Consider the following 44,365-nt stretch of genomic DNA (forward strand, 5'->3'; position numbering starts at 1 on the left):
ATAGAATTTTTGAGAGAAGGATATGAAGTAGAATTAGCTTTTGAAGGTGAAAGTGCTTTTAAAAAGATCAAGAATGAATTTTTTAATATAATAATTTTAGATCTTATGATTCCAAATATATCGGGAGAGGATTTATGTAAAGAAATAAGAAAAACCTCTGATATTCCGATAATTGTACTAACAGCAAAAATAAGTTTGATTTCTAAAAGTAAATTATTAAATATAGGAGCAGATGACTATATTACAAAACCGTTTGAAATTGAAGAACTATTTTCTAGAATAAAGATTGTTTTAAAAAACAAAAAAATAAGAAGGTGAGGTCTATGAGTAAGGAAAAATTTATGGGAATTATAGTTTTTTTTATAGGAATAAAAATTTTGGGTGAAGGGTATTTAAAAGGATATCTAAAGGGGCTTGTAGAAGAATTTATAGATATGCTCTTTAAATTTGTAACAAAATATAAAACCCGGAATAAATATTATTAAATATATAAGAAATACAGGGGAAAAGATATGAGTGAAACAATAAATTATTTAGTTAAAACAATAGAAAATCTAGGATATATTGGGATAGTATTATTAATGATTTTAGAAAGCTCCTTTTTTCCATTTCCAAGTGAAATAATTATGATACCAGCAGGATATCTAGCATCTATTGGTGAAATGAACTTTATTTTAATAATAATATTTGGAATACTGGGAAGTTTAATAGGTTCTTGGTTTAATTATTTTTTAGCTTGTAGATATGGAAGGGTATTATTATTAAAAATAATAAAAGAAGAAAAAATAAAAAAATTAGAAATTTTTTTTGAAAACCATGGACACATTTCAACATTTACAGGGAGATTAATTCCGGGGGTTAGACAATACATTTCTTTCCCAGCAGGATTAGCTAGGATGAATCCTCTAAAATTTTCTATCTATACAGGATTAGGAGCTGGGATATGGTGTACAGTCTTAACTTTACTGGGATATGTCTTAGGGAAAAATCAAGAGATGCTTCATAAGTATTTGAGAGAAATAACAATAATAACTCTTATTTTAGTTACTATCTTGATCATTGGGTATGTTTATAATAAGAGGAGGAAAAAAACATGAAAAAAGCAATAATATTAATTTTTATACTAGTAGCAGTAACAACATTTTCAATGAAAAAACCTGATAGTGTGGAATTGGATGTTTCGGGATCTTACGGATCATTAAATGGATTTATTCAAATTCCTAAAGGAGGAATGAATGGAACTTCAGACTATCATAAGCCAACTTTTAATCAATTAGGAATGAATACAAATACCTTATTTAATACAGAATTAGATGTAACTTATGGAGATTGGACATACTACGGAAGATTTAGTGGAACTAATTTGACAGGAAGTAAAACTCTCAATAGTGATATGACTACTCATGGAATAAAATTAGGGAGAGGGACTAATTATGGGTTGGATACTCCACTAAGCTTTTTTAGTTTTGGTGCAAAGAAAAAATATATTATTAATGATAAGTTTTCAATTTCGCCAATATTTGGAGTTGAAATGGAAACACTTAGTTACACGTGGTCTGCGAAAGGGAATATAACTATGCCAGATGGATCGACGACTAATAGTATAGGAGACACTAGAGGGAAATTTCACTTTTTGGCACCAGCAGTTGGACTACAATTAGATTATAAAATCACTGAGAATACATCTTTTGTAGCTTTAGGAAAAGGAATAATTCCAATTAGTGGAGCTTGGAAACATTATTTTTATGGTTCTGCTAAAATAACACATACTTTTTTTGAAAAAGAAAGTGGATGGTTTAATAAAACAAAAGGTTATATAGGGATAGAAGGTTATACAACTAAAACAAAAGATAGCCAAGATGAGATGCAAAATTGGTCTGAAATTAAACAAGGACCTATGGTAACAGCAGGATTTATTTTAAAAATATTATAAAAAATATTTGAAATATAAATGAAATTATATAAACACATCGTATAGCCTATAATAAAAGAAAAAAGAAATACCAACGGAGGGGATACAAATGAAAGAAATATCAGTTATTGCACCAATTTTTAATGAAGAGGAAAATATAGTTCGTTTTATAGAAAAAACCGAATTAGCTTTAAAAAAACAATTTAAAAATTATGAAATTATCTTAGTAAATGATGGGAGTACCGACAAAAGTAAAGAAATATTAAATGAACAAGCTTTAAAAAATATAAACGTAAAAGTGTATCATTTTACTAAAAATAATGGGCAAACAGCGGCTCTTGCAGCAGGGTTTGAAATATGTGTAGGAGAATTAGTAGTAACTATGGATTCAGATCTACAAACAGATCCTGAAGATATTTATGTATTACTACCACATCTAAAAGACTATGATATGGTAAATGGTAGGAGAGCTACTAGAGAAGATGGCATGGCAAAAAAAATACAATCGAAAATAGGAAATAAAATTAGAAATCTTATTACTTCAGATAATATTCAAGATACTGGGTGTCCATTAAAATTAATGAAAAAAGAAGTAGCAAAAAGTTATAAACTTTTTGAAGGAATGCACAGGTTTTTACCAACTTTAGCAAGATTAAATGGATTTAAAGTCACAGAAATTCCAGTAAGACATTATGACAGAGAGTTTGGTGTATCTAAATATAATGCTCTTAATAGAATGTTTAAGGGGTTAAAAGATGCTTTTGCTGTTAGATGGATGAAAAGTAGGATATTAAATTACAAATTTGAAGAGACTAATTAAAAGGAGCGTTAAAAATGAATTTATTTTTAGTTATAGGATTTGTAGGACAAACTTTTTTTTCTCTGAGATTTTTAGTCCAATGGATAGCAAGTGAGAAACAAGGTAAAAGTGTTATCCCTTTATCATTTTGGATATTTAGTATTTTAGGTAGTTCTTTGTTATTGATATATGCAATCTATAGAAAAGATCCAGTATTTATTTTAGGGCAAGCTCCTAATATCTTTATTTATTCAAGGAATTTATATTTAATAAAAAAAGAGCGGAATCAAAAAAAGGAGAATGATAATGGATAGAAATATACTAAAAAAACAAAAACAAAGAGACTTATTAATACTTTTTATAGTGAGTATCTTTTCCTTTTTTTCTAGCCTTTGGGTAAGCTCTCCAGGAATAATGGAAGTAAGAAACTTTGTTACAGCGAGAGAGATGGTTATATATAATAACTGGGTTATGCCTACAATGAATGGGAATTTTAGATTTGAAAAGCCACCGTTACCTACTTGGATAACTGCACTATTTATGAAGGCTTTTGGGACAACTAGTAGTGAGATTATTTTAAGACTTCCAATAGCACTTTTGACTATTGGGTTAATTTTTTTAATATATTATCTTGTAAATATTGCAACAAATAATCATAAATTGGCATTTACAACAGGACTGATGTGTTCAACTACTTTTATGATAATAAAATTAGGAACTGAAAATACATGGGATATGTTTGGATATATATTTATATTTGGATTTGTAACCTTTATTTTTAAAGGATTAAGAGAAAGTAAGATACTTAACTTTATTATTGCTGGATTTTTTCTAGGAGGAGCTCTCTTAGGAAAGGGACCTGTTCCCTTTTACGGGATGGCTATTCCTTTTTTCTTTGCATATTTTTTTACGTATGGATTTAAATCGTTAAAAAACAATTGGGGGAAACTTTTATTTTCATTAATCATAGGAGTATCTATAGCTGGAATCTGGCCATTATTAGCTATCCTAAAACATAAAGATTTATTTTTAAGTATCATGGATAAAGAAGCAACTACCTGGACTACCAAGCATACTAAATGGATTTTTTATTATTTAGATTACTATGTTTACACTGGAGTATGGATGCTTTTTGTTTTAGCTTCTTTTTATAAAAAGTGGGCTGGGACTAAAACAACAGATAATAAGTTTTTTTCTTTTTTGTTTTTCTGGAATTTTTCAGCATTAATATTACTCTCTTTAGTGAAGATGAAAAAGGATAGATATGCACTTCCTCTCTATATATTGTCACCAATGATAGCAGCCCATATAGTGAATTATTACTTGAAAAAAGACTGGTTGGAAGTTATAAAAAAAGAAAAGATTTTTTTGAAGTTTCATTTTATTATAATGACAATATTATCATTGGCAACCCCTATATTATTTTATATAAAAGGATATAAGGATGGATATATAAATTTATTATATTTGATTTTTATAGTTTTTACCTTTTCTTATTTAGGGTATGTTTTTATAGGTGTCGTAAGAGAAAAAAATACATTAAAAAAAGGATTATATTTTACAGGAATTCTGATGCTCACTATAAACCTCACTACTACATGGTTTGTAGAAAGAGTATTAAGAGAAGGGATTAGAACTAAATATCCATATCTAAGCTCTGTTAAAGATAATAAGTTAATTTCTGAACCTATATTTACTATAAATGGTGATGAGATAACAAATGTGTGGAATATAGGGAAAAGAATTACAAAGATAAAAAATACTTCTAATCTACCTAAGGAATTTATTTTATTAGATCAAGGGAACAAAGATGAAGTTTTAAATTTTTTAGATAACGATTATTTAATAGAAAATACTAAAATTTATTATAAATACAGCGATGAAGATAAAATAATATACTTATATAATATCAATAAAAAATGAGGAGAAATTCTATGAAGACTTATATAGTTACAGGAGGAGCCGGATTCATTGGATCAACTTTAGTAGAAAAATTATTAGAAAAAGGAAATAAAGTTATCAATATAGATGATTTTAATGATTACTATGATTTATCAATAAAAATAGAAAATGTCTTAGAATCAACTAGTCATAAATTGGAACTAAAAATTAAGAAAGAAGAATTGTCAAAAGAAAATAGTTTAAAAGCTTTAAAAGAAATAGTTAATTCAAAAAATTATACCCTCGAGATAGTTGATATTAGAAATTTGGATAGGCTAGAAAAGATATTTTCTGAAAATAAGATAGATACCGTCATTCACCTTGCTGCGAGAGCGGGAGTAAGACCCTCTATAGAAGATCCAATCCTTTATCAAGAAGTAAATGGGAGGGGGACTCATAATATATTGGAGTGCTGCCGAAAATATGGAGTAAAGAATATCGTAGCGGCGTCTAGCTCTTCTGTATACGGAAACAATAAAGTAGTTCCATTTAAAGAAAGCGATGTTGTAGATTTTGCTATCTCTCCATATGCTGCAACTAAGAAAGCTAACGAAGTCATGGGACACGTATATCATCATCTATATGATATTAATATGGCGTTTTTAAGATTTTTTACTGTCTATGGTCCTCGGCAAAGACCTGATCTAGCTATAAATAAGTTTACTCGATTAATTATGAGTAATGAATCTATTCCAGTCTATGGTGACGGGAGTACTTCTCGTGATTATACATATATAGGCGACATTGTAGATGGAATATGCAAATCTATAGATTATATAGAAAATAATGAAAAAACTTATGAGATATTTAATATAGGAAGTAGTAGCCCTGTGTCTTTAAAAGAAATGATTGAAACCATTGAAAAAGTATTAAAAAAAGAAGCTATTATTGAAAGATTTCCTATGCAGTCGGGAGATGTAGATAGGACTTATGCAGATGTAAGTAAATTAAAAAAGATGACAGGATATAATCCAAGCATTAGCTTTGAAGAAGGAATTAAAAAGTTTATAGAGTGGTGCAAAATTAAAGGTGAAGTTAATGGATAAAATAAACTTTAAACTAAGAAGAAATTTATTTTTATTAGGAATAGTTATTGTAATGGTTTCTATATATTGTCAAAGAGATGTGACACCAGGAAATGAGTTAAAATATATGAGCATTGTAGATGATGCTATAAGTAAAAATAACTATTTTGTGTTTTACAATCAAGGTGTAGCTTATGCAGATAAACCCCCACTTTATTTTTGGATAATAATGTTAATAAAAAAAATATTTGGTTATTATTCAGCAGTAGGAATTGGTTTATTTAGTATTATTCCAACTATCATTACAAGCTTTTCAATGAAAAATTTAACAAAGGACCACCTAAATGAAGAAGAAAGTTTCTTAGCTATGGGAATGCTTTTGACCACGATATTATTTTTAGGAATGGCGTTAACTCTTAGAATGGATATATTAATGACTATGTTTATCATATTAGCTCTAGAGTCATTCTATAAAATATATCATGGGGAAAATAAAAGTTATCACATCTACTTGATGTACTTCTATATATTTTTAGGAGTATTTACTAAAGGTCCAGTAGGAATGATATTTCCTATAATTACTATAGGATTATTTTTATTTAGAGAAAAAAAATTAAAGTTATTGAAAGAGTTAAAACTTTTAAAAGGTTTAATACTCTTATTAATATTGTTTTTAGGGTGGTTTATAGCTATATATTTAGAAGGTGGGAAATCTTATCTTTATGATTTGACTATAAATCAAACAATTGGAAGGACCCATAATTCTTTTAGTCATGCAGAACCTTTTTATTATTATTTTAAAGTGATTTGGGTAGATTTTTTACCATGGTCTCTACTTTTTATTGGAACTTTCATCATATCTTTTAAAAAAAAATTAGAAAAAATTTCTATTGAAAGATTTTTGAGTAGTGCTATTATTGGGCACATAGTAATAATGTCCCTTATAAGTGGAAAATTAGAACTATATTTAATACCAATTTATCCTTTTATAACTTTTTATACTATACTTATTATTAAAAAAATAAACCAAGAAAAAGTGTGGCAAGGTTCAATACTTCCATTTTCAATAATAATGACTTTTATACTTCCGATATATTTAATAGTTTCTAAATTTATTAAATTACCAATTGGAAGTTCTATAAGTTTATATATAGGACTTTTATTAGCCTCAATGTTTGGAGTAATATCATTAATTGGAATAAAAAAAATAAAGTTTTATCAAGGATGTTGGGGGATAATATTAGGCATGTTGATCTTATTGTTTACCTTATCATTTAAGATACCAGAGATCAATAAAGACTTGGGTTTAAAAGTTTTAGCAACAAATGGTAAAGAAGTTTTTAAAGGTGGAAACCTTAAAAACTATTATTCATTTAACTTTAGATCTGCGAGTGGTATGGATGTATATCTAGGAGAAAAGGTTATCGATTTAAAAGATATTAAAGATTTAAAAAAAATTATTACAAATAAACAAATAGTTCTTTTTGTTAGATCAAAAGATGTAAAAAGAAATAAAGATTTAGTTAGAATTCTAGACAATATGCATTTTATTTGGCGTTCAAATAAGTATGTTTTGTATACAAATAAAAAATAAAAAGGAGAATTATGATATTATGAAAATATGTGTAGTAGGAACAGGATATGTAGGATTATCTAATGCTATACTTTTAGCACAAAATAATGAAGTAATAGCACTAGATATAATAGAAGAAAAAATCAAAATGATAAATAATAAAATAAGTCCTATTGTAGATAAAGAAATCAGTGAGTATTTTAAAAATAAAAAATTAAATTTAAATGCTACTTTAGATAAAGAAGAAGCATATAAAAATGCAGAGTATATAATTATCTCAACTCCTACAAACTATGATGAAGTTACAAATTTTTTTGATACAAGTTTAGTGGAAGTAGTAATTAAAGATATATTAAAAATAAATCCAAATTCTACAATAATAATTAAATCTACAGTTCCAGTAGGGTATACTCAAAATATCAAGAAAAAATATGGTGTAGATAATATTATCTTTTCTCCAGAATTTCTAAGAGAAGGAAAAGCTCTTTACGATAATTTGCACCCTTCTAGAATAGTAGTTGGAGATAAAAGTAAAAAATCAAAAATATTTGCAAATCTATTACTAGAAGGGGCAATAAAAAAAGATACTTCTATCTTATTTACAGATTCTACAGAAGCAGAGGCAATAAAGTTATTTTCTAATACATATTTAGCAATGAGAATTGCATATTTTAATGAATTAGATTCTTATGCAGAATCACTAGGATTAAATACAAGAGATATAATAGAGGGAGTGGGATTAGATCCAAGGATTGGAAGTCATTATAATAACCCTTCGTTTGGTTATGGTGGGTATTGTTTACCTAAAGATACTAAACAGCTCAGAGCAAACTATTCTGAAGTACCGAACAACCTAATCCAGGCAATCGTAGATGCGAATACAACAAGAAAAGATTTTATAGCTAACCAAATACTGAAGAAAAAGCCTAAAATTGTTGGAATCTATAGATTAACTATGAAAACAAATTCAGATAACTTTCGTTCATCATCTATTCAAGGAGTAATGAAAAGAATAAAAGCTAAAGGAATAGAAGTAGTGGTTTATGAACCAGAATTAAAAGAAAAAAAATTCTTTAATTCTAGAGTAATTAAGGATTTAGAAGAGTTCAAGAAAATATCTAGTGTAATAGTGGCTAACAGAATGTGTAACGAATTGGAAAGTGTAGAAGATAAAATATACACAAGGGATTTGTTTGCCCGTGATTAATTCTAAATAAAAACGTCTTCTTTTCTTAGTAAAAAAACCTCCAAATTAATATAATTGTAGTTTATACTAATTTAGAGGTTTATATAAATATGAAACCGAGTCTACTAAATTTTATCCAATACAAAACTCAGGCTTTTTATTTTATCTTTTTTTCATTAGAGTTATTTCATCAGCTAATATCTTAACAGTTTCTATGATTTCACCGTCTTTTTTTAATAGATCAAGTTCATCTTTTTTAGCACGATTTTTATTATATTCTTCCAAAGCCTTATAATCTTTAAGTTGTGGCTTATTTTTAGCTGCCATCTTTTCATTGGTTATCGCTAACCACTTATCTTCTAATTCCTTTGTTTCCATTTTTCTAACTGTTCTATTTAGAGATACTTCTTTATCCTTTGTTATCTCCTCAATAATACTATACCTTTTGATATTATAGTTAAAGTCAGGATTATTAACTATTCTTTCATCATATTTTTTAGATAGATATTCTTTTAGTTTAACATTATTTTTACTATTTTCTTTATTTATCAAAGAATCTACTTCATCCCAAGGAAGTGGGTTATCTAATGAACTCTCTCCTATTTCTGCACTATCATATGTAGGAGGAAATAAAATATCTGGTATTACCCCTTTATGCTGTGTACTTCCACCATCTATACGGTAAAATTTACCATTGGTATACTTTAGTTCCCCAAGATCTAATTGTTTTATAGTTTGTACTGTTCCTTTCCCAAAAGTAGGAGTCCCTACAATGATTCCTCGTCCATAATCTTGCATTGCTGCTGCAAAAATTTCAGATGCAGACGCACTGAGTCTATTAACCATTACTATCACGGGTTTATCAAAATAAGTTGTCATGTCGCTATCCCCTAAATAACTTACACGTCCACCTTCTTTCACTTGAACTACAGGACCAGAAGGTATGAATAATCCCATGAGATTATTCACTTCACTAAGAGAGCCACCACCATTATTTCTAAGGTCTATTATTAATCCATCTATATTTTCTTTATTTAATTTTTCTATTATTTTTTTTACATCTCTAGTGGTACTCTTATAGTCTTTATCTCCCTTACCATAGGCATCAAAATCCATATAGAAAGAAGGTAGATTAATTACTCCTATCTTATAATTAGAGTTTTTAGATTTAGCTTCCTTTATAAAGTATCTAGCACCTCTGTCTTCTAACTTTATATTTTCTCTTACAAAACTATATATCTTAGCTGTTTTACTTCCACTTGGAATTACCTTTAATTTTACAGTTGTTCCCTCTTTTCCCCTAATAAGGTTTATAGAATCTCCCATAGGCCAATCCATTATATCTTCAAAATCTTTGCCATCTGTAGCTATTGCTATTATTTTATCTTCGGGTTGTAATTCTTTCCCCTTTGCAGCTGGTCCATCTGGTATAACTTTTACCACTTTAATAAATCCTTTTTCCCCAGTAAGCACAGCTCCTATTCCCGAAAGTTGAAGCTTCATACTCATATTAAAATCTACTATTTCCTTAGCGGAAAGATAGCTAGTATGAGGGTCATACTCCTTTAAAAAAGCATTTACAAAATATGAATATATATCATCTGTTGTTTTTTTCTCCAATAATTTTTTTCTTGTTTCCACCCTACTCTTCATCCTATCAATACTCTCTTCATATGTTAATTCTTCATAATCTTCTAAAGATAAAATAGATGATTTCAACATCTTTTTCCAATGACTTTCATATTCTTTTGTCGTAGAAAAATATGGTTCATCTTCCCTATCATAAACCAACTTTTCATCCAAAGTAAAGTCTAAATCCTTAGGATTTTTCAATAATTTAGTCTGATATTTATTAACCCTCTCTACAGCTTCTTTATAGATATCATAGATATCAAAAGCTACTTTGGAATTTCCTTTTAAAAAATCATCATCTAATTGCTTCCCCCATTTTTTATAAATTTTATCTACTTCAGATTGAGTGAAATATTGATGATTATAATCCAATGTATCCAAATAATTTTTTAATACATTTTTAGAAAATTCATCATTTATATCTAAATTTTTATAATGAGTTGTTTCTAGTGAAAAAGATATATCTGACAAGACTTTATTCATTTGTTCTTTTTTTTCTGTATCTACCTTAGCAATTGAAACAACCGCTATCAATAGTAATCCCATTAATATCATTATTTTTTTATGTATTTTCATTTTATGCCTCCTAGTATTCTATTTATTTTAAGTACTTTCTGTCTTTAATCTACTTTCTCTTAAAAAATTAATTTTTTCTAAGTTCCTCTGCCAACAGGTCTGTTATATTATATTTTTTTAAATCATAAATTGTATGATCTATCTTTGATACTGGCATAATACCTATTATAGAGTTAGTCAAAAATACTTCATCTGCTTCTAATAGTTTTTTTAATGAAAAAAATCCTTGTTTTAACTCCAAATGTTTATTTCTATCTATAATCTCTATAATTTTTTCTCTGATTATTCCTTTTAACAAACCACATTCCTTTGTAGGTGTATGAATCACTCCATCTTTAATAAAAAATATATTGGATGTTGCTCCTTCAGATATATAATTTTTACAATCTAAAAATAATACTTCGTCACTGCCTATAGCTTTTGCCTCTCTGAGAGCGTATATATTTTCTAAATAATTTACAGATTTAATCCCAGATATAATGGAATTTGGGTTTCTTTTAAATTCAGATATTTCCATCTTAAATCCCTCTCTATATTTTAAACTCTTATATTTATTTTCTCTATGAGTAACTAATATATCAAAAGTTTCGGAATTTTTAAGTACAGTCACCCTTAAAATAGAGTTTTCTAAGGAGTTTTTCTGAATATAAAGGTTTAAATACAGACTTAATTTTTCAAAACTAATATCCATATTTATCTTAAGCCTATTAACCGCTTTTATCAATCGGTTATAATGTTCTTCTAAATAAATCAATTTTTTCTCTTTTAATAAAATTGTCTCAAAAACTCCATATCCATATAGTAAACCATCTTCTATATCTAGCTTAAATTCATCTGATGATATAAATTTATTATTTGAAATTATATAATTCATCATGCTCAACTCCTAAGTTATATTTAATGCCTTCATCAATGCTCTGCCCTTTACCAAACTTTCTTCATATTCCTCATAAGGATCTGAATCCCAAACGATTCCACCACCTACTTGAAAATATGCCTTTTTATCCTTTAAAACTATTGTTCTAATGGCAATATTAAGATCCATATCTCCATCAAAACTAATATATCCTATACTACCAGTATATATATTTCTAGTTGTTACTTCTAGTTCATCAATTATCTCCATGGCTCTTATTTTAGGTGCTCCAGTAATAGATCCTCCTGGAAATGTGGCCTTGATTATATCTACTGCCGATAATTCTTCCTTTAATTTACCCTGTATTGTAGCTACCATCTGTAATACGGTAGCATATTCTTCTAGGTGAAACAACTCTGTTACATTTACACTTCCTGTTTTTGATACCCTACTGATATCATTTCTCATAAGATCCACTATCATTAAGAGTTCCGCTCTGTCTTTCTCACTATTTACTAGTTCTTCCTTTAGTTTTTCATCCTCTACCTTTGTTTTTCCACGGGGTCTTGTCCCCTTCATAGGTCTAGTTTCAATAGTCCCATCAGTTAATTTTATATATCTTTCTGGAGAACTTGATACTATAGTCCCTTCTCCAAAATCTAAATATGTAGCAAATGGAGCCGGATTTATTGATTTTAAATTTTTGTATAACTCCCAGGGGTCACCTTCAAAATTACACTCAAACCTTTGGGTAAAATTAACTTGATAGATATCTCCATAATAGATATAATCCTTTAATTTTTTTATAGACGAGAGATAATAATCCTTTGACATATTAGAATTTATATTTCTACTCTTTGAAACTAATTTTTTAATTTCTTCTTCTTTTGATTTATTTTGATATTCATTTATACTATTTTCTATTTTTTTCCTTATTTCCTCTATATTTTCTTTAAATCCTGCTATTCCTATATATTTTTTATTATCTCTATGATCTATTATTACTACTCCATCATAAAAGCCCATTACCATTTCAGGAATATCTATATCTTTTTTTACTGTATTTGGTAACTTTTCCATCAAGTGAGCCAGTTCATAAGAAAAGTATCCCACTCCTCCACTTACAAATGGAATCTCCTCTCTTTGAATTCTATATAAATCTAATTTCCCCTGTAAAATATCTAAAGGATTTCCAGCTATTGTTTTTATATTCCCATCTTCCTCTAAAATCACTTTTTCTCCTTCTGATTTTATCATCAAAAATGGATCTACACCTATAAATGAATATCTCCCTAATTTTTTGTTATCCATTCCACTATCTAAAAAAAATGGATATTTCCCATTTTTTGTTATAGCTTCGAATAATTCTAAACTAGTCAAATCACTTTTAAATTCTATTATTTTCGCTTTTTTCATATTAATTTTATAACTCCTTTTTTAGATTTATTCCTTTTTTAGTTAAATTTTTTCTTCTTTTTTGCTTCTTTTAAAAAGTTAGCTAGCATCTCATGTCCACACTCTGTTAAAAGAGCTTCTGGATGAAATTGAACTCCTTCTAAAAGATACTTTTTATGTCTTACTCCCATTATTTCCTTATCAATAGTCTCAGCCGTAATTATTAACTCTTCTGGCAATTTATCTCTATCCGCTATAAGGGAATGATACCTTGTGACCTTTATTGGATTTTTAAGATCTTTAAAAACTCCTACTCCTATATGAGAGATTTTTTCTACCTTTCCATGAACTGGTTTTTCAGCTTTTATTATCTCTCCACCTAATATCTGAATCAAAGATTGATGTCCTAAACAAATCCCCAATATAGGTATAGTTTTATAGAATTTTTTTATTATTTCTATGCTTATTCCTGCCTCGTCTGGTGTTTTAGGCCCGGGAGATATAACTATCATTTCTGGATTTAATTCTTTAATTTCATCCAAGCTTATCTTATCATTTCGATACACCCTTACCTCTTCACCTAATTCATTTAAATACTGAACTAGATTATAAGTAAAGGAGTCATAGTTATCTATCATTAATATCATAAATCTTCTCCTAAGGTGCTTATATTTTGTTACTAAAATTATATGTTAATTTCTTAATATTATCAAGGAATTAAATAATATAAAAAGACCAAGTAAAATTAATTGCTTAGTCTTCTAAGATACTCCTCTCTATTTCTACTTCGATTTCTTTTACGAAGTCAATATTTGTAAATTAAGATTTGATAAGCTTAATTTTAATAATTATTGAAAAAACCATAAGAAGGAAGAGCCTCTACTTCATCATCTTCTTTATAGTTACCAATAGTTCATCTATAACTTCTGTTTTCCCATCAGATAGCTGTTCAATTATACATGATTTCATATGGGCTTCTAGTAACAGGTTAGCTGTTCCACTAAGAGCACTCCTTATAGAGGAAATCTGAGTTAATATATCATCGCAATATATATCCTCTTCTACCATCTTATTTATTCCTCTTACCTGACCTTCTATTCTATTTAATCTATTCTTTAGTTTTTTCTTTAACTTCTCATTGTGATGTGTCTTTTTATCTATACAGCATGTTGACATTTTATGACCTCCTTTTATGGTTCTTTTACATTTCTAATCTATTCTAATATATAATTAACTTTAATCTTCGTGACATCCAAAAATTAAAATTAATAGTAAAATCTATTCTGTATTCTTTTTTAAAGATTTTTATTAAACCCAAATCTAAACTATATATATAGCTCCTATTTTGACATTCTATTGTTAAAGTAATATAATACACTTAAAACATTTTAAGGAGGTTTTTATGTTATCAGTTATAATTCCAATTTTAATTATTTCCATTATAGGTTATGCATTTGGTCGTTTCTTAAGAAGCAGTTTCTTAAAAAATAAAATTGAAAGTTTCATTAACAAATCAAAAAAATAATCTTTTTGATTTCCACAAATCTTTGAAGATTATATAAAGAGAAGAGCTTAGCTCTTCTCTTTTGAGTCTAATTAAATTTAATATCTACTTTTAAATAATTTTAAACGGAGTGCATTGCTCACTACAGAAACTGAACTCATGGCCATGGCTGCTCCAGCTATCATTGGATTTAAAAGTGGTCCACCAAATATATATAGCAACCCTGCTGCTACTGGTATCCCTAAAGTATTATATCCAAATGCCCAAAATAAATTTTGCTTAATATTTTTAATGGTAGCACGACTAAGTTCTATAGCCACAGCCACATCCTTTAAATCACTTTTCATAAGTACTATATCAGCTGACTCCATCGCTACATCTGTTCCGGATGCTATTCCAATTCCTATATCTGCCTGAGCCAGTGCAGGAGCGTCATTTATCCCATCTCCTACCATTCCTACTTTATATCCCTGCTCTTGTAATTTTTTTACTTCTTTTATTTTATCTTCTGGCATGACTTCAGATAACACCATATCTATCCCTACTTGTTCACCTATGGCATCTGCTGTTTTTTTATTATCGCCAGTTATCATAGCTACCTGTATTCCCATGTCTTTCAAATTTTGAATAGCCTTTCTACTACTTTCTTTAATTGGATCAGCTACTGCTATTATCCCACTAAACTTATCGTCTATAGCAATCATCATAGGTGTTTTACCTTGTTTAGCCAATTGATCTATCTTTTTTTTATTTTTAGACAAGACTTCTATTTTATTTTTTATCATTAATTTTTCATTTCCAACCAAGATAGTTTTTTCCTCTACGACTCCTACTATCCCCATTCCTGTTATTGAATTAAATCCACTTACTTCTAAGAGTTTCAACTCTTTATTTTTTACTTCTTCTACTATGGCATCTCCTAGGGGATGTTCAGAATGAGTCTCAAGAGATCCAGCCAGCTGTAACAATTTTTCTCTATCTATTCCTTCATTTTCCTTAGTCTTTACTATGTCTGTCACTACAGGTTTTCCAAGGGTGATAGTTCCTGTTTTATCAAAAATTATATAATCTAATTTGTGGGTAGTTTCTAATGCCTCTCCACCCTTTATAAGGATCCCATTTTTAGCTCCCATACCAGTTCCTACCATGATAGCTGTAGGAGTAGCTAATCCTAAAGAACATGGACAAGCTATAACCAGTACCGCTATAAATATAGTTAGAGCAAATATACTAGGATCATTATTTAACTCTATCCATCCTAATTTTCCTGCTAAATACCATAGAGTAGATGAAAGTATTGCAATTACTATGACTACAGGTACAAAATATCCCGATATTACATCTGCCATCCTAGCAATAGGAGCTTTTGACCCTTGAGCATCTTCTACTAATTTTATTATATGAGATAGGGTAGTATCCTCACCTGTAGCTTTTGTTTCTATCTGAATACTTCCGTTTTTATTTATACTAGCTCCTACCACTCTATCACCTATCTTTTTCTTCACAGGTAAACTTTCTCCAGTCAACATAGATTCATCTATACTAGTCTGACCACTTATAACTATCCCATCTACAGGTATTTTTTCTCCAGGTTTGACTAGTACAATATCTCCTACTTCTACTTCTTCTACTCCCACCTCTATAATCTCACCATTTTTCATGATAGCTGCCATTTTAGGTCTCAAACTTCCTAATTTTTTAATAGCTTCTGAGGTTTTCCCCTTACTTACATCCTCTAAATATTTTCCCAAATAAATAAGGGCTAAGATTACCACTGCCGATTCATAATACAGATGGTGTGCCATCATGATATTTCCCATATATATTTCAAAAGTCCCATATAAACTGTATAATATAGCGGCTCCTGTACCAATGGCTATCAAACTATCCATATTAGGATTTCTAAATAAAACTTTAAATCCAATCAAATAAAATCTTCTTCCTAAATATATCACTGGTATTGTAAATAATAGCTGTATTATTGCAAAATTTAATGGGTTTTCATCTAGATCAATAATATTAGGTAGTGAGGCTCCCAACATAGATCCCATTGCTATATATAGTATTACTCCTCCAAAAAATAGCATTCCTATCAATTCATACCACTTTTTCTTGAGTTCTAACTTTTTCTTATCAAAATCTATATCTATTTCATCCTTTATAGCTTTAAAGCCCAAAGTCTCTACTTTTTTTATAATTTGAGATAATTTTATCTCTTTTTTATTAAATTTTATTCTCATTTTTTCTGTGGTTAGATTTACTACAACATCATTTACTCCCTGTTCTTTACCTAGGTTTACTTCTATACTCCTAACACATGATTGACACGTCATCCCCTCGATCTTTAGTGTTATATCTTCTATCAATTTTCCTTCTATAACCTCATATCCTGCATATTCAATGGTTTTCTTTATAATATCTAGAGTTACCTTCTTAGGATCAAAAGTTATCTCTAATTTACTGGTTAAAAAATTTATATTGGCCTTCTCTATTCCATCTAATTTCCCTGTCTTAGTCTCAATGGTTCTCACACATGCCTGACAAGTGATCCCCCCTATCTCAATAGTTTCAGTCACTAAATTTTCATTTTCTATTACAGATTGATATTTTTTAACCTCTATGCTCTCAGTAACATCTATAATGTGTGACGGCTCCACTTCTTTGTTGTTATTTTTATCTCCTTCTAAAATCCCATAACCTGCTTTTATTATCTCTTTTTTTAGATGATCAAAATCAACTAAAATCTCACTCTCATAGTTAATAATCAGATTAGACTCTTCTAGATCTACTACCCCTTTACTGATACCATCTATATTATTTGCTATTTCTTCTACTTTTTTTTTACACTTTCCACATCCTAAACCTGTTAACTTTATAGTTGTAGTCTTCATTTTCCCCACCCCTTGAGAGCTTTTTAGCCCAATATATTATCCATAATTATTAATTGCTATCACATACTTACAAATTCTATAATAATAATATTTAGATATATTTCTTATTTCCTTTAAAGTTTAATTCTAAATATACCCCCATACCCTATATCAAAAGTTTACCATCTAACTTTTAAATTGTCAAAAGTATTATTTTTGGTATTTTTTAAAAATCATAGTATATTTATAGTGTAAGATATTTTAATATATGTACATAATTAAATTAGGAGACAGAAGAAAACATGAAAATATCGAATTCAAAGAACAAAATTACTATAAAATAATTGTTGACATTATTTAGTAAACGAGTTATTATATTTTTGTAATCAATACAAATTTAAAAATTAAAATAAATTAGGGAGTGATTAAAATGGCAAAAGTAAGATGTACAGTATGTGGAGAGATTTTAGATTCAAACGTTGAAGTATGTCCAGTATGTAAAGCTGGTAAAGATAAATTCGTAGCTTATGATGAGAGTGCTACTGAAGAGTGGGCAACTGAGCATAAATTAGGAGAAGGATTAGCTTGTGGAGATGCAGAGATCATTGAAGGATTAAAAGCTAACTTTGCAGGAGAATGTACAGAAGTTGGAATGTACTTAGCAATGTCAAGAGTTGCAGATAGAGAAGGATACCCTGAAGTTGCTGAAGCATATAAAAGAATTGCATTTGAAGAAGCAGAACATGCAGCTAAATTTGCTGAATTATTAGGAGAAGTTGTTTGTGATTCATCTGAAGAAAACTTAAGATTAAGAGTAGCAGCAGAATACGGAGCTACATCTGGTAAATTTGAATTAGCTAAGAGAGCTAAAAAATTAGGATTTGATGCTATTCACGATACAGTACATGAAATGGCTAAAGATGAAGCTAGACATGGAAAAGCATTCAAAGGTTTATTAGAAAGACATTTTGAAGGAAAATAAATAATCCTATATTAAAAAGGAGAAAATTCAATTGAATTTTCTCCTTTTTTTAATTTAAACTATTATTCAAATCTATATCCTAAAGATATATATACTAATTTTTCTTGAGTAGTTCCCTTTTTAAACCCTGGATTAGTTGATTCCTTAAATTCTGTTATCTGATATCCTAATTCAAAGTTAACATTTTTATATTCCATCCCTGCTGCCACACCTATTGCCCATTGACCTTCAACTTTTGAAACTTCATTACTTGTTGAAACTACTTTGGCATCTCCAAATATCCATCCACCTTTGGTACTGATATAGGGAGTAAGTAAATCCAGTTGATTAAAACTATATCTCATTACACCCATCAACCCAAAGGTATCTAAAGTATCGTCATAGCTTTTTACCCCTGTAGTATTTTTCATATCCAAACCATAAGGAACCCAAGATATATTTGCACCTACCTCCAAGTTTTTTGTCGCGCCATATAATATATCAGCATTTATACCTTTGAAAGTATCATCTGTAAACCCACTTTCAATATCTTTTCCCATAGAGATCTTAGGAATAAAACTAAGTTGTCCTTCATGGCCTCCCTCTACATCTGCCATAGCTATAGTAGACATTGTCCCAAATATCATAGTTAAAATCATTAACTTCTTCATCTCTCCCCTCCTAATTTCTAATCTTAGTTCAAGTATAACTCAAGAAAAGACTTAAATCAATCTTATCATTCTATAATATAAAAAATTTATTTTTAAACTCTTTAAACTCTTACTTCACAAAATACATAACAATAACAATAAATACTCTAAAATCCATATCTGTTTTTTATCAAACGAGATTAAAAAAGAAAAGTTGTTATATTACATTATAAAATAATTCTTTATCTTTTTTATATAGATCTAACTCATATATGTCTTCTATCTTTTCCCCTAAAAATTTCTCAGCAAAGCAAAGAAACTTTTTACTGTCTCCACTCACTATAAATTCAACCTTTCTATCAGTATTATTCATGTTTTTTGGCTTGACCATAGAAAGTTTTTTAAGCAATTCATTTACAGTTTCATTGGCAGGATTCACTATATTTTTTTTAAAATATTTTGCTATATTCTTTTCTACAATAGGATAGTGGGTACAGCCTAAGATAAGAGTATCTATTTCCTCAGGGATTTGTTCTATATATAGTTTGATTATTTCATCGGTTAAATAATTACCATAATGGTCCTCCCACCCATTTTCTATCATTGGGCAAATAAGTTTACATCCCATTTCAGTTAGAGAGTGAGTTTTTGGAGCTATTACATCAAATACATTTTTATATGCTCCCATTTTTGCACTTGCAGGAGTTAATATCACTCCGATATTTTTATTTTGTGTAACCTCTAATGCTGCTCTTATCCCAGGTTCTATTACACCTATGATAGGAATAGGAAATTTTTTTTTCATTTCTTTTATTGATGCTGCGGTAGCTGTATTACAAGCAATCACTATGATATCTACTTCGTTTTCATAGAGGAAATCTCCTATCATTAAACAAAGTTCTTTTATCTCTATTTCTGTTTTATCTCCGTAGGGAGCATTTCCATTATCCCCATAATATATTATATGATTTGAAGGAATTACATTTTGAATTTCTTTAAGAACTGTCAATCCTCCTACACCTGAGTCAAAGATTCCGATTTTATACATTACTCCTACCTCCTCTGTAATTATATCTCAATAAAAATTATCATTTTATATTTTATAATTAAAACCCCTTTAAATATTATATTTAATTTTTTCCTTATATCTTCTCAACGCATCTTTATATGCCACAATAAATGCTTTTTTTGAGGCTCCAAAATACAAATCATTAATCTTTTCAATTATTTTTTTTTCATCTGTGATCTTCTCTCCTACAAACAGACACTTTAGAAAATTTTTAGTTATCTCCAAAACTAAAGATCCTTCCACCTCTAAAATTTCATCTGTATTTGGATCGACTATCATCCCTAAAGCAAAGATTCCATATATTTTTGTTATAGCTGATTTTTCATGTGCTTTCCCGTACCCAGACACGTATATATTTTTCTTCTTCAATTTATCCCCCTTATTTTTCAAAAAAAAATCAGACTACTCCCATGAGGAAGTAAATCTGACTCGAATAACTTAATATCGTATATTCTAAGATATCTTACTTTTTTATAATAGATATAATTTTTTTAATAATTTTTTTCATTTTGGTTCACTTACGATTAATAATAGTTTAAATCTATGATTTTGTCAACTTTTTTATCTCAATTTTTAAATTAAACAATATATTCTTGTAAATTATTTCTAGCTTTCACAAAGTTATATGACTCTAGAATAAAAGTATCATAACCTCCTAAAATATTCAGGTATATAATTTTTATCTTCTATGGCTGTGTCTATCTCTTCTAAAATACGTTCTCTGTCTTTATTTAATATCCCCTCTAAACTAAGATAGTTGGAAGCATGATTTACTCGAAATATTGTTTTTTTCACGTCCAGATTTCCTATCAAAAGTTTTGTTTCTAATAAGATCTCTTCAGGATTTAGTAACTGAATTTTATTATCCTTTACATCGTTATAAAACGGTGTGCCTTCTTCTAACATCAAAGTAAGTAAAGATAGAAATTTTGGTTTTACTTTACTTAGTAGTTTTGCTGACTCTATAGCGTGTTCATAAGTCAATTCTTTCCCCCCTAATCCTGAGATAATCATTATAGAAAGTTTTATTCCACTCTCTGAAACTTTCATCAGTTGCTTTTCCATCTCACTAGTGGTTATTCCCTTGTTTATTTTTTTCAATATTTTATCACTGCCACTCTCTATTCCTACATAGATTATATTTAATCCTTCAGAATGAAGTGACTTTAGTTCCTCCACAGATTTAGTCTTCAAATTATTAGAATGAGCATAGATCCCTATTCTTTTAATATTTGGCATTTTACTTCTAGTCCTTCTGATTATCTCAATAAGTAGTTCGGTTGGAAGTAACATTGCATCTCCATCAGCTAAAAAAGCTTTGGTATAAAAATCATTGGTATAAGCATCTATATCAGCAAATATTTCTTCTTTTGACTTCATCCTAAATGATTTGTCCTTATACATAGAACAAAAAGTACATTTATTATGAGAACACCCTACGGTAACTTGTAAAATTAGACTATTAGCCTCACTTGGTGGTCTAAATATTGCTCCTTCATATGGCATAATTGCCCTCCTATATCATTCATTTTCTCTTAGTATACCATAAAGAAATATATTTATTATTACTAAAAAGGGGATTAAACCCATTACTTGGTTTAATCCTCTTTTTAGTAATAAATCACTCTTTAACTTTCATTTAATATTCTTTCTAAATCATATTTAGAATGTCTAAGATCTATTAATTCTCCAGTAATGTTATGCTCTCCATTATTTAAATTATCATTTATTTCTGAATAATAATTTATTTTTATCTCTAGTATCTTTTTAGATACCTCAGATAACTTTTCTTTTTCTCCATACTTTTTAACATCTCTAAAAGCCTCAACTTTTACATTCGTTAAAAACTTAAATAATTCACTTGAATCATTCATAATATTCCTCCTTATATTTTTAATTTTCTTACTACTTCTCTAACCTCGTCTGTTATTACAAATAAACATTTAATAATCAGTATTTCCTCTTCATAATATCTATAGTAAAAATTATAACCACCACCTATTTGTACTTTATCTCCTGTTACTTTTTCTATTCTTTTTTGCATTTCATCCGATACACGAAGTCTCTTCTTTAACTTTCCATTCTTTATTATATCTTTTTTTATTTCTTCAAATTTTATTGATTGCGACATTTTTTTATCAAGATCATCACTATCTTCTTTTATAGACAATCTCTCACCTTCTTTTTTTATTTCTTCAATTTTATTTTTTTTATTCCTAAGATATTTATAATTATCTTGAATTTGTATCCACATCAGAGATTCAACATAAGAAGTTTCAAACCAATCATATTTATAAGTTATTTTTATGATTTTTTCTAAATAATCAAAAATCTCTAAATAATAACCCCATTTTATTTCATAATGTCTTTTATTGTAATAAACCTCTTCTAGCATCTTGTCTATTTTTTTTAATTCTTCCAATATTTTTTCTTTATTTTTTTCAATAATCACATACTTTCTTTTATATTCAATCCAATAATAAAATAATGCACTCATTGATGATCCTAATAAAACATTATAAAACATATCTAATGTTTCATTTGAGTAGTTTAAAGATATATTTAAAATTAATTTTATTATAAACATAAATACAAATATAAAAACAAACCCACCAAATAATTTATATTTTTTCCGATATCTATTAAATATATCCACTTCTTTTTTTAAATCATTTATTAACTCCAAAATTCTACCCCCTTCTATATTATTCAACACAATTATTTCTACCCCGCAAATACTTAAAATCCTTTTAATACTGTAACTAAAAAAGCAGTAAATCCAATTAGATTTACTGCTTTTTTTATATTTTAACTCTCATATCCTACCTCAGTTTCTATAAAAGTCCGCCTCTCCTCGTTGAAGAGAGGAGTTAGAGGTGAGGTCTAGAGTGTCTTAACTGTCACTCTTGTCATACGGCTTCCCAGAACTAGCTGGTGCCACTGCCTTCCCTACTACCCCTGCTAAGGCTAATAGTGTAAGGATATATGGTAACATTTGAATAAATTGAGGTGGTACCCCAGTTACATATTGCTGAATTAAAGTTTGTCCTGCATCTGCGAAACCAAACAGTAAACTTGCTCCTAATACTCCACCTGGTGTCCACTTACCAAATACTAAGGCTGCTAAGGCTATAAATCCTCTACCTGCTGACATCTCTTTAGTAAATTGTGATAATGCACCAATAGATAAGTAAGCTCCTCCAAGACCAGCTAACAGCCCTGACATGATCACTCCAAAATATCTTACATTTAATACATTGATACCTACTGTATCTGCTGCTAATGGATGTTCTCCAACAGCTCTCATTCTAAGACCCCATACTGTTTTATAAATAAACCAGTGCGAAGCAAAAGCAATTGCATAGATAATAAATACTATTATAGACATCCCAAAGAATGTCGCTGTTTTAGGTACTGTAGGAGTATTTCCAGATTGATTAAATAATACTCTTAACATAAACACTGTAAATCCAGATGCGAACAAGTTAATTGCTACACCTGATACTACTTGGTTTCCCTTGTATTTAATACTAAGGATTGCATGAAGTAATGCCATGATTCCACCGGCCAACATTCCACCAAGAATTCCAACATATGGATTTCCTGTATAATATGAAGTTACTGCTGCTGAAAAAGCACCCATCAACATCATTCCCTCTAATCCTATATTTACAACACCTGTAAGTTCAGAGAACATTCCCCCAATTGCTGTAATTAATATAGGAGCTGCTTGTCTAATTGTAGCTAAGATTAAACTTATAAAGATAGACATTAGTTACTCACCTTCTTTTTTTTATCTAGTATTGTATGAAACATATTCTCTGCTGCAATTAGTAATATTATGATAGCTTGAATAATTATTATAATTTGACTTGGGATAGATGTATTAAATTGCATAGACCTACCTCCAGTTCTAAGTGCTGCAAATAATATAGCTGCAAATAGTGCTCCTATTGGTGAGTTCTTACCAAGTAATGCTACTGCGATACCATCAAAACCATAACTTCCCATGATTCCTTGTCTATATGTATATTGTCCTACTCCACCAAGGATTCTTTCAGCACCTGCTAATCCAGATAATGACCCTGCTATTCCCATGGCAAGTAATATTCTCCATTTTACATTTATTCCTGCATTTTCAGAAGCTAAAGGATTGAGTCCCACAGCTTTGATCTCATATCCAGTGATAGTCTTTTCAAACATAAACCAAATAAGTATAACAGCTATTACTGCTATAATAAATCCTACGTTAAGTGCTACTTTCGTATCTGGCATTAACATAGCTAATCTACTACTTTCAAATACTGGAGGAGTTTGTGGACTTGGTCCCATAGGTCCACCAGCTTTCAATGGATAATTTAATCCATATTGTTCAAAATTTAAAGCTATATAATTTAACATGATAGTAGATATTACTTCATGTACTCCTAACTTTGCCTTTAACCACCCTGCAATTCCTGCCCAAGCAAAACCTGCTGCTGCTGCTATGATGAGTACTACGAATACATTATTTATTCCACTATTATGTACAAAAGCTCCTACTGCTGCTGCTGCTAATCCACCCATTACAACTTGACCTTGAGCACCGATATTAAATAACCCTGTTTTAAAAGCTACCAAAACAGATAACCCTGTAAATATCATAGGTGTTGCTTCTAAGAGTGTTCTCGCAATGGCTCTACGACCATCAAAAGCTCCTGTAAACAGATAGTAATATGCTGTTAACGGATTTTCTCCTAAATAAGCGATTATTCCTGCTCCTAAAAGTAGCGCTAAGAACACTGCTAAGATAGGAACTAATAACCCTTGTAATTTTCTATTCATTATAACTTCCCTCCAGCCATTAAGATTCCGATCTTTTCTTCAGTAGCGTCTTCTCTGTCTAAAATTCCTGTAACCTCTCCACCACACATAACTGCTATTCTGTCACTTAAGTTTAAGATTTCAGACAATTCTGCTGATACCACCATTACTGCTTTCCCAGTTTTCTTTTCTTCCAAGATCAACTTATGGATTGCTTCAATAGCACCAATATCTACTCCCCTTGTAGGCTGAGAAGCTATAATGAAATCATGTTTTTTCTCCAATTCTCTAGCTACAATTATCTTTTGTTGGTTACCACCTGATAATTTTCCAAAGGCTGTTTTTGTTCCTCTAGGTCTTATATCATGAGCTTCCATAAAAAATTCTGCTTCTTTTTCTAATTTTTCTACATCTAATAATATCTTATTTTTTGTAAATTTTTCTCTATGTACTCCAAAAGCAAATGTATCCCTAACTGAAAATTCTGATACTGCCGCTCTTGTATGTCTATCTTCTGGTACATGAGCTAATCCAGCTAATGTAATATGTCTAGGAGTTTTTCCTGCCAAATCCTCACCATTTAGAGTAAATATTCCAGATTCGACCTTTCTTAATCCTGTCATAGCTTCTACAAGTTCAGATTGCCCTGATCCTTCTACGCCTGCGATCCCAAATACCTCTCCTGCTTTTATATCAAAAGATACCTTTTTTACTGCCAGTAATCCTTTGTTATTTTTTACATTTAAATCTTTGACCTCAACTATTTTTTCACCAATAGTAACTTCTGGTTTTTCAGTAGTAAATAAAACTGGTCTACCTACCATGGCATTTGCAATTTTTTGCTTTGTAGCATCTTTAGTTTCGAAATTAGCTACATCTTTTCCCCTTCTGATTACTGTTATATTATCTGAAATATCTAATACTTCTTGGAGTTTATGAGAAATAAATATAATAGTCTTACCCTCTTCAATAAGGTTATCCATTATCTTATATAATTCTTTTACCTCTTGAGGAATTAATACCGCTGTTGGTTCATCAAATATAAGTAAGTTAGCTCCCTTAAATAATATCTTTAAGATCTCTACTCTTTGCTGGATACCAACTGAAAGATCTGATATTATAGCATCTGGATCTATTGCTAAACCATATTTTTTAGATACTCTCTTTACATCTTCACGAGCCTTATTTATGTCGAGGTTCATCCCCTTAGTAGGCTCTACACCTAATATCATATTTTCTGCAACTGTTAAGGTAGGCACTAACATGAAATGTTGGTACACCATCCCTATTCCTAATTTAGCTGCTTCTCCAGGACCTTTTATATCTGTCACTTTTCCATTTAAAGATATTGTTCCTGATGTAGGAGTATATAGTCCATTTAGTATTTTCATTAATGTAGATTTTCCAGCACCATTTTCTCCTACAATAGCATGTTTTTCTCCCTCAACTATGTTTAAAGTGATATCATCATTTGCTACGACTTTTCCGCCTAAAAAAGTTTTTCTCATATTTTTCATTTCTAAAATATAGTTTGTCACTCTGATCCTCCTAGACCCCGTTATATTTTACCCTCTCTCACCTATTAGTACTCTCTCCCTAGCTAGGAAAAAAAGGATTTTACTTTATCCTATTTTTTTTACTATATTTACTATCCAGTTACAAAAATTTTCCCCAGCTTTTTTTGCTACATTCACTACGTCTTCATGAGAATGTGCTTTTTTTGCTATTCCTGTAGCCATATTTGTGATACAAGATATTCCTAATACATCTATCCCTAAGTAATTTGCTACAGTTACTTCTGGTACTGTAGACATTCCTACTGCATCTGCTCCCATAGCAGAAAACGCTCTTATTTCTGCTCCAGTTTCATATGTAGGCCCTGTATTTCCTAAATATATTCCTTCTTTATAAGCTATACCTAAATTATCTGCAACTTCCTTAGCCAAATCTCTAAGGTATATCTTATAAGCTTCTGTCATATCTGGAAATCTTGGTCCAAATCTATTATCATTTTTACCAATAAGCGGATTAGTTCCGAATGCATTAATATGATCAGTTATCAACATCAATGTTCCTGGCTTATAGCTTTTATTGCTCCCACCTGCAGCATTACTAACTATTAATTTTTCAATTCCGAACTGTTTCATTACATACATGGGATAAGTTACTTCTTTCATATCGTATCCCTCATAAAAATGAAATCTTCCCTTCATTGCTACTACTTCTACTTCACCAATTTTACCAAATACTAATTTACCATCATGACCTGCCACCGTTGATACAGGGAAATTTGGAATATCGCTATAATCTATCTCCATTTTTTCATCTATAAAATCTACTAAGTTTCCTAACCCCGAACCTAATACTATAGCTACTTTTGGTCTATATTTCGTTGTTTCTTTTAAAAAAATTGTTGTTTCAAGTACTTTACTATACATGAATTTACCTCCATTTAAATTTTTAATATATATCCTTTAGTTATTTCTTTTAAAGCCCATTTTTTAAGATCCAAAATTACCAGCGAGACTAAAACCCCAAACCAATCAACCTAGTTAATTTTCAGCTAATGACTTTCTATAAACAGTTTTTATATTATACTAAAATTTAAAGAGCAAGTCAAAGCTATTCCGCTTCATTAACTGACAACAAATCTTATTAATAATAATTCGATAGGAAACAGCACTTTTTCTAAACAAATGATACTGTTTAAAAACAAAAATAAAAAGGACACAAGTCCTTTTTATAATTCGATTTTTAAAATAACAAACGTCATGTCATCTATCTGTTCTTTCTCTTTCACAAATTCATTTAAAGAAGCTAGAATCTCTATTTTTATTCCTTCAGCAGTCATATCATAATTTTTACCTATAACTTCCTTTAATCGTTCAATTCCATAGAGTTCTTTACTTGGGTTTTCAGCTTCTGTCAATCCATCAGTGTAATATAAAAGGACATCTCCTTTTTCTAACTTTACTTTCCCCATCTTGTAATCATAAAACTCTAAAAACCCTATTGCAACGCCTTTAACATTTTCCTCTATAACTTCTCCTGTCTTAGCTTTATACAAAATAAGAGGATTATGCCCCGCATTGGAGTAATAAAGTGTTTTAGTTAAAAAATCATACTGACTATGAAAGATCGTAACGAACATATCTTCACTTATATCTGGATAAATAATATCATTTAGATCTGTTAAAACTTCTAATGGATAAGAATCCTTATATTCTAACGTTTTTAATACTGATCTTATTAAAGCCATCAAAAATGCTGCTGGAACTCCTTTCCCACTTACATCTCCTATAGTTATCCATAGTTTATTATCTCCTGAAAGAGAATAGTCATAATAATCTCCTCCTACTTCCTTAGCAGGATTAAAGTACTGGGCTATCTCAACACCATTTATGTCTCCTAGTGACTGAGGTAGTAATTTTTTCTGAATATTTGAAGCAACTTCTAGTTCATTATCTAGACGTTCCTTTATTATCAACTCTGAATATATCAATGCATTGTTTATTGCAATAGCTACCTGAATAGCTAAAGCTGAAATTGTTGCTTCATCACTATAACTAAGTTTTTCTCTATCTTCTACAATATATATTACTCCTAATTCCTTTCCTTTTACTACTAAATTAGAAATCACTATGCTCTCATCTTCTGTAGCTTCTATAGATTTAGATATCTGAGTATATATATTTTTATAATCGCTTCTATTATATTTAGCTAATTCTTCCAAAGGAAAACTTATATTTCCTTTGTTTATAAATTTACCCTTAGTTTGCTTTAATTCCAATTCTCCATTCTTCCATAAGTATATTGCTATTTTTTTTACCCCTGTCAAAACAAAGTAAGCATCTAGGATAACCCCTATAATCTTATTTAATTCCAAAGTTGATAGAACAGTCCTAGCGACTGCATTTATATTAGATAAATTTGCTACTTTTTTTTCTAATTCTTCATTAGAATATTCCAACTGAGCTGATTTTTTTAAAAGAGAATCATATGTAACGTTGAGTTCTTCTTTAAATTCTTTTAATTCTTTTACTGAATTATTCAGTTGTGCTTCTTGAAATCTTATGGTTTTCACCGTTTCTTCATAGGACTCTTTAAGTTCGTCCATTATCTCTATATAATCTTCCCTTTTCCCTATTTTTTCTATAAGTGTATGCATCTCATCTATATTTTTTCTTTCATTTTTTTTCAGTAAAATGATAGACAATACTCCGACTATAAAAACAATTAAAACATATTCCATTATTTTTCCTGCCTCTCTTTATAAGATTTGGGTTTTAAAAAATCATCTATTAAAAACTCTTCGTCTATATTCAATAGATCTTTCAAAAACACTTCTTTTACTTTTATCTCTAGATTATAACCATCATAATAATTAACACCGTATTTTCCACCATAAAAAAAGATATACTTTCCATCTGAAACAGTATAACCATTGTATAATTTGTTTTCTACCACTACTATTTTTGAATCAAATTTTAGTTGATTCCCCATTATTTTTTTTACGTCTCTTTCTTTTATAGAGTTTAAGTATAGATATCCTTGTTTTCTAAATATTTTAGGAGTTAAATCTGTAGCTCGGTCTATATAAATATCTTTCTCCTGCCAATATTCATTTTTATTATCAGTATAAGGTTCCTCTATTTTTAAAATCAAATTTAATTCTACTTGTTCTACTATTTTAAATAAGTTTTTCCTTTTATCTTCCATCTGCAAAACAAGTTTTTCCTTATCTAATTCTGTATAATTCATCCCGCTATTAAATTTCTTATCACTTTTCATTATTTTTTTCCAAAAATAAACCTGTTTATTTAAATAATATTGAGTTCTCCCGATTTTTTCATCTAATTTTATTATTACTTTTTTATCTATATTATCTCTATCCACTTGAGACAATTCCGATGCAGATTTTAAAAAAGCCACCTCTTCTGGAAGAATATAGCTATTTTTCAGATGAATAATATCATCTTTAAATTCTTGAGAGTACATAATATTTATAGTTGAATCATAAACCAATAATTTCCTCATAAGTATGTCAAAGTCATTATAAAATTTAATTTTTTCTTCATATTTTTCAGGATAATTAATACTATAAAGAGTCAGTTCATAATCTCCTTTTTTTATCTCCTTTACAAATGGCGCACTATGGGATCTTTCCTTTATCTTAGATATCCCTGTACAGCCAGTAGTGCTCAGTGCCAATACTAAAAGTAATATATATTTATACACGTCTTTTTTCTCCTTTCTTTTCCTAATTTTTTTTATTTTTTTTCTAAGTAGTTCTAATAACCATCGTAACATGCTGGAGTCCATTAAGACCAATTTATTCTACTTGTTTTTTTATCTTTTGAGCCAATTCATCTATATCAAATGGCTTTTCTACAAAACCTTGAATTTCCACTCCTAAGTTTTCTACGACTTCCTCTAAATGACTAAATGCCGTCAAAATAAATACTGGAGCATCTGTTAGCTCTCTTAATTTTCTCATGGCATCTAATCCATTCATTTGAGGCATCTGAATATCCATAATGATAAGATCAAAATTTTGCTTTTCTATCATCTGCAAACCAACTATAGCAGTCTCTGCTTCAGAAACTTCAATATATAGATCTTCAATTATCTCTCGAAGTAACAATCTAATGCTCAATTCATCATCTATAACTAACACTTTTTTCATTTTTACCTCCCCCCCATTGCATTTAACGAAACTTATAACAAATAAAATTAATCTAAAACTTTCTTTATTTGTCTTGCTATTTTATCTGGTACGATTTCTAATAATTCTTCTAAAGTTGCTTCTTTTATCCTTTTTACTGATTTAAATCTATTAAGGAGCTCCATTTTTCTTTTTGGACCAATTCCTTGAATTCCATCAAGCTCACTAGATATTACCCTTTTTTTACGTAAACTCCTATGGTAAGTTATTCCAAATCTATGAGCCTCGTCCCTTAATCTTTGTAATATCTTTAGAGACTCTGAATTCTTAGGGAAAATATAAGAACTAGTCTTTCCTGTTTTAAAAACTTCCTCTTCCCTTTTAGCTATACTAATTATATCTACCAAATGATCCTTTCCTAACTTAAGTAAAACTCCTTCAACAGCATTTAATTGCCCCAGCCCACCATCTATCAAAATTAGATCTGGAAAATCTATTTGAGCTAATTTAGAATATCTTCTTTGTATAACTTCCTTCATCATATGATAATCATCAGGAGTATCTTTAGTTTTTATCTTAAATTTTCTATAATTTTTTTTTGATATTCTTCCTTCTACAGCTACACTCATAGCTCCTACAGCATCTTTTCCTGAGATATTTGATATATCAAAACATTCTATTTTCCGAGGAAATTTATTCAATTTTAAAGTTTCATAAAGAACTTTCATTCCCTCTTCCAATATACTTTTTTGATTATGATATTTTTTAATCTCTTCCTCTAGATTGAGATACGCCATCTCTAAGAGTTTTTTTCTTCTGCTCTTTACCATAGGAAAATATAGTTTTAAATTTATATTAAGAAAACTTTTCCCCCAGCCCTCTAATATTTCTTTTTTTTCTACAAACAAACTATCTAGAATTATATTTTTAGGCATCTTTTCACTAGAATAATACCTTAAAAAACTTTCAACCAAAATGTCATCATCTATAAATATATCTATTTTCAAATTATTTATTCCTATAATCTTCCCATCTCTAATTTTTAATATAGTCAAAAATAATATATTTCCATCCTTTCTGCAAACAAATACATCCTCATCTATATTTTTTAAAACTTCTGTAACTTGTGTTTTCATTGAATTTTCAATTGCTTTAATCTGTTCCCTATACTGAATAGCTCTTTCAAATTCCATAGACCTACTAAATCTATCCATATCCTCTTTTAATTGTTTTAATAACTTATCTCCCCTACCCTTTAAAAAGTATTTGGCATTTTCACTACTTTCTTTATAACTTCTTTCTATTTCCTTATAAACACAGGGACCCATACATCGATTCATATAATATTTCAAACACGGTTTAGGATATGTTTTTTTCATATCTCTATTACAGTCCCTTATTTTAAATATCTTTACAAGGGTTTTTAATAAAAAACCACTCCCATTGGGATATGGACCAAAATAATCTCCATTTTTAATATCTAAATCTTTAGTCCTCCTAATAATAGATATCTTAGGAAACTTCTCTATAGACATCTTAATATAGGGATAAGTTTTTTGATCCTTGAGGAGGATATTATATTTTGGCATATATTTTTTTATTAAATTATTTTCTAAAATCAGTGCATCTAGTTCACTCTTACACACTATAAATTCTAGATTTTCTATATGGTCCACTAATTCCATTGTTTTTTTATCTGTATGGATCTTTTTAAAATATGAGGAGACTCTTTTTTTTAAATTTTTAGCCTTCCCTACATATATTACCCCTTTTTTCCCTTTCATCAAATAAACTCCAGGAAGATCTGGAATTTCATATTTGTCTATTAAAGACTCCATTTCTCCTTCTCCCTATGATTTAATAATACTTTAATTTTTTCATTTTTATTAAAATATTCATAAAGCTTACTAGCTATAGTCACCGATCTATGTTTCCCCCCACTACAACCTATCCCTACAGTCAGATGTGTTTTCCCTTCTTTTATGAAATGAGGTAATAAAAATTCTAACATTCCCTCTATTTTTTCTAGGTATTCTTTACTGCCACTTCCATTCATTACATATTCTTGAACAGCCTTATCACTTCCATTTTTAGGCCTTAGTTCTTCTATATAATATGGATTTAACAATGATCTTGTATCAAACATCATATCTAGGTCTATAGGGGCTCCATATTTGAATCCAAATGTAGTTATAGTTAACACTAAATCTCTTATTTTTTTATATTCTAACCTATTTTTTAAATTTTCAATCATTTCTTTAGGGGTAAAATCACTGGTATCTATTATTATGTCTGCCAATTCTCTTATTTCAGATAACATCTTCCTCTCTAAATAAATATTTTCCACAATAGAATTGGATCTTTTTAGGGGATGAGATCTTCTAGTTAAATTATATCTATTTAAGATTATTTCATCCTTAGCATCTAAATAAAGTATCTTATAAGAAACTCCTTCTCCCTTTAAATTTTCCAATAATTCTAAAAATTCATCTGTCCTTTCAAAGGACCTTATATCCATGCCTATTGCTATTTTTTTTATTCTTTCTCTATATACAGATAACTTAGATCCATCTATAAAAAAACAAGGCATATTATCTATGGTCATATATCCTCGATCTTCAAAATAATTAAGTGCTGTTGATTTTCCTGCGCCACTCATTCCTGTTATAATAAATATTTCCATCTTCTCACCTCAAACAATTTTATACTTATATATTATCAAAATAAAGCTCAATTTAATAGATAATAAAAAAAAGACCTCATAGAAGTCTTTAAACAAGCCCTGACCTACAGCCCTCTGTATAGTTTTGGTCGCCTGGTTCAAAAAAGTGGTAGTCAGATATATATAACATACAGTATCCGTAGGGGCTCGTTATACCCTCGTGATTTTTCTGATGTATTATACACAGCGCCGACTCCGGCGACGACATTAGGCCCAAAACATCAAGATAGTCGCTAATAGGTAAGGTCTCTTGTTAATTTAATAATACTACAAGATATTGGTCGTGTCAATATTTTTTTCTTAGAAATTTATTAGAAATTAAGTTTTATTTATGCTCACAATACTATTTAAAAGAAACTCTCAACGCTACCAGTTAATTATATTATAAATTTAACCTTTATCCAAAAATCCATAATCATTATATTATATGTCTAGGAGATATCTCATAAAATTAATATATACTAGAAATAATATACTTAGAGGGATACTCATTTATTCTGTTCTTGAATTTTTTAACACTTTTGTATTTTAATTTTTCTCTGCATAAAAATAAACTAACATATCACTATATTAAGAAAAACCATAAATATTTAGCAGAATAATTTTATGAACTTTATAAAGGCCCCTTGTCCTTTTTCATCTCTTTTATACACTCCTGCATGTTCTAATACTTTGGAAAATACCAAGCCTACTTCTTCATGTAAAATTTTCTCTATGTTGTCTACTGTAAGATCACTATATTTTCCTTTAATTTCTTTTGCCCAGCTCAGGTGTTTTTCTATTATTTTATTATTTTCTATCTTTTCTATATAATTATCTTCCAAAATAACTTCCTCTAATATAACTAATTCCTCCTTGAGCCTCCCTGGGAGCACTGCTAACCCCATGACCTCAATAAGACCTATATTTTCTCTCTTTATATTATGAACCTCCTTATGGGGATGAAATACCCCTAATGGATGCCTCTCTGAAGTTCTGTTGTTTCTCAAGACTATATCTAACTCAAATAGTCCATTTTTCCTCCTAGCAATTGGAGTTATTGTATTATGGGATTCACCTTTGGTCTCAGCAAATATACCGACCTCTTCATCTGAATAATTTCTCCAAGTGTGAAGTATATCATCCGCTAATTTTGTTAAATCTTGAGTATTTTCAGAAGATAATCTTATTACCGACATAGGCCACTTTACTATTCCACCCTCTATATTTGGATATTTTTTAAATTTAACTTTTTTTTCTATAGGAGCCTTGGCCATGGCAAATTCATGATTTCCACCTTGAAAATGATCATGAGATAAGATAGATCCTCCTACGATAGGTAGATCGGCATTGGATCCTATAAAATAATGTGGAAATTTTTCTACAAATTCTAGTAATCTCACAAAGGTAACCTCTGAAATTTTCATTGGTCTATGATCACTTGAAAATACAATACTATGCTCATTGTAATATACATAGGGAGAATACTGTAAAAACCACTCCTCCCCTGTTAATGATAGTGGTATTATCCTATGGTTTTGTCTAGCAGGGTGATTTAATCTCCCTCTATATCCTTCATTTTCCTTGCAAAGCACACAACTAGGATAAGAACTACTTTTCATATGCTTTGCAGCAGCTATAGCTTTAGGATCTTTTTCTGGTTTAGATAAATTTACAGTTATCTCTAATTCTCCATATTCTGTAGGAGAATCCCAGTGCATATTTTTCGCTATCCTTTCAGTTCTTATATAATTAGACGCCTTAGACATTGCATAATAATTTTCAGTGGCACACTTTATCCCTTTTTTTTCTGTATTTTCATAGAACTCTTTTATTACTTCAGATGGCCGTGGCATCAAACATCCCATTAATTTAGCATCTAAAAGATCTCTGTAGGTCACAGTACCTTCTAGTAATTTATTATTTTCTTCAGCCCAATTCAATATATTTTCTAAAATTTCTACAGGATTTTCTAAAATTTCTATTTTTACTTCTATCCCTTTAAAATCGTCTATTTTCAAGACTTCTAAGATAGAATTTCTAATATATATTAGATCCATTTTATCTAATAATTTTTTTTGTATCCCATATTGTAGGAGACGTTCTATCTCATAATTTATATCTATCAATTTTCTCCCCCTTTATTTTTTTATTTCTTCAATTAATTGTTAGTAAATACATATCTAGTTACAGACTTATATGGATGATTCGGTGTGTATATAGTCGTTTTAAATTTATCTACATTAATATGATTTGGCAAATCTTGTGTCTCAAGACACACTCCTAATCTAGGTTTAGCCATCACTCCACAAGATAATTTTCCTTCATTATCTCCTAGATGATTCCCTGTATATAGCACTACTGATTTTTGATCTGTATATACATCTAATTTTCTACCTGTTTTTTCATGAAACAGATAAATTTCTAACTCTTTTTCTTTTTTTAGAATAAATGGGTGGTCATATCCCTTGGCAGATCTCAATTGAAGATTATTTGAATCTATATCTTTTCCTATTTTTTTAGGAGTTTTAAAATTAAACGGCGTTTCTGTTAAATCAAAAGTTTTTCCATGAGGTATAGAGTTTTCATCTAAAAATGGAATCCTATCTGCATATATATATAACTCATGATTCAGTATATTATCCTGACAATTCCCTGAAAGGTTAAAATAGGTATGATTTGTAATATTTAAAATAGTATCTCTATCAGGCGTTCCTAAATAGGATATTTCCAAAGTATCATCTGATAGAGTATATCTCACATTAAATTCTACTCTTGCAGGAAAGCCCTCTTCCATATGGGGACTTGTATAGAACAATTCTACTCCGTTTTTTATTTCAGAAACATTCCAAATTCTCTTATCTAAACCTTTTATTCCTCCATGAAGGTTATTTTCACCATTATTTTTAGCTAAATTATATCTAACTCCTCCTAATTTAAAACTACCACCTTCTATCCTCCCTGCAACTCTTCCTGTTATGGCCCCAAAATGAGGTGATTTCTCCTCATAATCTATGATTTTATTATAACCTAGGACTATATTTTCTTTTTTCCCATCTTTATTTGACATAAAAATTTCTGTAATTATTCCCCCATAATTTAATATACCAATTTCAAGCTTGTCATTTTTTAATATATATTTAAAAACTTCTTCTCCTGTTTTTAAAGTACCAAATTTTGTTTTTAATATTTTCATAGTTATACATCCCACCTTTAATAAACTTAAATTAGTTCTCTAGCTCCATCTCCAATACTAGCAACATAAAAATCTGCTGTTAAACCTATTTCATCTTTATATTTTTCACCTATATTTTTTATAAAACTATCTATATTTTTATTCTTTACAATATTTACCGTACACCCTCCAAATCCTGCTCCTGTCATCCTGGCTCCAATCACTCCAGTTTCATTCCATGCCAGTCTAACCATAGTATCTAATTCTATTCCTGTAACCTCATAATCGTCTCGGAGTGAGATATGAGATTCATTCATCAATTGCCCAAACCTTTGAATATTTCCACACTCCAACTTCTCTACAGCTTCAATTGTTCTTTGATTTTCATAAACTGCATGGCGAGCTCTTTTCCTATCAATTTTATTTTTTATTAACTCTTTATTTTTTTCAAACTCTTCTATAGTTAGGTCTCCTAGAGATTTTATGTTTAATACAGTCTGAAGCTCTCCTAAAGCTCTTTCACACTCTTCCCTTCTCTCGTTATAATTTGAATCTGCTAACCCCCTTCTGACATTTGTATTGGCTATTATAATAGAGGCATCCCCTAATTCTACAGGTGCATATATATATTCTAGTGTGTTACAGTCCAGTAACATTGCTCTGTCTTTCTTCCCCATTCCTATGGCAAATTGATCCATTATTCCACAGTTTACACCTATAAACTCATTCTCAGCTTTTTGACTGATCTTTACCATCTCTATCATCTCTATTTCTATTTTATAAAGTTCCTTTAAGATCACAGATGTCAAAAGTTCCACAGATGCTGATGAAGATAATCCTGCACCATTTGGGATATTTCCAAAAACTAACATATCAAAACCTGTTTTAAGATCATATCCACTATCTTTAAAAATCTTTATCACACCTTTAGGATAATTAGCCCAATGATCTCTTTCATCGTAAACTAAATTTTCTAAATCTACTTCAATTACTCCTACCTCTTCAAAATTATTTGAATAAAATCTTAATTTTTTATCTTTTCTAGGTCTAACTACTCCATAGGTTCCAAATGAAAGAGCACATGGAAATACATGTCCTCCGTTATAATCTGTATGTTCACCTATTAAATTTACCCTTCCAGGTGCAAAAAAAGTTTTTATCTCTCCTAATCCAAATTTTTCTTTAAAATCATTTATTAATTTTTTTAACATTTTTATTTCCCTCCTTTTTTATACTTTATTAACTAAGTTAATAAAGTTGTTTTATGATATATTTATATGCTTTTTTCTTTCAAAAGTCAAGAAATCTTTTTTAGTTGACTTATTTTTTCTTTAAACATATAATTTCAGTATATGCCATTAGTTCTTTATAATCTTTAAATCTAATTTCAAGGCAAATAAAAAATATACTTTAGGAGTTATTATGATCAAACGAAAAATGGGAAATTCAGACCTAATTAAAAGGATAAACATCTCAAATATTATAGAAATTTTAAAAACTCAAGGATTAAAATCTCGAGCTGATTTAGCTATTTTAACCGGTCTCACTCCTGCTAGTATAACTAAATTAACAAAAAAATTGATAGATTTAGATATCCTTATAGAATCTGGAATTGGTGTTATTTCTGGCGGAAGACCACCTATTTTATTAGATATCAATCCTGATGCTGGCTATATTTTAGGAGTCACTCTATCCCCAAATAAAATCAAGGGAATTTTAACTGATATCAATGGTACTATCTTATTTAAAGAAATCATTCCATTGGAAAATAGGGATAAAGAACATATCTTAAATAATTTATTTACCCTTATTTCTAGTCTTGTAGGTCGTGTAAACAAAGAAAAAATATTAGGGATTGGAATTGCTCTCAATGGAATGGTAGATTATGTAAATGGAATTTCTATCTTTTCTCCTCACTATAAATGGAGAAATTTTGATCTCAAAGAAATAGTTGAAAAAAAATTCTCCCTCCCTGCTATTATCGATAACGATGTCAGAGCTATGGCATTAGGAGAACATAAAAGTGGAGTAGGGATCGATGAACATAATTTTATAGTTATTAATATCGGTGAAGGAATTGGTGCTGGAATTATTCTCAATAATAAACTCTATCGAGGTGAGGGCTACAGTGCTGGAGAAATTGGTCATATAACTATTGAAAAAAATAGTATTCATCCATGTTCATGTGGAAAATTTGGGTGTCTAGAAGCAATTATTGGAAGTAAAAGAATATTAAGTTATGTGAATTCTGAAAAAGGAAAATCCTATATAAATGATCCTAGTATAGAAAAAATATGTGATCTAGCACTAAATGGTGATATTTTTTCAATAAATATATTAGAAGAAATTGCAGAAAATCTTGGATATGCGCTCTCTTTTTTAGTCAACCTCTTAAATCCAAAGGTAATAATCATCGTTGGAGAGATAAATAATGGAGGAGAATTATTTTATAAAAAATTAATGAATAAAGTAAAAAAATACTCCTTAAAAACTTCTACATCTGATCTAAAAATTATACCTTCCAAATTAGGAGATAATGCTTCGACTGTAGGAGCTACAATCTTGGTCTATGAAAATCTATTTAAAGGAAGAAAAATTTTGAAGGTATAATTTAATTAGAAAAAGAGCTAGAAAATCAAAATGATTTTCTAGCTCTTTTTCTATAATCTCCTAGTATAATTCAGGAAACATTATTCTTTCTACACCTTCTATGATTATATGTAAAATCATCATATGGATCTCTTGTATTCTATCTGAAGTCTCTCCAGGAATAATAAATTCATAGTCACAGATTCCCTTTAACTTTCCTCCATCTTTTCCTAAAAGAACACAAGTAGTCATTCCTAATTTTTTAGCTTCTTCTACTGCTCTTATTACATTAGCAGAGTTTCCACTAGTAGATATTCCAATAAAGAAGTCTCCCTCTTTACCATAAGCTTCTACACCTCTAGCAAATATTTCGTCAAAACCAAAATCATTTCCAACGCAAGTTATATGAGATGAATCTGAGATTGCAATTGCAGGAAGTGCTCTTCTATTCCCCTAAATCTTCCTGTAAATTCCTCTGCGAAATGAAGTGCATCACAATTACTTCCACCATTTCCACAGATAAGTACTTTATTTTTATTTATAAAAGCTTTTGCTAATTTCTTAGCAACTACCTCTGTTAATTTTTCTTCTTTTTCTTTTGTTATAAAATCTTTTAATAGATTTAATTCAATTTCATACGACTCAATTAAATTCATATTTTTCTCCTTTTTACTCTTTCCTTGTTAATGTTTTCCCAATTGACGAGTACGATTTTTTTCTAATTATAAAAAAATTACGATGTCAAAAGGAAACCTATTGCTAATTTTTCTAGCTTTAGTTTCTTTGTCACATTTAAAATTTATTCTAACTAGAATTAATTTTGATATTCGTGAATCGAGAAACTATAAAAAGGAAGAGTCTTATATTATTTTAAAGTTCTTAGTAAAATTTATAAACTTAATTATCTCAAGTAAACTTCTTTTGTCCTTTGTGATAGCTATTTGATATCCATCTGATACTTCATCTATTTTTTCAATAACTTTAAATTCTCCTGATTTAACCTCATTATAGACTGTATAATAAGGTAATACTACATTCCCAACTCCTTCTCTAACAAAAGATTTGATCATGCTCAAACTTCCAGTGATTGGGATTTTGCTTTTAAACTCTATTTCATGATTATTTTCTATAGCTGTTACAGCTTCATTATGCTTTAATATTTGCTTACGTATAATAAGAGGAGTATCCGCAACTTCCTTGATATCTCTATAATCCTTTGCACTAATTAAACATAAAGGGAACTTGCCTACGTCTATAATCTCTAAATTTATATCTGTTATATGAGTTTCATCGATGATGGCTATATCTATGTCTCCATCTCTTAGCCTTTCCAAAATTTCCTTCTTTGAAGCTATCAATATATCATATTCTATCTCTTGATACACCTTAGAAAACTCTTTCATCAGTTTTGGCAACAGTGGCTCTCCTATAATAGTTGTAGCTCCTATACTTATTCTAGCTCTATCTACTTCCACTATTCTTGCCATCTCTTTCTCTACACGTTTAACCTTTTGAAAAATATCCTCACTCATTTTGTATAAAACTTCTCCTGAATAAGTTAACTTTATTTTCTTTGAACTTCTATCAAATAACTTAGTCCCTAAAAGTTCTTCAAATTTTTTAACCTGTATAGAAACTGCCGATTGATTTATGTATAAATTATGTGCCGCTTTTGTAAAACTACATTCTTTAGCAACCTCATAAAATATTCTTAAATAATGTAAATCCAATTTTCCCCACCCCATTAATTTGATTATATTTCAGTATACTACACATCTATATTCTTATTCAATAACTAATTTGAATAATATAATCTTCCGCCTAAAAAAATTCTAAATATCTTTTTTTCTTTTAGATTTTCATGCATTTTTTATAATAAAATGTTATAATTTACTCAATATAAATTATTTAGGAGGAGGCCTTATGAAAAACTCAATATTTTTATTTTTTTTCTTGATATTGATTAGTACCACTACCTTTTCTAATGGGTCAACTACCTCTAAAGGTATTAAAACTATTGAGATCAACGGAAAGTATATTAATCTTAATATTATTTCTTATACTGGCGAAGAGATAATATTAAATCAGTTATCAGATAAAAAAAATCCTATATTAGAGGAAGAGATAACAAAAGATATTTTACAATATAATTTAAGTAATGATAAGAAAAATAATCTTTTTAAAACTAAGATTAAATTTGATCTTTTGGTTCCTCAAAATAGTAACTTTAAATATCTTATAAAAACTACTAATAGTTCTATATGTGTAAATAAAATAAATGGAAACTTTTCTATAAATAATTCCAATGGAAAGATAGAGATAGATAACCTCGTTGGAACTCTCAATATTATAAACTCAAATAATGATGTTAGACTATCCAATATTGTAGGAGATATCTATGTAAAAGGTCTATTCAGCCGAGTAATTACTGAAAACACCTTGGGTATCCTTAACATTAAAACTACCAATAAAAAAATTAAAATTAAAAATGCTGAAAAAATAGGAAATATTTCTACATCCAACGCTTCTATTTTAGCAGAATTTGAAGGTATTGTCTCAAATTCAAAAATAGCTACTTCAAACCACAATCTTGCTATAAAAATACCTGAAAATCATGACTTTGATTTTTCTATTTTTGGAGATTTAATCCATATAGAAAATGAATTCCCCCAATTAAAGACTAATAAATTTTTAATCCTAGGGACATCTAATGGGACTGTAAAAATTAAAAAGAAGTAGAAGAAGGAATTATCCATCTTCTACTTCCCTTTTTTTAGCCTTTAACTTTTATTGCCATTGCTTCATATGGTCTTAGTTTCCTATTTCTGATTACATCATTATAATTTGAAATAATTATTTCTTCACCTTTTAAATCTTTCATCTCTGAAATCACTATCTCTTTATCTGTCATATTAGCAAACACATAAAGTTTTTCCCCTTTGTATTCTCTCATATATGAAAAATGTTCTTTAGATTCCCTATCTATCAAGTCAAAAGTTCCATTTTTAACAAGTTCCATTTTTTTTCTTATTTTTATTAACTCTTTATAAGTATAAAATATAGAATTTTTATCTTCTAACGCATCTTTCACATTTATTTTTTTATAACTTTCATTGACAACTATCCATGGTTTCCCATCTGTAAATCCAGCATTTTTACTATCATCCCATTGTATTGGTGTTCTAGCATTATCTCTAGAAATATTTTTTATATTTTTTAAGACTTCCTTTTCATCTTCTATTTTTACTGCCGTGTCAAAATAATTTATAGCTTCTACATCTTGCATCTCTTCCCTAACCCAAGGTCGATTGATCATTCCAATCTCTTCTCCTTGATATATATATGGCGTTCCTTCCATTAAATGAAGTAAGATTGCTAACCCTTTTCCTGAAACTTCCCTAAATTCTTCCCTATCGTCTCCAAATCTAGATATTGCCCTAGGTAGATCATGGTTATTATAAAAAAGTGAGTTCCACCCTTTATTATGCATTCCTTTTTGCCACTTTTCAAAAATTGCTTTTAACTTTAATAGATCAATAGATGTACTCCATTTATCTGGCCCAAACATAGTATGCTCAAATGTAAAAATTGTTGAAAATTCAGTATTATTTAAATTAGAATATTTTTTAGCATGTTCTAAATCAGCTGACCAAGTTTCCCCTACAGTAAAAGTATCCTCATAATTTCTATATGTAGCATTGGCCATCTCTTCTATATATTCGTGAAGTTTTGGACCATTAGACATCTCACATCTTTCCCATACCTTACTGATCATGTCTATAACATCAAATCTAAATCCTTTTACACCTTTTTTTAACCAAAAGTTCATCATCTTATATGTTTCTTCTCTTACTTTATCGTTATCCCAATCCAGATCAGCCTGAGTTTTATCAAAGTTATGCAAATAATATAGATATAAATTTTCAATATATTCCCATGCATCTCCACCAAATATTGACGTTACAGGATGAGCTTCTACAAACTCTTTATCCCTAAAAACATAATAGTCTTGATATTTTTTATCCCCTGCAAGAGCTTTTTCAAACCAAATATGTTCTGTAGATGTATGGTTAGCTACTATATCCATAAGGATTCCCATACCTTTTTCTTCAGCTTGGAATAAAAGTTTATCAAAATCTTCCATAGTTCCAAAATCTGAATCAATCTGATAATAATCTGCAATATCATAACCATTATCATTTTTAGGAGAATTATAGATTGGAGTTAGCCATAGAAGATCTACTCCTAATTTTTCCAAATAATCTAATTTACTTATGATTCCATTAATATCTCCCATTCCATTACCTGTGGTATCCATAAAACTCATAGGGTATATCTGATATATGACTTTATCTTTTAAACTTTTTTTTTTGTTTTTCACAACTTATTCCCTCCTAATATTTTGTTTGTGACGCTATTATACCCTATAAATTAAAAAACTTGTAAAAAAAAACATGTCTTTATGTTTTTTTTCACAAGTTTTAATTTAAAATATTCAAACCTTTTTATATTAAATTTTTAGGAAAGATCTACGTTTTTACATCCAAATAGATACGTAAGGATAAATCCAGAAATATATGCAACTATTAATGCTGATACATATAAAATTATTGCTATTAATACTCCGCTATTTGATGTCATAGCAAACGAACCTAAGATTCCTGAAGAACCGAATACAGTGTTTAATCCAAAGGTAAAGCCCATCTGAGACATGATACCTATATATACTCCCCCAATTGCTCCTCCTGCCATAGATGTAAAGAATGGCTTTACTCTAGGCAATGTAACGCCGTATATCAATGGCTCTCCTATTCCTAATATCCCTGGTACAATTGCTCCTCTGATATTTTCTCTTAAGTTAGAATTTTTAGGAGATTTTACATAGAGAGCTAGTGCTGCTCCTACTTGACCTGCTCCTGCCATGGCTAATATTGGAAATAATGAATTCATCCCAGTTGTTTCTACTAACCCTTGATATACTGGCACAAACCCTTGATGTATACCCATCATAACCGATGGAAGGAATAATCCTGCCAAGATCCCTCCTCCAATTGGATTCCCATTTAGGTTTGCAAAGGCATAGTTCATGAGGCCAAATAATTTAAACGATAATGGCATGATCAATGTATAAGTTAATGCTCCCATACCTAATAAGGTAATTATAGGAGTGGTAATTATATCTATTGGTTCCCATGAAAATTTATTTCTAATAAATGTTTCAAATTTAGCCGCAATTATTGTAGTAAACAATATTCCTATCATTCCTCCACGAGGTTCAATATTTTGACCGAAGAACTCTGCCATACCACTGTTTCCACCATCACCATAGCCCAGTAAGAAAAGTCCTGACAACATTCCTCCTATTACTCCTGACCCTCCAAATGCTTTAGTAGCATTAAAACCTATCATTATATACATAAATTTAGTCAGTGATTTATTGAAAACATTTATATAATTTACCCAATCACCTGTTATATTTAACT

40 protein-coding genes and 1 pseudogene are annotated in these 44,365 nt (G+C 29.4%); 13 read left to right on the plus strand and 28 right to left on the minus strand.

Annotation, left to right across the window (positions count from 1 at the left end; genetic code table 11):
- From WBG30_RS02790 to WBG30_RS02835, 10 genes are all read left to right on the plus strand, one after another.
- A partial coding sequence (locus WBG30_RS02790) for a response regulator transcription factor (RefSeq protein ID WP_424503124.1) occupies positions 1 to 318 on the plus strand: 318 nt, incomplete at its 5' end.
- Positions 319 to 323: 5 nt separating this feature from the next.
- Positions 324 to 485 (plus strand): hypothetical protein, encoded by a 162-nt coding sequence (locus tag WBG30_RS02795; protein ID WP_424503125.1) that lies wholly within the window; start codon positions 324 to 326, stop codon positions 483 to 485.
- A gap of 27 nt (positions 486 to 512) precedes the next feature.
- Entirely contained in the window at positions 513 to 1,097 is a 585-nt protein-coding gene (locus WBG30_RS02800; protein ID WP_424503126.1) for a DedA family protein, read from the plus strand.
- On the plus strand, positions 1,094 to 1,933 hold the full coding sequence (locus tag WBG30_RS02805) for a hypothetical protein (protein WP_424503127.1): 840 nt from the start codon (positions 1,094 to 1,096) through the stop codon (positions 1,931 to 1,933). Before WBG30_RS02800 ends, WBG30_RS02805 begins: the two co-directional genes overlap by 4 nt.
- An 88-nt stretch (positions 1,934 to 2,021) precedes the next feature.
- Positions 2,022 to 2,732 carry a glycosyltransferase family 2 protein gene (locus WBG30_RS02810; protein ID WP_424503128.1) on the plus strand — a complete coding sequence of 237 codons (711 nt, stop codon included), beginning with the start codon at positions 2,022 to 2,024 and terminating at the stop codon, positions 2,730 to 2,732.
- 14 nt (positions 2,733 to 2,746) lie between these two features.
- A complete protein-coding gene (locus WBG30_RS02815) occupies positions 2,747 to 3,025 on the plus strand; it encodes a lipid-A-disaccharide synthase N-terminal domain-containing protein (protein ID WP_424503129.1) in 279 nt (92 codons plus the stop codon).
- Positions 3,018 to 4,634, plus strand: coding sequence for an ArnT family glycosyltransferase (locus tag WBG30_RS02820; protein WP_424503130.1), 1,617 nt, complete (start codon positions 3,018 to 3,020; stop codon positions 4,632 to 4,634). Before WBG30_RS02815 ends, WBG30_RS02820 begins: the two co-directional genes overlap by 8 nt.
- A gap of 11 nt (positions 4,635 to 4,645) precedes the next feature.
- Positions 4,646 to 5,698, plus strand: a complete 1,053-nt coding sequence (locus tag WBG30_RS02825; protein WP_424503131.1) for a GDP-mannose 4,6-dehydratase — start codon at positions 4,646 to 4,648, stop codon at positions 5,696 to 5,698.
- Positions 5,691 to 7,271: a glycosyltransferase family 39 protein gene (locus tag WBG30_RS02830; protein ID WP_424503132.1), complete on the plus strand. Its 1,581-nt coding sequence runs from the start codon at positions 5,691 to 5,693 to the stop codon at positions 7,269 to 7,271. The genes WBG30_RS02825 and WBG30_RS02830 overlap by 8 nt, the downstream gene beginning before the upstream one ends.
- A 19-nt stretch (positions 7,272 to 7,290) precedes the next feature.
- Entirely contained in the window at positions 7,291 to 8,457 is a 1,167-nt protein-coding gene (locus tag WBG30_RS02835; RefSeq protein WP_424503133.1) for a nucleotide sugar dehydrogenase, read from the plus strand.
- Between the two features lie 141 nt (positions 8,458 to 8,598).
- Here WBG30_RS02835 and WBG30_RS02840 read toward each other — a convergent pair whose 3' ends face one another.
- From WBG30_RS02840 to WBG30_RS02865, 6 genes are all read right to left on the minus strand, one after another.
- Positions 8,599 to 10,644, minus strand: a complete 2,046-nt coding sequence (locus WBG30_RS02840) for a carboxy terminal-processing peptidase (RefSeq protein WP_424503134.1) — start codon at positions 10,642 to 10,644, stop codon at positions 8,599 to 8,601.
- Between the two features lie 67 nt (positions 10,645 to 10,711).
- Positions 10,712 to 11,521 carry an aminotransferase class IV gene (locus tag WBG30_RS02845; RefSeq protein WP_424503135.1) on the minus strand — a complete coding sequence of 270 codons (810 nt, stop codon included), beginning with the start codon at positions 11,519 to 11,521 and terminating at the stop codon, positions 10,712 to 10,714.
- A gap of 9 nt (positions 11,522 to 11,530) precedes the next feature.
- Positions 11,531 to 12,916: an aminodeoxychorismate synthase component I gene (gene pabB / locus WBG30_RS02850; RefSeq protein ID WP_424503136.1), complete on the minus strand. Its 1,386-nt coding sequence runs from the start codon at positions 12,914 to 12,916 to the stop codon at positions 11,531 to 11,533.
- A gap of 38 nt (positions 12,917 to 12,954) precedes the next feature.
- Positions 12,955 to 13,542, minus strand: coding sequence for an anthranilate synthase component II (locus WBG30_RS02855; RefSeq protein ID WP_424503137.1), 588 nt, complete (start codon positions 13,540 to 13,542; stop codon positions 12,955 to 12,957).
- Positions 13,543 to 13,774: 232 nt separating this feature from the next.
- Complete coding sequence (locus WBG30_RS02860; RefSeq protein WP_424503138.1) at positions 13,775 to 14,071, minus strand: metal-sensitive transcriptional regulator; 297 nt, start codon at positions 14,069 to 14,071, stop codon at positions 13,775 to 13,777.
- A gap of 426 nt (positions 14,072 to 14,497) precedes the next feature.
- On the minus strand, positions 14,498 to 17,290 hold the full coding sequence (locus tag WBG30_RS02865) for a heavy metal translocating P-type ATPase (protein WP_424503139.1): 2,793 nt from the start codon (positions 17,288 to 17,290) through the stop codon (positions 14,498 to 14,500).
- Positions 17,291 to 17,699: 409 nt separating this feature from the next.
- On the opposite strand from WBG30_RS02865, the gene WBG30_RS02870 reads away from it, so the two are divergent.
- Positions 17,700 to 18,251: a ferritin family protein gene (locus tag WBG30_RS02870; RefSeq protein ID WP_424503140.1), complete on the plus strand. Its 552-nt coding sequence runs from the start codon at positions 17,700 to 17,702 to the stop codon at positions 18,249 to 18,251.
- Between the two features lie 62 nt (positions 18,252 to 18,313).
- Here the strand turns inward: WBG30_RS02870 and WBG30_RS02875 are convergent, their stop codons facing one another.
- The 18 genes from WBG30_RS02875 to WBG30_RS02960 form a co-directional block, all read right to left on the minus strand.
- Positions 18,314 to 18,901: an outer membrane beta-barrel protein gene (locus WBG30_RS02875; protein ID WP_424503141.1), complete on the minus strand. Its 588-nt coding sequence runs from the start codon at positions 18,899 to 18,901 to the stop codon at positions 18,314 to 18,316.
- Between the two features lie 196 nt (positions 18,902 to 19,097).
- Positions 19,098 to 19,928, minus strand: coding sequence for a glutamate racemase (murI, locus tag WBG30_RS02880; protein WP_424503142.1), 831 nt, complete (start codon positions 19,926 to 19,928; stop codon positions 19,098 to 19,100).
- 69 nt (positions 19,929 to 19,997) lie between these two features.
- On the minus strand, positions 19,998 to 20,318 hold the full coding sequence (locus WBG30_RS02885) for a DUF3870 domain-containing protein (protein WP_424503143.1): 321 nt from the start codon (positions 20,316 to 20,318) through the stop codon (positions 19,998 to 20,000).
- Positions 20,319 to 20,594: 276 nt separating this feature from the next.
- Positions 20,595 to 21,455 carry a radical SAM protein gene (locus tag WBG30_RS02890; RefSeq protein WP_424503144.1) on the minus strand — a complete coding sequence of 287 codons (861 nt, stop codon included), beginning with the start codon at positions 21,453 to 21,455 and terminating at the stop codon, positions 20,595 to 20,597.
- 122 nt (positions 21,456 to 21,577) lie between these two features.
- Positions 21,578 to 21,823: a hypothetical protein gene (locus WBG30_RS02895; RefSeq protein ID WP_424503145.1), complete on the minus strand. Its 246-nt coding sequence runs from the start codon at positions 21,821 to 21,823 to the stop codon at positions 21,578 to 21,580.
- Positions 21,824 to 21,834: 11 nt separating this feature from the next.
- A complete protein-coding gene (locus tag WBG30_RS02900) occupies positions 21,835 to 22,635 on the minus strand; it encodes a hypothetical protein (protein WP_424503146.1) in 801 nt (266 codons plus the stop codon).
- Positions 22,636 to 22,842: 207 nt separating this feature from the next.
- Positions 22,843 to 23,721 (minus strand): ABC transporter permease, encoded by an 879-nt coding sequence (locus WBG30_RS02905; RefSeq protein ID WP_424503147.1) that lies wholly within the window; start codon positions 23,719 to 23,721, stop codon positions 22,843 to 22,845.
- A complete protein-coding gene (locus WBG30_RS02910; RefSeq protein WP_424503148.1) occupies positions 23,721 to 24,773 on the minus strand; it encodes an ABC transporter permease in 1,053 nt (350 codons plus the stop codon). Before WBG30_RS02910 ends, WBG30_RS02905 begins: the two co-directional genes overlap by 1 nt.
- Positions 24,773 to 26,290: an ABC transporter ATP-binding protein gene (locus tag WBG30_RS02915; RefSeq protein ID WP_424503149.1), complete on the minus strand. Its 1,518-nt coding sequence runs from the start codon at positions 26,288 to 26,290 to the stop codon at positions 24,773 to 24,775. The genes WBG30_RS02910 and WBG30_RS02915 overlap by 1 nt, the downstream gene beginning before the upstream one ends.
- Before the next feature lie 84 nt (positions 26,291 to 26,374).
- Entirely contained in the window at positions 26,375 to 27,190 is an 816-nt protein-coding gene (locus WBG30_RS02920; RefSeq protein WP_424503150.1) for a purine-nucleoside phosphorylase, read from the minus strand.
- Positions 27,191 to 27,492: 302 nt separating this feature from the next.
- Positions 27,493 to 29,004, minus strand: coding sequence for a SpoIIE family protein phosphatase (locus WBG30_RS02925; protein ID WP_424503151.1), 1,512 nt, complete (start codon positions 29,002 to 29,004; stop codon positions 27,493 to 27,495).
- The gene (locus WBG30_RS02930) at positions 29,004 to 29,990 is read right to left on the minus strand and encodes a hypothetical protein (RefSeq protein WP_424503152.1); all 987 of its coding nucleotides are present in this window, start codon (positions 29,988 to 29,990) and stop codon (positions 29,004 to 29,006) included. Before WBG30_RS02930 ends, WBG30_RS02925 begins: the two co-directional genes overlap by 1 nt.
- 94 nt (positions 29,991 to 30,084) lie before the next feature.
- On the minus strand, positions 30,085 to 30,438 hold the full coding sequence (locus WBG30_RS02935) for a response regulator (protein WP_424503153.1): 354 nt from the start codon (positions 30,436 to 30,438) through the stop codon (positions 30,085 to 30,087).
- 47 nt (positions 30,439 to 30,485) lie between these two features.
- Positions 30,486 to 32,255, minus strand: a complete 1,770-nt coding sequence (uvrC, locus tag WBG30_RS02940) for an excinuclease ABC subunit UvrC (protein WP_424503154.1) — start codon at positions 32,253 to 32,255, stop codon at positions 30,486 to 30,488.
- The gene (rapZ, locus tag WBG30_RS02945; RefSeq protein WP_424503155.1) at positions 32,243 to 33,100 is read right to left on the minus strand and encodes an RNase adapter RapZ; all 858 of its coding nucleotides are present in this window, start codon (positions 33,098 to 33,100) and stop codon (positions 32,243 to 32,245) included. Before rapZ ends, uvrC begins: the two co-directional genes overlap by 13 nt.
- A 629-nt stretch (positions 33,101 to 33,729) precedes the next feature.
- Positions 33,730 to 35,244, minus strand: coding sequence for a UDP-glucose--hexose-1-phosphate uridylyltransferase (gene galT / locus WBG30_RS02950; RefSeq protein WP_424503163.1), 1,515 nt, complete (start codon positions 35,242 to 35,244; stop codon positions 33,730 to 33,732).
- Between the two features lie 35 nt (positions 35,245 to 35,279).
- Complete coding sequence (locus WBG30_RS02955) at positions 35,280 to 36,314, minus strand: aldose epimerase family protein (protein WP_424503156.1); 1,035 nt, start codon at positions 36,312 to 36,314, stop codon at positions 35,280 to 35,282.
- A gap of 26 nt (positions 36,315 to 36,340) precedes the next feature.
- Entirely contained in the window at positions 36,341 to 37,504 is a 1,164-nt protein-coding gene (locus WBG30_RS02960; protein ID WP_424503157.1) for a galactokinase, read from the minus strand.
- Positions 37,505 to 37,715: 211 nt separating this feature from the next.
- Between WBG30_RS02960 and WBG30_RS02965 the strand changes: the two genes are divergently transcribed.
- Positions 37,716 to 38,903 (plus strand): ROK family protein, encoded by a 1,188-nt coding sequence (locus WBG30_RS02965; RefSeq protein ID WP_424503158.1) that lies wholly within the window; start codon positions 37,716 to 37,718, stop codon positions 38,901 to 38,903.
- Between the two features lie 60 nt (positions 38,904 to 38,963).
- Here WBG30_RS02965 and gmhA read toward each other — a convergent pair.
- A pseudogene (gene gmhA, locus WBG30_RS02970) lies at positions 38,964 to 39,538 on the minus strand (D-sedoheptulose 7-phosphate isomerase).
- 204 nt (positions 39,539 to 39,742) lie between these two features.
- Positions 39,743 to 40,612: a LysR family transcriptional regulator gene (locus WBG30_RS02975; RefSeq protein ID WP_424503159.1), complete on the minus strand. Its 870-nt coding sequence runs from the start codon at positions 40,610 to 40,612 to the stop codon at positions 39,743 to 39,745.
- A 193-nt stretch (positions 40,613 to 40,805) separates the two neighbouring features.
- On the opposite strand from WBG30_RS02975, the gene WBG30_RS02980 reads away from it, so the two are divergent.
- Positions 40,806 to 41,621, plus strand: coding sequence for a hypothetical protein (locus tag WBG30_RS02980; protein WP_424503160.1), 816 nt, complete (start codon positions 40,806 to 40,808; stop codon positions 41,619 to 41,621).
- A gap of 34 nt (positions 41,622 to 41,655) precedes the next feature.
- On the opposite strand, the gene WBG30_RS02985 is transcribed toward WBG30_RS02980, so the two are convergent.
- Complete coding sequence (locus tag WBG30_RS02985; RefSeq protein WP_424503161.1) at positions 41,656 to 43,263, minus strand: alpha,alpha-phosphotrehalase; 1,608 nt, start codon at positions 43,261 to 43,263, stop codon at positions 41,656 to 41,658.
- Positions 43,264 to 43,400: 137 nt separating this feature from the next.
- A partial coding sequence (locus WBG30_RS02990; RefSeq protein ID WP_424503162.1) for a PTS transporter subunit EIIC occupies positions 43,401 to 44,365 on the minus strand: 965 nt, incomplete at its 5' end.

Origin of the sequence: Psychrilyobacter sp., assembly GCF_049671765.1 — a bacterium.
Classification (GTDB): domain Bacteria; phylum Fusobacteriota; class Fusobacteriia; order Fusobacteriales; family Fusobacteriaceae; genus Psychrilyobacter.

Excerpts from the sequence above, each read along its gene's own strand:
- WBG30_RS02825 (WP_424503131.1), top strand. The coding sequence starts at position 4,646 with ATGAAGACTTATATAGTTACAGGAGGAGCCGGATTCATTGGATCAACT.
- rapZ (WP_424503155.1), bottom strand. The coding sequence starts at position 33,100 with ATGGAAATATTTATTATAACAGGAATGAGTGGCGCAGGAAAATCAACA.
- WBG30_RS02925 (WP_424503151.1), bottom strand. The coding sequence starts at position 29,004 with ATGGAATATGTTTTAATTGTTTTTATAGTCGGAGTATTGTCTATCATT.
- WBG30_RS02860 (WP_424503138.1), bottom strand. The coding sequence starts at position 14,071 with ATGTCAACATGCTGTATAGATAAAAAGACACATCACAATGAGAAGTTA.
- WBG30_RS02795 (WP_424503125.1), top strand. The coding sequence starts at position 324 with ATGAGTAAGGAAAAATTTATGGGAATTATAGTTTTTTTTATAGGAATA.
- WBG30_RS02865 (WP_424503139.1), bottom strand. The coding sequence starts at position 17,290 with ATGAAGACTACAACTATAAAGTTAACAGGTTTAGGATGTGGAAAGTGT.
- WBG30_RS02955 (WP_424503156.1), bottom strand. The coding sequence starts at position 36,314 with ATGAAAATATTAAAAACAAAATTTGGTACTTTAAAAACAGGAGAAGAA.
- WBG30_RS02870 (WP_424503140.1), top strand. The coding sequence starts at position 17,700 with ATGGCAAAAGTAAGATGTACAGTATGTGGAGAGATTTTAGATTCAAAC.
- WBG30_RS02810 (WP_424503128.1), top strand. The coding sequence starts at position 2,022 with ATGAAAGAAATATCAGTTATTGCACCAATTTTTAATGAAGAGGAAAAT.
- murI (WP_424503142.1), bottom strand. The coding sequence starts at position 19,928 with ATGTATAAAATCGGAATCTTTGACTCAGGTGTAGGAGGATTGACAGTT.
- WBG30_RS02905 (WP_424503147.1), bottom strand. The coding sequence starts at position 23,721 with ATGTCTATCTTTATAAGTTTAATCTTAGCTACAATTAGACAAGCAGCT.
- WBG30_RS02835 (WP_424503133.1), top strand. The coding sequence starts at position 7,291 with ATGAAAATATGTGTAGTAGGAACAGGATATGTAGGATTATCTAATGCT.
- WBG30_RS02935 (WP_424503153.1), bottom strand. The coding sequence starts at position 30,438 with ATGAAAAAAGTGTTAGTTATAGATGATGAATTGAGCATTAGATTGTTA.
- WBG30_RS02855 (WP_424503137.1), bottom strand. The coding sequence starts at position 13,542 with ATGATATTAATGATAGATAACTATGACTCCTTTACTTATAATCTAGTT.
- WBG30_RS02910 (WP_424503148.1), bottom strand. The coding sequence starts at position 24,773 with ATGAATAGAAAATTACAAGGGTTATTAGTTCCTATCTTAGCAGTGTTC.
- WBG30_RS02960 (WP_424503157.1), bottom strand. The coding sequence starts at position 37,504 with ATGTTAAAAAAATTAATAAATGATTTTAAAGAAAAATTTGGATTAGGA.
- WBG30_RS02965 (WP_424503158.1), top strand. The coding sequence starts at position 37,716 with ATGATCAAACGAAAAATGGGAAATTCAGACCTAATTAAAAGGATAAAC.
- WBG30_RS02830 (WP_424503132.1), top strand. The coding sequence starts at position 5,691 with ATGGATAAAATAAACTTTAAACTAAGAAGAAATTTATTTTTATTAGGA.
- WBG30_RS02890 (WP_424503144.1), bottom strand. The coding sequence starts at position 21,455 with ATGCCATATGAAGGAGCAATATTTAGACCACCAAGTGAGGCTAATAGT.
- WBG30_RS02980 (WP_424503160.1), top strand. The coding sequence starts at position 40,806 with ATGAAAAACTCAATATTTTTATTTTTTTTCTTGATATTGATTAGTACC.
- WBG30_RS02895 (WP_424503145.1), bottom strand. The coding sequence starts at position 21,823 with ATGAATGATTCAAGTGAATTATTTAAGTTTTTAACGAATGTAAAAGTT.
- WBG30_RS02920 (WP_424503150.1), bottom strand. The coding sequence starts at position 27,190 with ATGTATAGTAAAGTACTTGAAACAACAATTTTTTTAAAAGAAACAACG.
- WBG30_RS02815 (WP_424503129.1), top strand. The coding sequence starts at position 2,747 with ATGAATTTATTTTTAGTTATAGGATTTGTAGGACAAACTTTTTTTTCT.
- uvrC (WP_424503154.1), bottom strand. The coding sequence starts at position 32,255 with ATGGAGTCTTTAATAGACAAATATGAAATTCCAGATCTTCCTGGAGTT.
- WBG30_RS02800 (WP_424503126.1), top strand. The coding sequence starts at position 513 with ATGAGTGAAACAATAAATTATTTAGTTAAAACAATAGAAAATCTAGGA.
- WBG30_RS02875 (WP_424503141.1), bottom strand. The coding sequence starts at position 18,901 with ATGAAGAAGTTAATGATTTTAACTATGATATTTGGGACAATGTCTACT.
- WBG30_RS02805 (WP_424503127.1), top strand. The coding sequence starts at position 1,094 with ATGAAAAAAGCAATAATATTAATTTTTATACTAGTAGCAGTAACAACA.
- WBG30_RS02840 (WP_424503134.1), bottom strand. The coding sequence starts at position 10,644 with ATGAAAATACATAAAAAAATAATGATATTAATGGGATTACTATTGATA.
- WBG30_RS02820 (WP_424503130.1), top strand. The coding sequence starts at position 3,018 with ATGGATAGAAATATACTAAAAAAACAAAAACAAAGAGACTTATTAATA.
- WBG30_RS02845 (WP_424503135.1), bottom strand. The coding sequence starts at position 11,521 with ATGATGAATTATATAATTTCAAATAATAAATTTATATCATCAGATGAA.
- pabB (WP_424503136.1), bottom strand. The coding sequence starts at position 12,916 with ATGAAAAAAGCGAAAATAATAGAATTTAAAAGTGATTTGACTAGTTTA.